This is a genomic window from Colwellia sp. RSH04 (assembly GCF_003545765.1).
In the GTDB taxonomy this organism is placed as follows: Bacteria; Pseudomonadota; Gammaproteobacteria; order Enterobacterales; family Alteromonadaceae; genus Colwellia.
This window is the reverse complement of record NZ_QXIO01000014.1, coordinates 1-57,671: the sequence shown is the minus strand read 5'-3', so window position 1 is coordinate 57,671 and position 57,671 is coordinate 1. Positions and strand designations below refer to the sequence as shown.

Below are 57,671 nucleotides of genomic sequence, written 5' to 3'. Positions count from 1 at the left end.
CATTGCGAGCAATGTTAAAGCCTTGCTCTTTTGTTTGCTTCACACAGCCCCAGATAACATCTTCAATATCATTTGGGTCAAGTGCTGGATTACGTTTTAAAATTTGTTCCATTAAATGGGCTGATAATGTTTCAGCACGCACATTACGAAATACACCTGCTTTTGAACGCCCCATAGGAGTACGTATGCAGTCAATAATTACAACTTCTTTCATCATATTTCCCCTATTCTATTTAGTTGAAGGCGCTGTTTTAACATCTGTTGTGAAGTAAGATTTACCCGTTTTAGCCATGTCTCTTAAGCCATCAGTCACTTGATAAATTTCACCTAAATGCGCATATTTGTCTGCCATGGCAATGAAGTTATCTAAACCTAAGGTTTCAAGATAACGAATTGGGCCACCTCTAAATGGAGGGAAACCAATACCATAGATTAAGCCCATATCTGCTTCAGCGGCTGTATCGACAACACCTTCTTCCAAACAGCGAACCACTTCGTTAACCATAGGAATCATTAAGCGAGCGATAATTTCTTCACTGGTGAAATCTTTTTTATCAGCACATTGTGCAGCAAACAATTCATAAGCCGTTTCTGCTGGTACTTTAGATGGACGGCCACGCTTGTCTTTACCGTGATCATAAAAGCCTTTGCCATTTTTCTGACCAAAGCGTTCATTGCTATATAACGTACTCACTGGATCGTTCTCTAATTTCTTCATGCGAGTAGGGAAGCCAGCAGACATAACACCAGTACAATGATCAGCTGTATCAACACCCACTACGTCAAGTAAATACGCGGGGCCCATTGGCCAACCGAACTGTTTCTCCATCACTTTATCAATAGCTACAAAATCAGCACCTTCAAGCACTAATTGGCTAAAACCAGCAAAGTACGGGAATAAAACACGATTAACATAAAAACCAGGACAATCATTAACAACAATAGGTGATTTACCCATTTTCGCTGCGTATGCAACTACAGCCGCTACCGTTTCATCAGAGGTATCTTTACCTCGAATAACTTCAACTAACGGCATTCTATGTACAGGATTAAAAAAGTGCATACCACAGAAGTTTTCTGGACGCTTAACGCTTTTCGCTAATAAATCTATCGAAATAGTCGACGTATTAGAGGTTACAATGGCATCTTCACTCACGACAGATTCAACTTCTGCTAATACCATACCTTTAACTTTAGGGTTTTCTACAACCGCTTCGACTACCACATCAACATCTTTAACACTGTCATAGCTCAAGCTTGGTGTAATATTATTAAGTACACTCGCCATTTTTTTCACATTCATACGACCGCGTTCAACTTGCTTAGTTAAAATACCTGAAGCCGTTGTTAAACCAAGATCTAACGCTTGATCATTAATGTCTTTCATGACAATTGGCGTGCCTTTATAAGCCGATTGGTAAGCAATGCCACCGCCCATAATGCCAGCACCAAGAACTGCCGCTTTATTTACTGCTTTTACTGCTTGCTTACTGGCTTTCTTTGCTTTGCCTTTGATCACTTGATCAGACATAAACAAACCGATTTGCGCAGTAGCCGCATCAGTTTTAGCTAACTTTGCAAAGCCTGCATTTTCGCATGCCATAGCACCCGCTCTATCAAGTGTTGACGCATTTCTGATGGTTTTAACCATTGTCATAGGCGCAGGGTAATGTTTGCCCGCTTTTGCCGCAATCATACCCTCACAAGTACTGAAGGTCATCACAGACTCTATGGCGCTTAGTTGTAACGGCTCTAATTTAGGCTGACGTTTTGCTTTCCAATCAAGTTTCCCTGCAATCGCCTGTTTTAGCATGCTGATTGCTGCATCGCGTAAATGTTCAGGCTCTACCACAGCGTCTAAAAGACCTACAGCAAGTGCTTGTTCAGCTTTATGTGCTTTACCTGTAGACATCCACTCTACGGCATTATCAGCACCAATTAGACGAGGTAAACGCACTGTTCCGCCAAAACCAGGCATTAAGCCAAGTTTCACTTCTGGTAAACCAATGCTTACTTTTGTATCTGCAACACGAAAATCACAAGATAGAGTCATTTCACAACCACCACCCAATGCAACACCATTAATGGCTGCGATGGTTGGCATGTTCAAATCTTCAAAAGCATCGAATACGTCTGATGCTTTTTTCACCCAAGGAATAAGGGCTTCTTCAGGTTGCTTAAATGTTTCCAAGAATTCCGTAATATCAGCACCTACTAAAAATGCAGATTTGGCTGAAGTTACCATGACACCTTTTGCTTCATCGCATGTGTTAATGGCTTGAATAACTTCTATGAATTCTTTAAATGTTGCTTGATCAAACTTGTTAACTGAACCTTGCGCGTCGAATATAAACTCAACAATGCCATCTTCTAGTAATTTGGCAGAAAGGCTGTTGCCTTGATATATCATGCCTAGTCTCCTCACCTGTGGGGCGTATTTAACGATAATGATATAGACTCATTATCGTACTTATTTAGCAATAATAATAATTTTAGTCGATTGAGTGTGCCTTGAAAAAAAATTAAATGCAATAAATTTCAAACAAACGTTTGAATTGACTGTTTGATATAGAATCATAATGAATATAATTTATCTCATATTTAATAAGCAACTCAATTAACGTAAACTGTCAGCACTCCATACCTAGCTCTCTAACTAAATGACTCTTCTTAAAAAATATAATCAGCCTGAGCACCTTTTACTCGCTATGGCATTTACTATGCCACTGGTATTTTCAGTTTGGATGGTACTTTTAAATAATTTTGTTATTGAAAAAGCTAATTTTACTGGTGTAGAAATAGGCATTTTACAAAGTTTACGAGAAATTCCTGGCTTTCTCGCCTTTACCGTCATATATCTTTTACTATTCATCAAAGAGCAATCCTTAGCATTAGTCTCTTTAGCAATAACCAGTATTGGTGTATTACTTACTGGTTACTTTCCTACAGTAATCGGCTTGTATTTAACCACCATATTAATGTCAATTGGCTTTCATTATTTTGAAACGATAAGCCAATCGTTAACTCTACAGTGGATTGATAAAGAAAAGTCTGCGCACTTCATGGGCAGAATGCTATCAGTAAAAGCAGCAGCTTCGTTATTAGCATTTTCTAGTATTTGGCTTGTTATGGAGCACTATGCTTGGTCATATCAGCAGACCTATTTTATGTTTGGTGCCATCGCTTTATGCATTACCTTAATATTAGCGCTGACGTTTAAGCATTTTCCTGAGAAGTCAGCACAACAGAAAAGAATAATACTAAAAAAACGCTACTGGTTATTTTATGCGTTAACATTTTTCAGTGGTGCTAGAAGACAAATATTTGTTGTTTTTGCAGGCTTTTTAATGGTTGAAAAATTCAATTACAGTGTCGCTGAAGTGAGTTCTTTGTTCCTTATTAATTATGTGTTCAACTGGTTGTTTGCGGCAAAAATAGGAAAGCTAATTGGTAGAATAGGTGAGCGTGCCGCTTTACGTATTGAGTATATAGGGCTTATTGTAATTTTTGTTAGCTATGGGTTTGTAGAAAATTCAAATGTAGCTGCAATGTTATATGTTATTGATCATCTCTTTTTTGCATTAGCGATAGCTATTAAAACCTACTTTCAGAAAATTGCTTCTCCTGAAGATATTGCTGCAACAGCAGGTGTAAGCTTCTCAATAAATCATATTGCCGCGGTATTTATACCTGCACTATTAGGTATGCTTTGGGTTATTAAACCTTCTTGGGTATTTTTTATTGGGGCAGGATTTGCCTGTTGCTCACTGATTTTAGCACTGTTAATACCAAAAAAACCTCTCCCAGGGGTAGAGGTTCGATTTAAAGAGTTAACACATACGAAATAGAGATTAACTATCGCGTTGCCTAGGGCATGTTGACCTTTGTTTAAGTTTTCAGCAATGCGCTATTTTTATCAATAACAAAGTAGTGTGAACGCAGTTTGGTTGTTCCAAATTCTCAAATACTCATGCCGCTAATGATTAGCTTTTAAAAACTCAATGAAATCTTTTTCTGGCATCGGCTTGGCGTAATAGAACCCCTGTACTTCATCACAACCTAATTCAAGTAAACGCTCTTGCTGTTTAATTTCTTCAATACCCTCAGCAATAACCTTAAGATCCATTTTTTTACCTAAGTTAATAATTGTTTCAGCAATAACAGATTGACCTTCCTCTGCAATGTTCGTAACAAAAGCACGATCTACTTTCAAACGATCTAAGGGAAGTTTTTGCAAATAACTTAGCGATGAGTAACCAGTACCAAAATCATCTAATGCTATACTGATGCCTTCTGATTTTAGTTTCATCAGTGCATCAACAACAAGTTGCGGATCATCCATTAGAATGCTCTCTGTGATTTCTAGCTCTAGTTTACTTGGATCTATTTGATGTGACTTAATAGAGCCAATCACAGTATCTACAAAATCATCACGCCTAAATTGCGGAATTGAAACATTGACAGAAATACTAATATTATTAAAAGAGCTGTCTAAACGCTTAATTTGCTCACAAGCCTGATTAATAACCCAATCTCCAATGTCAATAATTAGCCCTGAATATTCAGCAAGCGGAATGAATACAGCAGGAGATATATAATTTCCATCAGCAGTACGCCAACGCAACAGTGCTTCTGCTCCAATAACTTTGCCTGTTTCTAAACTTAATTGCGGTTGATACCAAAGCTCTAAACAGTTCGCAGCAAAATCATTTCTTAGTTGTCTTATCATTCCCAAACGCCACTGCATTTGGTCTTCCATTTCAGGGTTGTAATAAGCAAAATGTTCTAGACGATTCTTTTTAGCAAGGTTAAGTGCAATGTTGATTTGGTTAAGTACTTTTACGCCTGAGTTTTCAGCATGTTCTTTAGTGCAAAAACCAAAACAAGCATTAATAGGTAAGTGCTGTTCACCTGCGGTAAAAGGGTGAAGGAATAAGCCCATTAAATTCTCAGGTGTAACAACGCTTTCTGGCCCAATAATGCCGAAAACATCAGCACCAACACGTGCAAATTTACAGATACTGCCAATCTCAAGCATACGTTTACCGACGGCAGTTAATAGTTGATTACCAATATCTTGCCCAAGAGCATCATTAATATCGCTAAAATGATTAATATCAATTAAAGCTGCAACAAGTTGTTCGCCATTTTGTTGCGAAAAATCATCAAGTAATCGTAAAAATTCTAATCTATTAGGTAGGTTAGTTAACCAATCTTTGTAGGCGGCATTGCTGAGCTTTTGAAATAAATGAACGTTTTCATAGCCAACGGCGACACCTGACAAAAAGACATTTAATAATTGGGTTTGAATTTCTGAAAGTGGTGAGGCTAACTCAACAAAAATAACCGCGCGATAATCACCTTTGGCGATGTAGAGGCTTAGATGTTGATCTTCAATTTGATGTTGTTGTTGGAGAAAACATGTTTTAACGAACTTATTAGCTTGCTCGTTTTTCAGTTGCTCTAATTTTTGATTAACGAGACTATTGTCGTGACCACTTTGCGCCAATATATAAAAGCTTAGATCATCAACATTATCAATAATTCCTTGCCCTCGAGCACAGAGCACACTCGAAGAGTCATTACTTATTATGGTGTTAAGTTGCATTAAAACACTGTGACAAAAGGCAGAAATAGAATGCTTAGATGATAATTCTGTTGCCCCAGCGACAATCTTTTCTAAACCTTGTCTATTTTCATTAACGGTCGCTATTTGCTGATAAGAGCGTATGGCGGCGAAAACAGTCGTTACAAGCTTGCGACGTGTTAACTCTGTTTTTGTTTTATAATCATTGATGTCGTATTCTTTAATAACACTTTCTTCAGGAGCATAGCCTGGTTGCCCAGTGCGAAGAACGATGCGAATATCTTGCCTGTTTAATGTTTCTCTGATGTGTTTAACCACATTTAAACCTGCGTCATCTGTTTCCATGACAACATCTAATAGTACAAGCACTATTTCAGCATTTTCTTCAATTAGTTGACATGCTTCACTACCAGAATAAGCATGAATATATTCGAGGTGCCTACCGAGAACAACAAGATCAGACAGGGCTAATTGAGTGACAGAATGAATTTCAGGATCGTCATCTACAATCAGGACTTGCCAAGTATCATTGCCACTTTGAGCTAAAATTTCATCTTCATCACTATCGTCGATAAATAAGAAATCATCATTTGAATTTTCTGATGCTTGCATACTACCCTCAGATCTCTGACAAACTCCTTTGTGCCAGAAAAATCCCTATTAAATATTTTTACAAAAGAAGACTAGCTTAACTATAACTCAATACTACTTATTTACACTATTAAATAGCATATTAAAAGTTACTTTAACAATATTTGTTTGAGTCATACAATATAATTATTGTTTAAAAACTAAATCTTTGCAAAATACAGAAAAAACGTACAATATCAGTTGTTAGCATTAGCATAAAATTAGTTAAAAATAGCCTATTTCATCGCAAGGGAGTAATTGAAGTGAAAAAAGAAGAAAACCCAATTATTGTTGTAGATGAAAACAATAACAACGGTGAGAATCAAGAGATTGTTATTGCTGAAGACGCCAATAGTAATAAGAGTGACACTTCTGCTTCACAACAGTTTTTAAAGCTTGCCAGTCAATTTGCTATTGACGGTGCACTTCTCCCTCCTGAAAAAAAAATGCCCATTGAAGATAGAGTCAATAAACGTAATCGATTGATTAATGCTAAGCAACAACAAAATATTGAACAAATCATCCAAAAAACATTAGGTTATCACGCTAAGGCAGACATCCGAAGTCGAACAGATAATGATTGGTTTAGTCGTTACATTAGTTTAGCTCAAGAAGTCAGTAACCCCACTATGCAAGATTTATGGGCAAAAATATTAGCGGGTGAATTATTAAAACCGGGCTCTTTTTCTTATAAGTCATTGAAAATATTTCGTAACATGAGCATTTTTGATGCTAAATTATTTGCTAAGGCATGCTCTGTCGCGATTCAGGATTCAAGTAAAAAGCACATACGGATAATTAGTGGTGCATATCAGCAACCGGGTTTACTTAATTTTTTCTCTAAAAACAGACAAGTACACGTAAACTTAAGTCAATATGGTTTAAATTTTGCCAATTTAATGGCATTAGCTGAAAATAACTTACTGTACCTTCAAGAAAGTGAGTTGAGTCTTTCTGAAAATAAAGAACACCTAAAGCTTAACTACAATGGTATCAGCCTAAGCTTTATCGCCAAAAAGTCGAATACAAATCTGCAATTTTACAAGTTTACACCGCTAGGCTGTGAGCTTGCACAATTAATAAGTGATAAACCTAATGACGATTTTCTCAATACATTAAAGCAACAGTTAAGCCATCTTATTGATATTAGTGATTAGCCATTAACGCTTGTATAACGCTAAATCAAGGCGTAAAAAAAAGCGACTAAAATGTCGCTTTTTATTAGTTAAATACCATCACCATCAGTATGTAGACCACATTCTCGTTGACCACCGCCAAATCGAGTGTCACTTTCATCCATACCTAAGGTCAAAGGTTGAGTACTATGTACATCGCCTACTGACACATAACCTTCGTCCCATAATGGGTGATAAGGTAAATTATGTTTGGTTAAGTATTCATGCACATCTTTATTATGCCAATCAATAATCGGGTGAACCTTAAAACGACCACGCAAAATACTCACAACAGATAAACCTTTACGATGCTCAGACTGTTGACGCCTTACACCAGAAAACCATGTTCCGGCATTTAACTCAGATAAACCTCTTTCTAACGGCTCTACTTTGTTACGGCGATTGTATTGCTTTAATGCTTCATCACCTTGGCACCACTGCTCACCATATTTAGCTATTTGCCAAGCTGCACTTTCTTTGGCGCTATACACTTGCAAGTTTAGCTTTAATCGCTCAGTCATTTGATCAATGAATCGATATGTTTCAGGAAACAAATGACCAGTATCAGTTATGATAACCGGAATATTGCTATCAACCTGTGTCATCATATGCAACATAACTGCTGATTGAATACCAAAACTTGACGACAACACAAATTGTGAAGGCAAATTCTCCATTGCCCACTCAACACGTTCTGTGGCCGTTTGTTTTTCAAGTAACTCGTTCCACTGGTTCAACCATGGCTCTGGTAATGACGCTGGAAATCGATTATTGATTGCAGGCTTTGACGATGCATTTTCAACATTAATCATGAAAATCTCGCTTACTGACTTTTACTTCTGCAATAATGCCAGCGCGTATAACAAAATCACCAAAAGATTCATTTGTATTTCGTTCAACCGCCCAACGAGCAACTAATGTATCAATTTCAGTCAGAATATCTTGTTCACCTAAGTTTTCTTTATACATTTTAGGTACACGAGTACCTGAAACATTACCACCTAAGTGCATGTTGTATTTTCCTGGCCCTTTACCTACCAGACCAATTTCTGCCAGCATGGCTCTACCACAACCATTCGGACAACCTGTAACGCGCAAAATAATACTTTCATCGGCAACATTATGCTTAGCAAGTATTCTTTCAACATCGTCAACTAAGCCAGGCAAATAACGCTCTGCTTCTGCCATAGCTAATGGGCAAGTTGGAAAAGCAACACAAGCCATAGAGTCTTTACGCTGTTTTGAAACGCCATCATCCATCAAACCGTGATCACGGGCTATCTTTTCAATTTGAGCTTTATCTTCTAAGGCAACGCCCGCAACAATTAAGTTTTGGTTTGCTGTCATACGAAAATCACCTTTGTGGATTTTTGCAATTTCAGCAACACCTGTTTTCAATGCTTTACCTGGGTAATCTAATAATCGACCATTTTCAATAAACAAGGCTAAATGATGCTTACCATCAAAACCTTCAACCCAGCCGATTCTGTCGCCACGGCCTGTAAACTCGTACGGACGAGAGTCTTCAAAAGTAATTCCTGCTCGTTTTTCAACTTCTGCTTTGAAAACGTCTGTACCGACGCGATCTAACGTGTATTTTGTTTTAGCATTTTTACGGTTAACACGGTTGCCCCAATCTCGTTGCGTTGTTACAACAGCAGCAGCTACATCAAGTGTATTCGCTAACGGCACAAAACCTAAGTCATCCGCCTTTCTAGGGTAGGTTGATTTATCACCATGAGTCATGGCTAAACCACCACCCACAAGTACATTAAAACCAACTAACTTACCTTGGTCAGCAATGGCGATAAAGTTCAAATCATTGGCGTGAACATCTACATCATTTTGTGGCGGGATCACAACCGTTGTTTTAAATTTACGTGGTAAATAGTTACTTCCTAAAATAGGCTCTTGTGTTTCTTTACCTTCAGGCCCTTCAAGTTTTTCACCATCTAACCAAATTTCTGCATAGGCACGTGTTTTAGGAAGTAAGTGCTCACTTATTTTTGTAGCCCACTCGTACGCTTCTTGATGTAGTTCAGACTCAACAGGGTTGGTTGTACATAAAACATTTCGGTTTACATCGCCCGCCGTCGCAATAGAGTCTATGCCAATGCTATTTAACGTTTGATGCATTAATTTAATATTTGGCTTTAAAACACCGTGAAACTGGAATGTTTGACGGGTTGTTAAACGGATACTGCCATACATCGTTTTATCAGTAGCAAACTTATGAATAGCCAACCATTGTTCAGGTTTAATAATGCCACCAGGCATACGAGCACGAAGCATTACGTTATGTAATGGCTCTAATTTTTGTTTAGTACGCTCGGCACGAATGTCTCTATCATCTTGTTGATACATACCGTGAAATCGAATTAGCTGAAAGTTATCAGCAGTAAAACCGCCAGTAACTCTATCAGATAAATCTTGCTCTATAGTGCCACGTAAAAAATTACTTTCACGCTTTAAACGTTCGTTATCAGCCAAATTGCCTTCAACAACTAATGGGCCTTTTGCGTTACTTGAATCAGTCATTAATATACATCCTTCTGATAACGCTTAGCGTTACGTAAATCTTTTAAGTACTCTTTTGCTTGCTCTTCGCTCAAGCTACCTTGTTCGGCAATAATTTCTAATAACGCCGCTTCAACATCTTTTGCCATGCGACTCATATCGCCACAAATATAAACATGTGCGCCACGTTCTAACCATGCGAATAACTCTTGCGCATTTTCACGTAAACGGTCTTGTACATAGATTTTTTCAGCTTGATCTCTAGAAAATGCAAGATCTAAACGAGTCAATAAACCTGATTTCAAATATCCTTGCCATTCAACTTGATATAAAAAATCTTGCGTGAATGTTTGATCACCAAAGAACATCCAGTTATCACCGGCGGCTTCATCAGCATCTCTTTGCTGCATAAACGCTCTAAATGGTGCAACACCAGTACCTGGACCAATCATAATAACAGGGGTGTCACCATTGGCTGGCAAACGAAAGTTATCATTATGTTCAACAAATACTTTAACGCTTTGTCCTTCTTCAAGGCGATTTGCGAGATAACCTGAAGCACCACCTGTTCGTAGCTGTCCATTCTCGTCATATTCAACAAGACCGACAGTTAGATGAACTTCTTCCTCAACTTCTGCTTGCGCCGAAGCGATTGAATATAATCGAGGTGTAATTTTACGTAAGCTATCAGCTAAGTCTTGTGCTGATATATCTGCTTTAGCTGCAGCAATAACATCGACAATTTGATGATTAGCAGCGTATTCTCGTGCTGTATTTTTATCAGCAGCGACTGTTAATAATGCTTCATCGCCACTCACATTTGCCCAATATTCTATAAATGCTGGTGCTGTTTGTGTAATTTCAAGCTGTTCAGTCAAAGCTTCTTCTAAGTTGAACGATTTATCTTCACCACTGACTTTGAGTGTCACTTGTTCTTCACCAGTGAAGTTCAATGTAGCTAAAAGCTCTGCAACAAGTTGTTTATCATTTTCAAACCAAACACCTAATGCATCACCTGCTTGATAAGTTAAACCTGATTCACCTAAATCAATTTCAATATGACGAACATCTTTAGCAGAATCACGACCTGTAATTTTTTGGCTTAAAGAGAATTCAGCTAACAATGGGTTTTGTTTATTATATTGACTTGCAGCACCCGCAGTCACGGGTAAGTCATATACTGGTGCTAAACCTGCGTCAGTTTGAGTTAATTCTTCTTTTAAGCTTTCAATGATGTTTAAAGACCAGCTTTGGCTATCGCTGTCGTAATCAACATCACAGTCAACACGAGGGGTTACTTGTTCAGCACCTAACGCTTTTAAACGCTCATCGAAATCTTTACCTGTTTGGCAAAAGAATTCATAACTGCTATCACCTAACGCTAAAACGCTATAGCGTAAATTTGGTAGTTTTGGTGCTTTCTTTCCCGATAAAAACTCATGAAATTCAATAGCATCATCTGGTGGCTCGCCTTCACCGTTTGTACTTGCCACAATAAGCAAGTGTGATTCTGACTTAAGTGATTTCGCTTTATAATCAGAAATATTCTTTAGGTTAACGGTAATGCCTGCATCGGTTGCAGTAGTTGCTAACTGTGTAGCTACCCCTTTAGCATTACCCGTTTGTGATGCATATAAAATAGTTAGCGTTTTTGCCACGGCAACGGCTGCTGGAGCAGGTAAAACTTGAGCATTTTGCCCTTGTTCACTTTTCGCGGCTAAATAACCACTTGCCCAAGCAAGTTGTAATGAAGAATAGTTAGCAGTCGCTTGTTGTAACTGTGTTAATTGGCTGGCATCTAACGCACTACCACCATTCGAAGTATTTTGATTTTTTAAGTGCTGCTCTGGCAACATAACGATTTCACCCATTGCAATTGATGGTGCAAGAATAGACAAAAAAAGAGCAATGCAGAAGGAATAGATAGAAATTTTTTATTCCAAAAAGGAATATTGATATTTTTATTATTGGCAAAGAGGCTACTGAGTTATATTTAAATGCTATAAAATAGAGGTGTTGCTTTGTTCAACTTGACAAACTAATTGCTCTCAGACCATGATTTATATAGATAAACTTATTTAGGCTGCTACTTTGCTTTTACTTCACACTACATTAATTCGCGGTATTTTTCTGTTAAGTTTGTTTTCACTAACGAATGCCTTGGCTGAAAATAATAAGCATACGCCTATCTATAAATATAAATCAGCTGATGGTGTCACCTCTTTTTCTGGCATTGAACCGATAGGAGTTGATTATAAACAAGTTCGTTTTGACTGTTATGCGTGTAAAGTTGATTCATTAATTAATTGGCGCAAAGCTAAGCTTTATGTAACCAAGTATCACTCACTTATCAGCAAGGCTTCAGACCAGTATGATATTGACCCTGCTTATGTTAAAGCCATTATTCATGCAGAGTCACATTTTGACCCTAAGGCGATCTCTAAACAAGGCGCGCAGGGGTTAATGCAGCTTATGCCTGAAACTGCACAATGGTTAGGTGTTAAAAACCCTTTTGTTGCACAGCAAAATATTAATGGTGGTGTAAAGCACCTTTCTCGCCTGTTAAAAAAATATAATGGTAATATCAGCCTCACGTCTGCTGCATATAATGCAGGTGAAGGCACTATTAAACGCTATGGTGGTATTCCGCCATACGCTGAAACTAAAGTGTATGTTGAGCGTGTTGAAATATTGCATGATCGTTACATTAAGCAGCAGCGATTATCCCAAAAGTTAAAAAGCTAAATGTACTTAAAAATAAAAAGCCCTCAAACCTTAACCGTTTGAGGGCTTAAATTATTGCTAAGTTGTGGCAACTCTAAAAAATATTAAATCTCGCCGCCATTAAACTTAATAGCTATTAAAAATGAACGATAGCGCCTACAAATAATCCATCAAATGTCATATCACTGTAGAAATCATCTAAATCATTAAGTTCAAGCTTAACGGTACGATAACCCACCGTTAAATCTAAATCGACCGCTAGGTTATCTAGAAGTTCATAGCTAATGCCTGCTTGCACATCGTAGACTGTGTTGTCATCGTAACTAACAAAGTTTCCTTCTGCAAAAAAGTTGAAACCAGTAAATGGTAGACCAACAATTGTTGATAAATATAACATTGGAATATAACCACTGGCAGTTAAGTCACTATTCAATGTTGTGACAGAATCTTCTACTTTAATATAAGTATCGATTTCTCTTGCAGTTAAACCAAAATCAAAAGTTAATAAATCATTATCAAACAGTTCGTAATATAAAGTGTAATCTATATAGCTTGTATCAAGCGTAGTATCGAGCGTTGTATTTGCAGAATAAACTTGCCCATTAAACTCAAAACTAGTACTTAACTGTGTACCACCAACGGTATCTAGTGAAGTACTCGCAATTTTCGCATTAGGGATTAATGGAATTGGATGCTCAAATGCAATGAAATAGCTACCCTGATATTCATCATCAAAATTGAAAACAGCTTGATCTTTAGAGCCTTCTCCGAAACTACCGCTAGCTTGATTTGCCCATGCTTGACCACCAATATAGAGGCCTAATAAAGTATCTGCTTGCGCTGTTGTACAGGTCATTAGCGCTAAACTTGCTGCTAAGATTGTCTTTTTCATTTTTTATCCCTTGCTTAATAATTCATTTAAATCAATTAGAGCGGCATTTGCTCTCGATATATAATTTGCCATAACAAGCGAATGGTTGGCTAAAACGCCAAAACCATCACCGTTTAATACCATTGGGCTCCAAAGTGTTTGTTGGCTCGCTTCCAGCTCTCTAATAATTTGCTGTAAACTGATTTTCGCATTTTTATTAGTTAATACACTATCAAAATCAATTTCTACCGCTTTCAGTAGTTGCAATAACGCCCAAGATGCGCCTCTAGCTTCATAAAAGACATCGTCTATTTGCCACCAACTGGTTTTTAGCTGTAATTGACTTGCTGCACTGCTCGATTGTTGTGCTTTGCTATCTCCTGCTAAATCTGTATTTATTTGATCACGCCCCACACTCGAACTTAATCGATGTGAATAACTGCCTAAGCGTTTTTGTACTTCTTCAATATAAGCTCTTAAGTTATCTGCTCGCGCATAAAACTGTGCTTTTTCTTGACCCTTTATATTGACTAAACCGGCACGATAATTATACAAACTTTTAATGGCTTTACTATATTCTGACTCGGCACTTGGCATTGCCCAGTTTTTATGATTAATGTTAAAACGAGGTTGTGCTTCTTTTAAATGCTCATTGACTAACGATTGTGATTGAGAACGACTAAAGTCTTTGCGCATTACTAGCGCCATATCTCTCACCATTTCTAATACACCAAACTCCCAAGCGGGCATATTATCTAAAAATACTGATGGCGGTAGTGCATCATTAGCCAAATAACCACCTGGCTTGTTAAGTAAGGTTTCCGCGACTTTGATCAGTGCGGTAGTGGTAGTATACCCAACCACTGGAGCAACATTTTCAGCTTGAGCAGCCATGGTGACTTCTTTTTTAATATCAATAGAGTCAGGCTCTATGCTCCAATAGACACCAAGCCCATAAAAAAAGATAAAGATGCCAGCGACAATAAGGGAAATAGTTCGCGTAGATAAGTTTAATTTCATAATCCACTCCTAGTGGTGATGATGATGTTGCTGCTTTTGCTTTAAACTTTGAACAGGTAATTGAATTACTTTCTTTTGTTCATCAGTAAAATGTAATGTTAGCTCAACAACTTCACCAGGTTTTAGTACATGAGTCAGCTTAAAAAGCATCAAATGTAAACCCGATGGTTGTAAAACTAATGACTCATTACTGTTTATCTTAACAGATTCTAATTTTTGCATACGCATCATGTCGTTTGTCATGATGTTTTGATGAATTTCAATCTGTGGTGAAATTTTACTGCTCACTTTAGTTAAAGTCACTGTTTTTTCACTATTATTAACAATTGTCATATAAGCTGAAGTTATCTCTGTACCCGGTATGCTAGCCCTGACATAAGCATTCTCTTGCTTTACTTTTATATTTAAATCATTAGCGCTAGCGCCTGCTATGTTAAAGCTGGTTATTATTACAAATACCAAACTCAAGTATTTATTTATCATTTTCGCTATACATCCTTTTTAATAAGCTCTATTGTTAAGTGCATTGTTCAACAAGTAACTGGTCAGACATGTCAAAATTAACTCTTACTTCAAATGCACAGGGTGTTTTTACCATAACCTTAAACCGTGTAGATAAAAAAAATGCCTTAAATACCGAAATGTATCAACAACTTTGTCAACATTTTCGATATGCCATGCAAACTGAAAGCATTCATTGTGTTTTAATCCAGGGCAATGCAGAATGCTTTACTGCCGGCAATGATCTTGATGATTTTTTACAATGTCAGCAAGATGAAGACCTTGTCGCATTAGAATTTGTTAGAGTACTTGCCGAATTTAAAAAACCATTAGTTGCCGCTGTTGCGGGTGCTGCCGTAGGCATTGGTACCACTCTCTTACTTCATTGCGATATGGTTATTGCTGCCAATAACGCTAAGTTTAAGTTACCTTTTACCCAACTTGGCTTGTGTCCTGAAGCCGGCTCAAGCTTACTGTTACCGCAACGCATCGGCCATAATCGCGCATTTGAGTTATTAGTACTTGGTAAAACTTTTACTGCAGAGCAGGCCTTGCAATACGGTATGGTTAATCAAGTTTGCCAGCCCGCTGAATTACTCTCTCTTGCGAGCGATGTTGCTTTAAATATTGCTAAACTGCCACAAGATGCCGTATTAACCAGTAAAATGCTTATGCGTCAGGCTAGCCAAGCTGTGTTACCTCAAGTAATCAAAGAAGAGGGAGAACAATTTAAACGATTGGTTAATACTGATGTATGTAAAAATATTTTGGCTAAATTTTTCAAGTAACATTTTTACTCATTGACCCACCCTAGTATAGGTTGAGACATTCTGATTAAAAAGCCTGCTTTAAGTCAGGCTTAATTACTTATGTGTAGAACAGTTTCTATCTATACTGAGGTTTCGATTTTTCTTTTGTTGCAAACCATATAGCAAACGCTATTAATAGTACTGGCCAAAACACCCCTACAGCAACCATAACTACCGACCCTACAATTAATAATCCTATAAAAATAATACTACCAAAAACACTTAACACAATCGCTAAAGCGATAACTACCAATAGCACAACAACTAATGCAGAAACACTTATTGCTTTAATAGGTTCGATTAACTCTTCGCCCATATAAACACTTACATTTAATAATTCTAATAAACTGGTTCCTAAAACATAGGTTAAAAAGAGTGTTGCTAGAATTGCTAGAATCAAAGATTTAAAAAATGTCATGTTTCCTCCTTGCTTTCAATTTTTCAAACGCCTTTAGTAAGCTCTGTGGCTTGGTAATAAAGCACTTGCTACAACATAAGCAACACCAGTTGCTACGGGTAAAAATATTAGTGCCGCAATTGCTGCCACTCTAACGACTACTCTTGGGTATTCATAATGCTTTGCAATACCAGCACAAACACCTGTTAATTTTTTATTAACGATATCTTTTGATAAACCTGGGGTAATTACTTTTTCTGTTGTGTACTCTCTACGATAATTCATTTTTCTCTCCTCGCTTACTACCTAGTTTTGGCTTCCTTGCCTTGTCCATTATTCAGGTCTTTCCAATTGACCTTCATTCATCCTTATTGACCTAGCTTCCTTGTCTTACTACTAGCCATTAACTACTTGCTTCTTCATTGCCGCTAATTCTTGCTCAATGTTTTCGTCTTTTTCTAAATCAGCGATTTGTGTCGATAAATCTTTATTTTCTGTCATATCAAATGCCTCAACTTGCGCTTCAATACGATCAATTTTTTGCTGATACCGCTCAAACTTACCTATCGCTTCATCGATGTTGTAAATCGCCGCTTTTTCTCTCACTTTTAACCTTACTTCAGCAGACTCTTGTCTTAACAATAATGCTTCTTGACGACGCTTTGCTTCATTCAATTTACTTTGTAACTTTTGTGCATCATCTTGTACCGCGCTTAGAAACTCACTTAAATGCTTGTTTTCTTCTTCAAGTTGTTCAAGCTCTGCTAAATACTTATGTTTCTGTGCTAACGCTGCTTTTGCTAAGTCATCTCGATTCTTAGCCAATGCAAGCTCTGCTTTTCCATGCCAATGGGTGACACTTGCATGACTGGCAGAAACCTTTCTTGCCAATGTTTTTTGTTCAGCAATATTTTTTGCTGCCGTCGCACGAACTTCTACTAATGTTTCTTCCATTTCTTGAATGATTAAACGAATCATCTTCTCTGGTTGCTCTGCTTTATCTAGCATGCTGTTAATATTCGCATTCACAATATCGGTAAAACGTGTAAATAAACCCATGTGTATATCTCCTACTTCTTTTTAAATTACTTGTTATTTGTTTGTTTAACTTTTTTCACTGTAGATACAGTTGCCACAGTCATCTTATCTTCAACCTGGTTTTTTGTGCTTTCTTGTTTAACTGTTTCATCAAATGTGAAGTTTAATGACAAAGCTTTAACTTCTTCTTTAATCGTTTGTTGAAGTTGCTTATTAAGTTCTTTCATCATTTGTTGACCTTGCGCTACAACAAAATCACTCACTGTATTTTCTACGCTGGCTGATGCCGCATTAACATTCATAGAAAATAAACCACCTAAAGTTACAACTAATACCAAACCCATTTTTTTAATGTTTAAAGTTTTCATCATCAATTCCTTCTTCTCTTTAAATTTAATTACTGTGGTTTACTGCTATTGTGAATCGTAATATCAACTTCAGTTAAACCAAATTGACTAACAACATGCTAGCCTGTTCACATCGTTACAAGTACTATTACAAGTGCTGTGCCAACGTTGACAATTATTTTATATCATTGATAAATAAAAACTTTTAATATTTTATAGTACAAGGACTTACTTTCGGACATATTATGTCAAACCAAAATATAGTCAAATTAACCATGAATGTTAGTCAAATTAACCAAGCAACTTGATTCATTAAAAAGAGTAAAAAGAGACTTAAAAAAACAAGTCCATATGAAAGATATTTGGTAAAGCGAACGTTTTGTTTTGCATAAATTTCAGGCATAAAAAAGCCAACTTTATAGTTGGCTTGATTGCGATAAACAGAAAGGGACGTTGTTAAATCATATTAAATCTATATTGCAGTTAATAACGCTATTAACATGCTCACACAATAACGTGTTAAGTAGATTCTTTTTCAAATAAACTTACTAAGATAGAAGTAGCTAATAAAGCTAACACCGGCATCATCGTTAAAGTAAAAAAGAAAGTTAAATCTAGCATGACTAATCCTTATATATTTATTGCTACTTGTTACTAAGTTGCAATAAGTGTTACAAAGGTTGTGCCAAATTCTTAACTTTTAATTATGCAATTGAAATATAAAGAAAAATACTTTTCCAGTAACTCCTCTATACCATTAAGTATCTTTTGTGTTTTATTTTGATTGGTTAAATTAACTAACTATTAGTAAAAAATACAATTTATTCAGCTGACAACAGTAATAAGCAACATTGTTATTGATAATGAGGTTAATAATGTTTTAGCTAAATTGTACTTTCAACGCTGCTTCTTTTAATGTTTGACCGCTAGCTTCTGCATTACCAGCGCACTCGCTTAAATAACGTCGATATTGTCTTGCTCCAGCTAAACCATTACATAAACCCAGCATATGTCTTAAAACATGCCAAGCTTTTCCACCAGAAGCAACATGCTGATTAACATAACTTATCATCTGCTCAATAACATCTTCACGTGTTAAAACAGCCGTAGATTGTTGATATAACTTCTGATCAACTTGAGCCAATAAATAGGGGCTGTTATAAATCTCTCGGCCAATCATTACGCCATCAACATAGTTTAAATGCTCACTGGCCTCCTCAAGAGACTTTATACCACCATTAATTGAAATTTCTAACTCGGAGAAATCCTGCTTTATTTGATAAACTCTATGATAATCAAGTGGTGGAATATCACGGTTTTGCTTGGGGCTTAAGCCACTTAGCCAGGCTTTTCTTGCATGAATAATAAAATGCTGGCAACCCGCTTGAGCAACTTGCTCAATGAAGGTATGTAAAAACTCATAACTGTCATGGTCATCTATACCTATTCTCGATTTCACGGTAACAGGCACTTTAGTTGCCGCTTGCATTTCATTCACACATTCTGCCACTAATGCCGGTTCAGCCATCAAACATGCCCCAAAGCGTCCATTTTGTACTCTATCTGACGGACAACCAACGTTAATATTAATCTCATCATAACCTCGTTGCTCTGCAATTTTGGCACACTCAACCATAGCAATAACATCACTACCACCAAGCTGAAGGACTAAAGGGTGTTCAGCATCGTTATAAGCTAAATAATCTCCTCGACCATGCAAAATAGCTCCCGTGGTTACCATTTCGGTATAAAGAACCGTATGCGCAGACATTAGGCGATAGAAATAACGGCAGTGACGATCGGTCCAATCAAGCATTGGTGCAACTGACAATTTATGGTCAATCATTTTAAAGTTCCTGAATTTGCAATAAGACTATAAGGTTTTCAAAAGGTTATTTTGTCGTGAACTAGAGATGAATTAGGCTAAATTAATACTAAACAACATTAACAAACCAACAGCAACAACCCAATTCGCTGCCTTACTATACAAAGCTTACAAAGATGCTGGCTATTATACAGTTAAGCTAAATATAAGTTAAATAAATCGCCATATAGTCTGTAAATAACTTGTGAGACAAGGGAGGTTACAAGTGTGGTATTTCATTAGTCACTAGGAAATAGCCAATGCCAAAAGCTATGCCATACTTTTATCACGATAAAAACAACGAGCAAAAGCCAAAATATGCTCTCTAACCCTTCCCACAAATTAAATATAAATTCCATGTTAAACCTCCTTAATTTTAAGTTCTTTTTATACTGATTATCACTTAAAAATATAAATTACTTTATGTGTCCATTCCTTCAATATTAATTATTGCAGAGCGATTTAAGGTGATTTTAAAGCGTTGTGCTGACTCACTATGTTTAGATTTATGTTTCAAAATAAGGTTTATTTGATAACGCCTTTCAACGGCTTGTTTCGAAATTTTTTGTCCGTCTAAGCTGAAAAGTTTACCTTCACCTTTTTTAAGGTAACGTACAAAGGGGGTTAAATTAAAAAATAATTGCTGCTGAATTTCGTCATACCCAGGTAAATATTCTTTAACTATAACTTTATTATCGCAACGAAAATGGAGTAGTCGTGCCGTTTGTTTATTTTGCTGGCGACGTTTTTGAAAGAGAAAATCAACTGATTTAGGTAGATCCTTTTTATTAATATATTCAAGCCACAGTATTTGGCTTAATATTCGTTTTCCACTAACGCTATGTGTGTAGATATTCTGCCATTTGGGTCGTCCTTTTTGAATCTTGCGCCAAATAAGCCCGGTAAGATCATCTTTAAAAGTTTCTCTTAAACCATAAATAACGCCCAATAATGCAATTAATGCAATAGTGACTTCAGCAAAACTAGATCTGGCATTTAAAACTAAGAACATGACAAAAGCCATAATTATTGCTGTTACTGTGCCACGCACTAAACGCTTTAAGTTGCGATTTAAGTAACGTGTTTGTTTATTAAAAACGACTCCATATTCAATTAAGCGCTGTAATAAGCGCATTTTATTAGTAATACGATTGGGATCATCGAGTGTCACTTGTGAATTATATTTATTCTCTTCTCGATATTCATTTTCTTCACGACAAAAAGTAAGTAAGTATTCACGCTCAACAGAGAACTCACTGCTCTTTGGGCCTTGAGCTAATAGCTTTAAAAAAGATTGCTCTGCATGCCAGCTTAAATAGTTATCTGCATTTTCAAAAAAGGAACTGAGCTTGGTATCTGAAGGTGTGTAGCGGCGCAGTTTTTTCATTAACACTGCTGTTTGTTCAACTAGCTCTATAGCAGCAGGAAAAAACTCCTCAGGGGTTTTTAGTTTCAGTGTTTGTTTAATATCGGCATCAAGTGCGATTCTAATTTGATAGGAGTATAGGTTAAGATTGAGTCGGTAATCAGTTTGCTCTCCTTTATTCTGACTTATAAATCGACTTCTTACTAACGGTAAATGTAACTGTGCTGAATAGTAAGCGCTATGACTTTTAATATTTGAATAAAAGTAGTCTTCTTCTTTTAAGGTACTCGGATTTATACCCATTTCTTCGGGTAGAGAAAAATAAAGATCTAACCGTTGATACTCTTGAGGTAGCAGTTGATGGCTAATCTTAAATGAAAGGTTTTCATCTTGTACTAATGTTACATTACTCACTCGTTATTGCTGCTCCTTATAACAAAGCTTCCTACTGAAGTTGGCTTTTATACCCTTTGCATAAAGAAGTGTTCCGTTAGAACAACATAGGCAACATTAGAACTAATGTCTGCAATCAATGCCTTGTCTCTAAGACTTTAAATTCTCGCTAAGAGAATACTTTCTTATACGAATTGGTATTACTTTTTAGTAAAAAGCTAGATAACACAATAATAAGCATAGCAATTTTTCAGTCAACTTACTGAGATATTATTTACCTTTTTGTAGCAAGTTGTAGCAAGAGCAAAACGTTATTCATTATATTTTTATAAATATTTTACGCTTATATAAAATTAGTGAAACATACCAGAAAAACACCACATGACTTAATGCAAAGATGAATGAGGCGAAAGTCTTGTCTAAAAAGCTTGTGAGTACGCCATATAACCAAGCGTATAATGTGCTGTCATCAACAGAAATATTCAAATATAACGTCACGGTTAAAAACGATAACACATAAACAAATAGAGGGTTAGTGCCATAAACCAGTAACGGAGACGCTAGTTTTTGCTGTTTTAATATATCGATAATCCATATGAAGGCAGCTAATAAAAGGCAAGCGAATCCTGTGGTATAAATCACATATGAACTTGTCCATAACGATTTATTAATGGGTAGAACAAAACTCCATAACGAGCCTAAACCAATGGCTAAACCACCAAGTATTGTCAGCTTTATTACACTTTCTTTTTTATCTTTAATACTGGTTAAATATCTTGTAACTTCGAAGCCAAGTAACATATTTACAATAGCGGGTATGGTGCTTAATATTCCTTCAGGGTCAAAAGCGATCCCCATTCCACTATACATATGATTGGCACCAAGAATAGCCAAGTCAACGTCTCTAATGATATTGCTCTCTAAGCCAAAGGCATTCTCATTACCTACACTTAAGAGTAAAAACCAATAACCAAGCAAAATGACAAGCGAGGCAAAAAATATTCCTCGCTTATTTAGCAGTAAAACCAAGCTTGCTGCAAATACATAAGCAATACCTATGCGTTGTAAAACCCCCATGATTCGCCAATCACTTGGATCTGTTGCGAACGGAATGACATTAAGCATAAAACCAATAAAAAAGATGATAAAACCCCGTTTCACTATTTTTTTGAATTGTGCTGGGCTTGCTGCAAAATTACTCTTTTTAAAAGAGAAAAACATTGCAGAACCAATGATAAACAAAAAGAAGGGGAACACTAAATCTGTTGGCGTACAACCGTGCCATTTTGCATGTAAAAGTGGTGCATAGACATAGCTCCAAGTACCTGGTGTATTAACTAAAATCATCAGAGCAATTGTAATACCTCTGAAGGCGTCTAGAGCAAGATATCGGGTCATTATCATATCCAAAAATCATGAAGAAAAACAAAAAGACAGCGCTGTCTTTTGTATTGTAAAGGATCATCATATAAATGGCGAATAAAAATAGTTATCCTCGCCTTAGGGCTATGTTACACTGGAATCCATCACTGACAGGTATAATTTTTCACCATGACAATCGACCCTACAGCAGACAAACTTTTAGCCCAAGCACAACAAGTTTGTGCGAAAAAAGGCGCAAGATTCACTAAAGTTCGTGAGCAAGTTTTTTTATTACTTGCTAAACATCAAGGTGCTGTAGGTGCATACGATTTATTAGAAGAACTGAAAACAATCGATTCAGGTGCAAAACCAGCGACCATCTATCGTGCCTTAGACTTTCTCTCTAAACAGGGCTTTGTTCACAAAATAGAATCAATCAATGCATTTATTATGTGCCATCATTTTGGTGAGTGTAATCATCCTGTGCAATTACTAATTTGCGACGCCTGCGGGCAAGTTGATGAAATTCAATCAAATAATTTTGATTTAGCCTTAAGAGCGATGGCCGATGCGAGCGGCTTTTCCATAAGTCACCAAATTGTCGAAGCACACGGTAGTTGCCGTGCATGTATTAAATCAAGCTAAACAGAGCAATTAGCTTAATTATTGAGCTTCGCATACATATATCGAATAAAAAGCCTGTTTAGCTTATTATCAGTATTCAATGCAAATTTCCTAAAAACCTAATGCTATATTCAATTAAATATCATAGCCTTAGTGAATAGAGTTAATTATCTTAGTTATTTAGTTTTGGCAAAGTTATTATCTTTTTAACGCCTGAAAAAACTTTTTTATAACAATTAGTGGTAAAAAGTACAATACTCGTCGATACTTACGTTAAGCAAATAAATATTGTTAATTTTCAGGATAATAAAGTCAAAGCTAGTTTAACTTTTAGCCAAATATAATCGGCAGCGGTAAAAACTACTCAAGTGAAAATAATCACTATTTATAATAAATAATAATTTTGTTTGATTTACATTTGCTAATTTTCCATGCAGAATCAAATAACTTAACTGACAAGGCTCGGAAAGCTTCATGAACGTAGAGTTTATCAATCCCTTTTTATCTTCAATGCTCAATGTTATGTCCACCATGGCTCAAATGGAGTTAACTCCTGAAAAGCCAAAGCTTAAAAAAGGTCAAGTAGCAATGGGTGATGTATCTGGTCTTATAGGTATGGTAAGTGAACAAGCTAAAGGTTCGCTATCTATTACTTATGATGCATCTTTAGCTATTGCCACAATGAAAGGCATGGTTGGAGAGGCTCCAGATTCTGTAAACGAAGAAATTACCGATTTAGTAGGTGAAATCACCAACATGGTAACAGGTGGTGCTAAAAGAATGCTTAGCGAGAAAGGCATTGAGTTTGATATGGCAACCCCTGTCGTTGTTTCAGGACATGAACACACTATTCATCATAAAGCTAAAGGACCAATCGTTATTATTCCTTTGAGTTCACCTCATGGTAAAGCATACATTGAGTTTAGTTTTGATGAATCATAAAAACGATTAGTACCGTCAGTGAAACAAAAAAAGCGAATTATCATTCGCTTTTTTTATGCCTTAAATTAAAACTTCACCGTAGTTGTTAACTTGATTGTTGATTATAACCCCAGCGAGGCATAATACTTTGCTCTATTTTAAGGTGATCAAGTACTCGACCCACCATAAAATCAATTAAGTCGTCGATGGTTTCTGCATTATGATAGAAGCCAGGTGCAGCTGGCATAATCGTTACGCCTTGTTGAGATAAGCTCAGCATATTTTGCAAATGTATCGTAGAGAATGGCGTTTCTCTTACCATTAAAATTAACTGACCACGCTCTTTAATCACCACATCTGCTGCACGTTCAATTAAATTATCACTCATACCTTGGCTAATAGCAGCTAATGTCCCTGTAGAGCACGGGCATACCACCATCTGTTTTGGCGCAGCCGATCCTGACGCAACAGGTGAAAACCACTGCTCTTTACCAAAAACAATAATTTGCTCAGCTTTAGCATTGAATTTATTGATTAAATAGTCAGCAGTCGCTTCAGGTTTACTCGGCAGTTTCACTCCGACTTCAGTGTTAAGTACAATACGCCCAGCACTAGAGCAGAGAAAAAACACTTGGTAATTAGCAGCAACTAAGCATTCTAATAAACGAAGTGCATAGCCTGCTCCTGATGCCCCTGTCATGGCTAGTGTTATACGACCTTTAAATGTACTCAAAACAATTTCCTACTTAATTAACATTATGCTGTGTGTTTAAGTGTTTTCTTCACTTTTTTTAATGCCATTTTTTGTTTTAGTGGCGATAGATATTCGATGAATAACTTGCCTTTTAGATGATCGATTTCATGTTGCATCACAATAGCTAAAAATTCATCGCTTTCAACAGTAATATCTTTACCTTCACGATCTTGCGCTGTTACGGTTACATTAGCGAAGCGTTCTACGTCAGCGTAATATCCTGGTACTGATAAACAGCCTTCTTGACCTTTTATTTTGTTATCACCAAAGGTCACTTCAGGGTTTACTAAAATCAATGGTTCATTTCGCTCTTCAGAAATATCAATAACAACAACGGCTTCTTTTCTTCCTACCTGTGTTGCCGCTAACCCTATACCATCCTCTGTGTCATACAAAGTATCTAACATATCGTCTATTAATGTTTGTACTGTTGCTATATCTGTTACTTGAACAGCTTGTTGACGTAACCTTTCATCAGGTGCTTTTAGTATACTTAAAACTGCCATTTTACTTTCTTTACCTTTATCAAATTTGTTTATTAGCGACTTACTCTGCAAGTGCTAATAATAACTTATTGTGAATATTCTCAAAACCACCATTACTCATTATAACAACGATATCATCAGGCAATACCTCTGATACAATTGCGCTTACCAGCGTTTTAATATTATTTTCAACAACACAAGCGGGCTTACACTGTGTAATGAGTTCAGAAACAGACCAATGCACTTGGTCGCCCTGATATAAAAAAACCGCATCAGCCTCATCAAAAGAGTTTGGCAGAGCTTCTTTGTGAACACCTGATTTCATGGTGTTCGATCTTGGCTCTAACACAGCAATCACTCGACCACATTGGTTGTTCTTTTGGTTACGAGCATTTATTTTTGCCCGAACGCCAGCTAACGTTTTTGCTATTGCTGTAGGGTGGTGAGCAAAATCATCATATACTTCAACACCATTAACTGTGCCCTTGTGCTCAAAACGCCTCTTCGTGTTAATAAACTGCGATAACGCTTCAATAGCTACCTGGCTTGGTATACCAACATGTCTTGCAGCAGCAATAGCCATCAAAGCATTATCAATATTAAAATCACCCATTAATTGCCAATCAACTTGACCTTGCTTAACCTTATTAAAAAACACATCAAACTGACTACCGTCTTCTATAAGCTTTTTAGCCTGCCAGCCATATTTATCATCAGTATGCTCTTGCTCACTCCAACAACCTTGATTTAAAGTCTCTTGCACTGCTTCATCATGTTTTGCAGAGAGTATTAAACCATTACAGGGTACCATTCTAACTAAATGATGAAATTGTCGCTGAATATCAGTTAAATCGTTAAAAATATCACCATGATCAAACTCCATATTATTGATTACCAACGTTCGCGGTCGATAATGAACAAACTTAGAGCGCTTATCAAAAAAGGCGCTATCATATTCATCGGCTTCAATAACAAAAAATGGCGTCTCGCCAATACGCGCTGAACATTCAAAGTTCTGTGGTACCCCACCAATGAGAAAGCCAGGAGATAATTTGCCATATTCTAAAATCCACGCCAGCATACTACTGGTCGTGGTTTTACCATGGGTTCCAGAAACGGCAAGCACCCAACAATCTTTTAATACGTTATCTAATAACCATTGAGGGCCTGACGTATAGGGAATATTTCTATCAAGCACATGCTCAACCATTTCATTCCCACGCGACATCGCATTTCCTATAATCACAACGTCAACATCTGTTGCTAAATGCTTTGCACTATAACCGTGCATCAATTCAATGCCTAACGCCTCAAGTTGAGTACTCATCGGCGGATAAACATTAGCATCAGAGCCACTTACTTTGAAACCTAACTGCTTAGCTATAGCCGCTATGCCACCCATAAAGGTTCCACAAATGCCTAAAATATGAATATGTTGCTGCTTGTTTGTCATAAAGGTATTAATAATTATGTTTAGCTAATATGATAAATTGCTCGTAATATACCTTAAACAGGCAATTTAATCTGTACTAACTTTGGAGATTTATTGAGATGAATGCTAAGCCAACACCCGTCAACATTACTTTTTTATCAAAACAAAAACAGTTAAAAGGGGAGCAACATTCTTCTATTTTAGCTCAAGGGGAAAAGGCAGGGCTGATTTTGCCTTATTCTTGTTTAAGAGGACAATGTGGGCGTTGCAAAGCTAAGCTTATTTCAGGTGAAGTAAAACAGTTAAAAACAGAAGGTTTAACGAAAGAAGAGCAAGACAATCAGTATATTTTGCTTTGCTCTAGCACCCCTCTAAGTGACGTTGTCGTTGAACATGACAGGTAAACTAGGTTAAAAGTCATAACCTAAACTGATTAGTAGCCTGTAATCATTCTTTTTAGGCTGCTCTTGATCGTTAGCTGCTACTGGTTTAGCAACGCGATCAATATATAATGTTAAATCTAATTCAAAATTATCAGTAAACTCAAATTCAAAACCTGTTTTTAAATGATGGTTACGCCCGCCAGAAGCGTCATCAACAAATTTCATTTGATAATCAATAATATAATCAATTTTTCTTGAAATTGTATATTCTAATAATGTACTTAATGATAAAGCTCCACTTTTCTGGGAGCTGTTCTCTATATTATTATAATAAACGGTCTCTTGGTAACTAGGGCCTACTGTCGCATCCCATTGTAAACGTTTATTATTAACAATATGGTAACCAATACTAGAACCGATATTGTTTCTGTATTTAATATTCTGTAGTAAATCACTGTAATATTCATAATCAATAGCACGTAAAAACACTTTGCCACTATAAAACCAATCTAAATAGCTTGTAATACGTCGGGTATCACTAACAACAGAATCAGCGTCTTCATTAAGAGATTTACTGTAATTAAAAGTCATATCACTTCTAAAGCGCGTAAACGGTGTTCTTCGTTGAAGCATCGCAGAAACGAGATACTCAAGTTGATTCACATTTCCAGAACTAATATCAACGCCAACACTAACCTTACCATCCCACAAGTCAATTCGACTCTCACTGGTTGAAGTAATAGATAAAAGTTCTGATAAGGGGTAATGGGTTTCAACACCTTGACTTAGCAAAACTAAATGACCGTCTTTGACTATCAAAAAACCTTGTACCACTCGCCCGTCTGCTAAGCGAATTTGTTGGTCAAACCGACTTCTCAATTCATTAACATCTTCCCAGTCAAACGTTTTAACACCAAACTCATCGCTATCAAACTCCAACTCATCATCGTACATTGAAACAATGTCACCTTTTAACCATTCATCAGATTTTAAGCGTAGCCAATCATATTTTTGACTAAAAATAGGGGTTGGCTTTTGCCAAACAGCACGACTTGTTACTTGCTCTTTTGATGAGGCACTAGAGATTGAGAGCAAAGAAAGTACACTCAAAAAGCTAAATATATTCATCACGCTAAATCAAATTCCACAATATGCTGCCAATTTCCTCTAACATTAATTATCACTAACTTTACACTTAAAAGTCATACCCTAAACTTACCACTAAACGAAAATCATTTTGTTCTGGAATTTTCCCATCGGCATCCGCTTTAGGCTTTTCGGTTCTATCGGCATAAAAAGTTACATCGAGATCAAAATCACTTGCTAACTCAATCTCTAACCCTGTTTGTAAATGATGTATATAATCACCTGAGGATTCATCAACAAATTGAATGCTATACGATGCATCGTAATCAATATCACTGGTTATTTCATAGGTAAAGTCAGTGCCAAGTACTAAACCTGGTGAATTTTCTTTCTTTTTTTCACCGTCTTGAACTTCGATAAATGTCGTTGTTTGATAACTAGGACCCGCATTAACATCCCAAGTTGTTTGGCTGGTATCAATAAGGTGATAACCCATTGCAATACCGTAACGGATCCTTCTTTCAATATTCATAAACTCATCAGAGTAAAGCTCAAAATCCATCGCTCTTAGGTATACTTTTTGGCTAAAGAACCAATCATAAGTTGACGTGAGCCTATCGCTATTTGCCGTTACTATTTTTTCATCCGTCTCTTGGTCTTTATACTTACTATAGTTAGCGGTGTAATCAATTTTAAAACGACTACTAGCACTACGTCTTTGAGCACCCACGGCAAAAGTATAATCAAGTTGTACAGTATTACCTCCTCTTAAATTTATACCTATATCAGCATAACCATCCCATAAATCGCGTTCATTTTTACCCGATGAAGCAATTGACAATAAGTTAGCTAATTCAAAATGTTTCGTTTCTCCAAACTTAACCAAGCTTAACTGGCCATCTTTTACGACTAAGTAACCTTCAGCGATAGTACCGTCAATCATTCGAATACTTTGCCAATTTTTGCTGCGTAGCTCTGCAACATCATCCCAATCTATTTGCTGTAGGTCTAATTCGTCACTATCAAATTCAAGCTCTTCATCGTACATTGAGACAATGTCGCCTTTTAACCATTCATCTGAGCTTAATCGAAGCCAATCATATTCTTGTTTGAAGATAGGTGTTGGTTTTTGCCAAGTACTGTTATCTGATTCAGCTTTAACAAAAAAAGAAAGACTTAAAAGGAGCCATAGCACTAGGCAATAGTTATAAAGCCTTATCGAAGTAACAGACATATTTTGAGTTTTCCTGTATTCATAAAAATAACAATTAAGGCGTATTGATTGGGCATCATATTAACCCAATCTATAAAGACTAAAAAGAAATAAAATAGTGAAGGAATACACGCTAAATTGTTCTATAGTATGAGGCTAACAAGGAATCACTTTGCACCACACTCGGGCAATCAAAGCACCAAAACAGTGCAGCATTACACAACACATATACATAATGCACTGATAAATAAAGAATAAACTATTGGCACGATTATAGCTAAATATGAGCAATTACCAAATTTGAACTAACCACACTGGAGACAAATATGTCACAAGCAGTATTCGATTTAATTAAAGAGCACGATGTTAAATTCGTAGACCTTCGTTTTACAGATTCTAAGGGTAAAGAGCAGCACGTTTCTATTCCTCATCACCAAGTTGACGAAGACTTCTTCGAAGACGGTAAAATGTTTGACGGTTCTTCAATTGAAGGCTGGAAAGGTATCAATGAATCAGACATGGTAATGATGCCTGATGCAGATTCAGCAATTTTAGACCCATTTACTGAAGCTGTTACTTTAAATATTCGTTGTGACATTGTAGAGCCTGCAACAATGCAAGGCTACAGCCGTGACCCTCGTTCAGTCGCTAAACGCGCTGAAGAGTACATGCGCGGTACTGGTATTGCAGATACTGTGTTAATTGGTCCAGAGCCTGAGTTCTTCGTTTTTGATGATGTACGTTTCCATACAGACATGAGCGGTTCATTCTACAAAATTGATGATAAAGAAGCTAAATGGAACTCTGGTACTAGCTATGAAGATGGCAACACAGGCCATAGACCTGGTGTTAAAGGTGGTTACTTCCCTGTTGCTCCTGTTGACTCGTCACAAGATTTACGTTCAGCAATGTGTTTAGTTATGGAAGATATGGGCTTAGTTGTTGAAGCACATCACCATGAAGTTGCGACCGCAGGTCAAAATGAAATTGCTTGTCGCTTTAATACAATGGTATTAAAAGCTGATGAAGTACAAATTTATAAGTATGTTGTTCATAACGTAGCTCACGCCTATGGTAAAACAGCGACTTTCATGCCTAAACCAATTGTAGGTGACAACGGTACAGGTATGCACGTTCATCAATCTTTAGCCAAAGATGGCGTTAACTTATTTGCTGGTGATAAGTACGGCGGATTATCTGAAACAGCACTTTACTACGTTGGCGGTATTATTAAGCATGCTAAAGCATTAAATGCTTTCACGAATGCGTCTACTAACTCATACAAACGTTTAGTTCCTGGTTTTGAAGCACCTGTTATGCTTGCATATTCTGCTCGTAACCGTAGTGCGTCAATTCGTATCCCAATTGTACCTACACCAAAAGCAATGCGTATTGAAGTTCGTTTCCCTGATCCTACTGCTAACCCATACCTAGCTTTCTCAGCAATGCTTATGGCTGGCCTTGACGGTATTAAAAATAAAATTCACCCTGGCGATGCAATGGATAAAGATTTATACGACTTACCCGCTGAAGAAGCTGCTGCAATTCCACAAGTTGCTGCATCTTTAGAAGAGGCGTTAGACGCTTTAGAAGCAGATAAAGAATTCTTAACGGCTGGCGGCGTAATGGACAATGACATGATTGATGCTTACATTGCCCTTAAACGTGAAGAAGTAGAATTATTAAACTCAACAACTCACCCTGTTGAATTTGACATGTACTACAGCGTTTAATTAATAACATAATATTGAAAAGCTCACTAAGGTGAGCTTTTTTTATGTCTTATAACTTCAAATAATCAATTTTTCATCAACACCTGCTAAAGATTCTTATGTGGTTTACAAGTTAACTTGTAACATTTAGTAGTAAAAATAATTTTTTTTGTATAATTTATAGGTATATACTTAAATTAAGAGCAGCGTATTCTGTATTTGCGTTGTATAATTATCTCAGGGATTCGAATAGTTAATTTATATGACTAAATATTTATTCATAGCGCTTTTACTCACATCAATAACAGCCTCTGCATTTCAGAGTCCTGCTAAAATTTATGTGTGGCGCAATGAACAAGGTGTATTAGTGTTTTCAGATACGCCTCGCCCTGGTGCAGAAGAAGTTAAAACAAAACCAGGAAATATCATTGAGTCTGCTACGTCGGTTGATACTGAAGTACTAGATATCAACCCACAACAACTTGAAGAAATCTATCAAGTCGTTATAAATAACCCTCAAAACAACGCGACTATCCGCGATAATACCGGTTCCATCTACATCAGTGGCGGCATTAAACCGCAGTTTAAACAAGGGTTTAAAGTACAACTCTACCTCGACGGTAAACCATATAAAAAACCACAAATCCACTCTATGTTCTCATTACGCAATATCGACAGAGGCGAGCATAAAATAAAAATGGACTTACTCAACGAAAAGGGCAAGGTTATTGCATCGTCTGAGTCAGTAACATTTTATATGCACAGAGCTTCGGTAAACTAAACAGTTTAGTTTTTAACAAAAAATGAAAAAGTCGTTATAAAACATACACTAATAAAACTTTATTGATTCTCTTTCTTTGAAAAAAAGCCAGCAATTAAAATAGTTATCAAGTAAACTAAAATCACACGCACCAAAAAGGTGCAGTGCATTTTCATACTTATTGATTGGGCTTAGTAATGCAGAATAGACAGCTAATACAAGAACAAAAAAAAGTTTACCAACAGGCGTTAGCTAGCCAAATGGTGACTGCAATTATCATTCTTAATCAAGAATTAAACATTGTTTATTTAAACCCTTCAGCAGAAGCTCTGCTCAATAAAAGTTTAACAAAGTTATATAATTATCCTGCTGATTTTATCTTCGCTAATACCACCATTAATAGTAAACGATTAAAGCAATTGCTGGCATCAGGACAAGAACTCACTGACAGTGACATTGTTATTGAGTTCAGTGAAAGTCATCGCTTTACTGCCGAAATTACTGCTTCTTCGGTTGAATTTGAACAACAGCCACACGTACTACTAGAACTTAAGCAAATAGATCAACAAAAACAGATCAGCTTAGAGGTTTTTCAACATCAACAATGGGTCGCTGCACGCGATTTAATTAAAGGCTTAGCACACGAAATTAAAAACCCTCTCGGGGGCTTACGTGGTGCAGCTCAATTACTTAACCGCGAACTCAATACTGATCAGCAAGAATATACTAGCATGATCATCGAACAAGCAGACAGGCTCACTAACTTGGTAGATCGCTTATTAGGGCCAAATCAACTTCCGCAAATCAACCAAAATAATATCCACTCGGTATTAGAAAAAGTTTGTCAGGTGGTTAGTTTTTCAAACGATAAAAACATCACATTAAAAAGAGATTACGACCCGTCTATTCCTTTAATAGAATGTGATCAAGAAAAAATACAACAAGCAGTATTAAATATAGTGAGTAATGCTATTCAAGCCATTGAACAAAATTGCACCATCACCTTAAAAACCCGTGTCGCCAGCAATAAAACAATCAATGGCAAGCGCGTAAAGCTTACTGCTCAAATTAGCATAATAGATAATGGCCCCGGTATTCCTGCTCAAATACAAGATACACTTTTTTACCCTATGGTCTCAGGGCGTTCAAATGGAACGGGGCTAGGTTTATCTATATCGCAAACCTTAGTGAATCAGCATCAAGGAAAGCTCTCTTGCCATAGTCGGCCAGGGCATACCGAATTTGTAATTTTACTGCCATTAACACAACAATAATTAATAAAGCACCTTCAAAAAAAGAGAAAAATAATGATCACAGAACAAGTTTGGATAGTTGATGATGACAGCTCTATTCGCTGGGTATTAGAAAAAGCATTCTCAAATGCAAATATCAGTACCGCATCCTTTGAAAGTGCCGAAAATCTACTTATAGCACTTGATCACGGACAACCCGAAGTTATTATTTCTGATATACGTATGCCTAATATGGATGGTATGGAACTACTGCAAAAAGTTAACAAACAACACAACACCATCCCCGTTATTATTATGACTGCGCACTCTGATTTAGATAGCGCCGTTAACGCTTACCAAGGGGGGGCGTTTGAATACTTACCTAAACCTTTCGATATTGATGAAGCCGTCGCTTTATCCAAACGGGCATTAACACACGCAAGAGAACAAAACGCGAAAAAGCATCAAGAGAAGCAAGCACCTGTTACTGCGGGATTAATTGGTGAAGCACCAGCAATGCAAGAAGTATTCAGGGCGATTGGCAGATTATCTCGTTCTAGTATCAGCGTTTTAATTAATGGAGAATCTGGTACAGGTAAAGAGCTGGTTGCCAACGCCTTACATTCTCATAGCCCAAGACAAGACGCTCCTTTTATTCCATTGAATATGGCAGCTATCCCTAAAGACTTAATAGAATCGGAATTATTTGGCCATGAAAAAGGGGCTTTTACGGGGGCAAACTCAGTACGTCAAGGCAGGTTCGAGCAAGCCCATGGTGGTACGCTTTTTTTAGATGAAATAGGTGATATGCCCTTAGACATTCAAACGCGATTATTACGGGTATTAGCCGATGGACAGTTTTATCGTGTGGGTGGTCATTCACCAGTACAAGTAGATGTGCGAATTATTGCAGCAACACATCAAAACCTTGAAGAAGCCGTAAGTAATGGAGACTTTCGTGAAGATCTCTTTCATCGCCTGAACGTTATTCGCATTCATTTACCCAGTTTACGCGAACGAAAAGAAGACATTGCACAACTATGCCAGCACTTCTTAAAACAAGCCGCCAATGAATTAAGTGTAGAAGCTAAAACCATCAGCAAAGCCGCCAGTGAATATTTAACTCACTTCTCATGGCCTGGCAATGTAAGGCAATTAGAAAACACCTGCCGCTTCCTTACCGTAATGGCAAGTGGACAAGAAATTTTATTAGAAGATTTACCCGCAGAACTCACAGAAGAAACGCCTGTATCTTCATCTGAAACAACAACATGGCAACTTGCTTTAGCACAGTGGATGAGCAAAGAATTAGTACAAGGTAAAAGTGCTATTTTAGATAATGCCTTGCCCGAATTTGAAAAAATAATGCTCGAACAAGCGCTTAAATATACCAATGGGCACAAGCAAGAAGCGGCAAAAAAATTAGGCTGGGGTAGAAATACTTTAACGCGAAAATTAAAAGAGCTTAATGATTAAACTTTAGTAGCGGATGATTAATGCTCAACCGCGGTTTGACAATCACTGGTTGTGCATTCTCTACAGCTATTACACAGTTTTATATTAATAAAATGCGCTGCAACAATAAGGCTAGCACCAATAATAATAAAAAATGGCTCTACTTCACTAGAAAAATCATGCTTAAGCCAGTAAATAGCAACACCTAGATACAGCAAATAGAATGGGTATAACTTTTTATGATACCGCTTAAAGCCAGAAAAAAGAGCAATAGTACCTAATGCAGCCGTTAATAATAAGAATATATGCTCCCATGTGTGATCAGCTAAGAAGCTTAAACCTAACAATGGTAAAACAGGTAATAATATAGGCAGCAATATGCAATGCAGTGCACATAAAGACGTTGCTGTAATTCCTATTCGATCTAACATTTTTTTATCCTGAGCAATATTTCTTTGAGAAAAGTAACACACTTTCTCAGCGGAGTGAGATAATATCACAATTGATATATTATAACATTAGTCGTTTCATTTATTTTTTCAACTAACCTACCTACTCAAGCAATTAATAACGAACACGTAGCTTAACGCAAGTCTTTTACCTTATCTAAAGCCTTGCTTGTCGTCATAATGTTGCTCTGTGTTTTGATTGTCGCTGCATAAATAAAATAACTAAGATAAATAGACGCTACGACCACAACGAGAGATAAAATGATAATAAGGGGGGGTTGAAGGGAACGTATTTGCTGCGTGCTGAATCATGTTACCCCCCCCACCCATGGTGATTATTTATCCATAGTTAAGAGGCTTTGATTTAGTAATGATGAGTAAGTGTCTGCTTTATTTTGCTCATTTTCAGACTCTTTACCTGATGGTTGGGGGTTATCAATAAAGTATGGGTGTCCCAATATTTTTCTAGCAACGATGGATCAAAAACAACTTTTTGTCTTGCTTTAATGACTTTTTATATTTTTTATACCACAATGTATTACATATAGGTACTTACAAGGTTTTATATTATGGCTAAAAACACAAGCGTAACATTAGGCGATCATTTTGATCAGTTTATAAACCAACAACTTAACACTGGTCGTTATGGCTCAGCAAGTGAAATTGTTAGGGCTGGATTAAGAGCGTTAGAAGACCAAGAAACTAAACTTTTACATTTGCGCAATATGCTAAGCCAAGGCGAGCAAAGCGGTGTTGCTGAGTACAGCTATGAAAGCTTATTGACTGAATTAGATAAAGATAACCATCAATGAATAAGTTTGTATTATCTTCGAAAGCCAAAATAGATTTAATTAAAATAGCTAAATATACGCAAATAACTTGGGGAGTTCCCCAACGAAATGATTACTTAAAAGTATTAGATAATACGTTTCACTTACTAGCCAATGATCCAGAACTCGGCATTAATTGTGAATACATCAGAGAGGGGTATAGTAAATATCCACAAGCCAGTCATGTGATTTATTACAAAGAATATAAAAACAACCAAATCTTAATAGTACGAATATCGCATAAAAGTATGGATGTTACCGCACTTTAGAAAAATACCAACGCCTCATTTAGATGTCCCCGATTTTTTCTTTTATCAAAAGTTTATGGGTGTCCCAATGTTTTTTATGATTCGACATGACCGCATAAGCTGCTACATCAATCGCAAAAATAGAGGTTAAAAATCGAATACGGTCAACCATCCATTGTCTGCGATGTTCAAAACTTTGTTTAGTGTGATTGTCTTCGCCACATAAATAGGCGCGACGTACACAGCGAGAGATTAAATGATAATAACGGGTGTCTTGAAGTGATACTTGTTTACTGCGTGCTTGGGTCATGTTCAACACCTCTCTTCTGGTGGTTATTTAACCATAGTAGAGAGGTGGATTTTGATCAAAAGTTTATGGGTGTCCCAATGTTTTTTCCAATGTTTTTATGTTTTTTATGCAGCTTTGTTAAGCTTTAAGGTGTCGTGATTTTATTTTTTAACTTTTTAAATAAATTTCTTTTAGGGTCAAACTCTACATTCGTGTCACCTTGTGAAGGGTTTAAAAAGTATTTAAAGCTGATGGTCGTTGCACTAAATTCAATGTTCCCATACATTTTTCCATACAGACATGATTCAAGATCATCCTCAGCACAGCGTACTCTAAAATAATAGTTCGTATTATCGCCAACTTTATAGGTTGTAACCCTTCTGTTATTCCCCTCTTTAGATTTTTTTTGAATCAAAGTATTTTGATAATAAGACAAGGGAGCCTTATGATTTGATAAAAGACGGCTACCTACACTCTCTGTTAGAAATTTCTGCAAACCATCTTCGCCATTAGAAAAATTCAAAGTCAGCGTTGTTTTATAATTATTGTTATCGACAAAATCATCTTCCAATTTGAATCGTAAGTCAGAAATAATCCCTTTGCCATAAGGAGATACCCAGTCATGCTTTTTCAAGTCATATCCTATAACTTCGTCAATTTTAGGTATGTCAACTTTATTCACGTAGTAAGCATACATAGGAATAGGATTTTTGATTTTTTTCAATACCACTTTTAAGGTAGGGTTCCACGGCTGCCACTTTCTAAAGCCAAGTATGCCGCTAACGCCTGTGAAGCCGTTATACTTAAAGCTTGTACCATAATAGCCCTTGGCACTAGCGCCATAAACACCATATTGCTGCGTTGCTCCTTGGCCTGTATATAGACCATCTTTATCAGTTTTCCCTGCTACAAAACTTGGTTTACCACCCCAACCATCTGATTTAGGGCGCATAAAGCTAATACTTGCATCAGCGCCCTCGATTGGCACTCCCTGCTCATCTACCACTAAAATGGTGTATTTAGCTGTTGGTAATGCCATTGCAGCATTCGGTAACAAGAATAGTAGTGCTAGTATTAGTTTTTTCATTGATTTAAATGTCCTTTTTCAACCCAAGTATCATAAAGCTTGTGTACATAACGATAAGAAATATCTTTGGCATCACTGTGTAGCCAGCTTTTATCTTCAATTTTAGGCCCGCGCTCAGCTGGCCAACCTACCGTTTTTAATTCCGTATTCATATTAGTATTTAGCTCAAAGGTATTACCTACCTTAAGTTCAGTACTCCCCGCCGCATGCGATAAAGCAGGCAGACCAAAGGCTAAGGTATGGTCTTTATAATCTTCAACAGCCTTGTTCGAAATGGCTATATCATCACTAAAGAAGTCATCCTGTAAAAATGGTTTGGCAAAAGGCTTCTTGCGCAACTGTGGCTCTGTTAACGTGTAAGATAACTCAGGACATCCATAAAGTTTATTAATGAACAATACCGTACATTAATAATTTTGCCTACTTAGGCTATGGCGTATATTTCATTTTTTATGGGTGCTGTTCAGCTAATCGAGCGTGTAAAACGGCAAATTAATGAATTTTATCCACACGAATACCAGCGAAATGCTGTTTTTTTTGAGGTATAAGTAACTTATCGGTTTTAGTGAAATATTGCTGCTTGCTGTCGATGACCGCCAATCCATTGCTTGCCTGTGTGAACAGCAAAGGCATTAAGCTCTGCTAATGACCCTACCGCTTGATGATATTGTTTACCAAAATGCTCGGCAAGCTGTAACCAATCATCACCATTTACACTGAGTTGAGTTAATAGTGGGTAAGCGCTCTCATTAAGGCTACCGCGCTTATCTGCCCTGATAACTTTTCCTGTTGCTTCTACAAGGCTTAAATAATCAAGCAGAGAGAACGCTATGCTTTTGGGGGAATCTTTATGTTCATGACCCATAAAACCCAGTAAAGGTTTAGCGGTAAACGGTAATTGGCTTTTATTATCAGTATGACTTGCTTTGTTATGAATACGTTCAAAAATAGAGGTGTATTGTGCGGTTTGTACCGTTTCAGCCATTTTTGCTCTGATGGGGTTTAAGTCTACATAGGCCATACAGGCAAGCACTGCTTTCTCATCAAGCAACGCTTGTGATTTAAACCGCCCTTCCCAGAATCTACCTTTGCAGTTGTCTTCTGCATTCGCTTTACGGGCGATATGTTCATTTAGGTTACGCATCAACCAAGATAAGTCACTTAAGCGACTTCGCCATTTATTAATAATATCTTGCGCTTTATCTTGCTCTGCTTGGCAACTGCTCTCGCCTTTTTGTAATCGCTCAACTAATGAATGGCTATGGTAAAGCTGCTGCCAACGTTCACATACCTCTTCATCACTCCATGCCATCGCTTCACTTTCATCAACATAAACAACCAGATGATAATGATTCGACATGACCGCATAAGCAGCGACATCAATCGCAAAAATTGACGTTAAAAATCGAATACGGTCAACCATCCATTGTCTGCGATGTTCAAAACTTTGTTTAGTGTGATTGTCTTCGCCACATAAATAGGCGCGACGTACACAGCGAGAGATTAAATGATAATAACGGGTGTCTTGAAGTGATACTTGTTTGCTGCGTGCTTGGGTCATGTTGAACACCTCTCTTCTGGTGGTTATTTAACCATAGTCGAGAGGTGGATTTTGATCAAAAGTTTATGGGTGTCCCAATATTTGTTGACCACGTTATTATGGGTGGCCTAATAAGTTGCAATGATGAGTGAGTGTCTGTTTTATTTTTTGATCAAAAGTTTATGGGTGTCCCAATGTTTTGATCAAAAGTTTATGGGTGTCCCAATGTTTCCAATGTTTTCAATGTTTTTATTACGGCCAGTGAATTAACTCAACGGCGCTTCCAAGGATTTTTCACTTCAATTTCACCTGATTTTATACCCTCCCACATTTGTTTAAATTCTGGGACAAAGTCATTGTCATCTAATAATTGGCGTACTTTGACTAATGCTCGACTACGGCAACTGACTTCACCTTTTTCTTGGTCGAAGTGGTAGATGCAGTACAAGGCTTTTTGATATAAGGTTTGATTTACTTTATGCTCTAATGAGGTGAGAAATTCTTGTTCATTTTTTTCATTAAAGGTAGTTAAACACCAGTCAAGTACTTCATCGTATTGATACAAACAATCAGCAGCCTGTGGGAGTTTAAGGTCTTGCATTAACCATTGCCATATACTAGTGAAATTTAAATAACCTATGTTATAGCCAATCTTATCTTCATGACTTTTTGGTGAAACTAAACTTGCTGCTTTCGCCTTAGCGTACTCTATATCAACGAACAAAATACGGAATAAGGTAATATTTTTCTTCCCCATATATGGGAAAGAGTAATCTTTTAACTTTTTTTTAGTGGTGATCGCATTTCTTAACTCATTCTCTATAAATAGAACATAACCTTTGGTTACATCATCGGGATGAATTAAATCAGATTCCATATAAGTATTATATAAAGGTTTCAGCACTTCGGGATCTTCACTAGGGTGAAGCCATAAAAAAAGCATTAAATCGAGTGGCCGAAAAAGATCTTCCCAATCACGGTATTTGCCCCAATTGGGCATTTTTCCACGTAAATAATACGCCTTGGTCACGTTTACTTCGGCTTTATTTAAGTTAAGCCCGACTACCTTTTCTATTGCTGGCCATTGCGCTTTACGTTGTTCTACCCAAGTTTTATCTTTTGTTAGCCAATAACTAGTATCTATTTTTTCTAGATTCATCGCGCTACCCTCCTACTCTATACCTGTTAATTCATCTTTAAAGTCTTTGGCAAAATCACTACCAATGGTATCTAACACCTCAACTAAGTAAGCTTTAGTATTTAAAAGCTTGACTCTTGGAGTTGCTAAATTCCGGCATTTATTTTCAACCGCTTTTCTCGTGCTCAATACAAAGTTAAATTGATAATCTTCTATGCGAAAATCCGTAGGTTTATTGCAAAGTTTTTTTGCTAAGTTAGCTACTTGTTTTTCCGAAGGAGCCTTAGCTAAGTTTTTAGTACCTTTAGGAATATCATAATCTTGATAATACCAAGTAAGTATTTTATTTGTTTTCGTAGTTACGGTTTCAGAGATTTTTAGAATATTAGTTTTATCAACTGAATCATTCGTTATAAACTCATTATTTAAACGGTAGTCATGAAAAAATTCCCTAAAGACATTAGCACCGTCGAAGGCTTTGCTTTTGGGTTTAACACTTTTTGCAATAGTCGTTGTTGAATACGACTTTAACTCGACCCATTCTTCTGTGCCGTCTGGGTATTCAAGCACAATATCTACTTGCCGTTTATAAGGGTTACCTGCACGCTCTTCATCTTTTAAAATATAAGCGGCTCTAACACTGTCAATACCTGCAACTTTAGGCCAAAGACTTTCATTTGTCTGATGTCGCGCATGAAAATAAGCGGTTTCAATGATTTGAAAAACAGCACCGTTTGAATTACTGATATTCTTTGAAAATAAATTACTCACCAGAGACGTTAATTGACTATCATCTTTCAAATCCAGCCTACCAGCTTCAAATTCTTCTGCGAGGTAAATAATAGAGAACATAACCAACCAGCGATTGGCACGCCAGTTTTTACTGTCGCGTACAAATTTACCTAATTTAACTGCACCTACGGCAGCAAACACTCTTAAACCTGTTTGACCTCCAGCAGCAATCATTTTTAATGTTGGATTTTTTACAATTGCTCGCAAAGCGCCTGTAACTTGTTTGGCATCTTTAACATCTATCGATTTTATAACTCCTTTAATACGAGTCGTTAATGTTGAGCCAATAGACGAACTTGATTTAGCATAAGCACTATCAACAGCAAAACTCAGTGGATTCACAGCAAATTGACTATTGGGGTTCTCAAAGTTGCCATTATAACTTGCCAGTGCATCAAGCCCGCCCTCAACTTTTACTACCTCACTTATATACTCAACCCAAACCCACAAATCATCTTCATTCTCAATCGCACTCATGATGAACTCAAATACTTCTGGCTCTTCATACAGCTCTACCGCTATTAATATAAATGGCAATAAGTCAAAGAGCTTTTTAGTACTGCTACTAAGGGCTTCTTTAACCGCTGTACCCGTAGCTCCTGCAAAATGTTTAGCTGCCGGGAATTTTTTCATACCATCAAGCATTTTTTTAATGGGTGCTAATAACGGTTTTAATGGCTTTGCAATAGGAATTATGGTTGCTGCGCCAAGTGAAGCAAACGCTAATTTACTTGAATCAAAATTTTCCCAATCTTGATTGACTAAATACACCAGTTGCTCACCAATAATAATAAAATCTTCATAAGGTATTAAGAAACCAACAGTGCTTTTAACACCATCCCACACACCATCCCAACTCCACGCATGTGCCGTTGGCACTAAACCACTAAGTGGGTTATGTAAATTCAAATACGCTAACGGCGTTTCAGGTGAGGCGGTATTTAAGTATTGCGTAGCAATATTTTGATAGCCACGTTTAGTTAATAACGAGGCATAGTTACGTTGGTCACCCGATATAATCGCAACACGTAGTGATTGTAAATTACTGCTACTATGGTGCTTATCTAAATTACCCAAGCTTTGTAAAGTAACTGTTCCGCCACCCGCTGAAATCGCTTTGCTGCTACTACCATCAGCAAAGCTTAGCAATGGTTGGCTAGTCCAGTCATATAATCTGAAACTGCGCATAACGGCACTCAGACCACCTAATTTTATACTGGTACTCGCACCATACACTAACGGCCCTGTAATCGTTTCAGTTACAACATTGCCATCAACATAAAGCGCTATTTGGTTATTAGCCACTTTGGTCGCTACGCTATACCATTGCTCTGTACTAATGTTACTTTGTTCTACTGAATAACTGCCTGTTTCTGTGGTTACCGTAAAGGTTAAGGTATTACCCGCAAAAGAAAGTGTTTGACCATTGCCGTGCTCAAATATAGTACCATCGCCTTGGGGTTTAATATCTATTCGTGCGCCAATGTTATCAATAAGGTTAAATTTGGTATTGGCTTTAATAACGGCACTTGCTTCTGCCGTAAACTGAGCACTTCGCCCTGCACCTAAGGGGTGATCATGCACTAAGGTGACATTACTGGTGTGAACTGTATCTAAACCATGTTGATCTTTAAACCTATCGGTACTATCAAAACTGGCCATAGTTAATGACACTAATGGCTCTAAGTTAGGATCTGCCATATCGCCTAGGGTAACTATAGTATTTGTACTATTACGTATTTCAGCCGTTGCCGTGGTTTCATACCCTATACTGGTTGGCACACCAAAATGATCATAATCAATGGTACCAGACGAAGCTTCATCTGCTACCAACATGGTATCGCTTGTATTAATGCTTTCTGGACCAGAATTAACGGAATACTCTAATTGGTTTGCTGCGATATAGCCGACTTGCACACTCCACTTATCAGTGACTTCATTAAGACCTGCTGTAAATTGTGCGGTTGCACTACCTGCGCCATTAGTTAAGAATTCTTGTTCATTAAAAAAGCCACGGGTGGCTGAAAAAGTGATAGGAACATTGCTGACAATAGCGCCATTCGGTGTGGTAACCTTGGCGGTAACATTGGTGGTTTGCTGTTTATTTAGCTGTGTAGTACCTGCTATCAATGTAACTTCTAGCCCTTGAATTGATAATGTTTCAGTTTCTGAAGCTTCACCTGAGCTAATCGTTACAATAGATTCATTGATAGCATACTCACCGCCCGTCAACACAATGTAAGCTTTGCCGTCAATCGTTTCAAGCTGCTGCTCTTTAATAATAAAGCTGTCGAGTATATCAAATTCAACTTCGGTGCCGTCTTCAACTAAATTATCGTATTGGTCATAAACCGATACATCAAGGCGTACATCGCCTTGTTGCCAACCTATTGCTTGACCTGAAGCTATAATAGATAAATGATGAGCTGCTCCTGCCAACACTTCAACGGTTTTCCATTGTGCCGTTGTGCTACCATCTGCCAACTTTATACTAACATTAGCCGTTGCCCCTTTAGTTGTTGGCATAGTTAAGGTGCTATCAAATACCCCTAAATCAACACTGGTTTGGGTGGCAGGGCTAAAGGTACCTGCACCATTAGCTTGCCAAGAGACTGATACAGGTTCCTTACCTGCTTCTCTATATGCATACCCTAGCAGTGAAGCTTTCATTTCGACGACGGGGTCGTCTGCTGTAACATACCAAATATCTTCAGTTTGATTTTCATAACCAATCGTGGTTGATTCTATATTTAAAAACTCAAACGCATATTCCCACAAAATATTACTGGCATCGTTATTAGCGTATAAACGCATACTGAGAAAATCTTCAGGATCTAAACTGGCTAAGTGTTCAATATTACTGAAGGTGATACTTTTGTCTTCACCTATGGTGATTAACTGCTCTTCTTGCCCTAGCGCTAATACCAACTCTTGCGGACCATCTATGGCGGTTAACCTGTCATGATTGCTACTGATTAAAGAATACAGTGCGGTTATGTAATCGTCGCTACTTGTTATGGTAGGATTATCGCCTGTTAAAAGATTAGTGCTAGTCTCTGCGCCTTGACCATCGGTTTGCGTGGCGTTAATCTCTTGCATCTCTAAACCAAATTGACTGAATTGATATTCAGGCCTGTATGCCCAACTGTAGGCTGGTAGTGGTTTGTTGGGTTTGTCGGTAATTTCTTCATCTGCCATTAAACCGCGATAGGTATGGTATTCTATCCATGTACGGTCTTCATCAGGCAGTGGTACCAAAAAAGGTACCAATAAGTTAGGTCGGGTGTCGTATGGTGCCTTACTGCCAAGCTCGGTAAAGCTTGGGCAACTGCCGCCACTACCACATTCTTGGTCTTTGGCTTTACCAATAACATGCACATAGTAATGCTCAGCAGTACTAAGATTGCTGCCCACGTTAATGACTTGCGTTTTTCTACCCGGTGCTATAGCAAACGAGGCTAAGTCATTCCCTGCACCAACCCCTTGTAATTGCCCCGGTGCCACCACTTTCGCTAAACGCCCCGTAAAACCATACTGCTCACCATTATCTAAACCAAGCTCTTCGGGTAACGGGTTGCCGTACTCATCAAGCCATTCGGTATAAATAGTTACCGTGGTATCACTGGTTAAGGCTGCCCCTTCGCTACCAATGGTATACAGGCGCTCTTCGCCTTTCGTTAGCCCTTGCTCAACATCGTATTTTCGTTCAGCCCATATTTTTAAGTTAGGAGGTCTTAAGGCAATTGGCGGTGCTAATACCGTTAAATCTCCTCGTGACTGTGGTTTAATTTGAGCTTTAGCCGTGCCGATATAGCCCGTAGCTCGGTTAATGGCTACAATTTTAATGGTTTCGCCTTCACGAATATAATCAGACTTTCGTTTTTGAAAAGGCTCGGTTAACTGATACTCTGTCGCCCACTCTTTATAGCCTCCTCTTCTCTCTTCAGTCGTGATGGCGCCGCCCATATTTAAGACTGAATCACTTGGGCCTCGCAACATAACACGGTAACCAACAAGCTGCTTTGCTTCATCAAGCTGTACTTCACCACCACCCACTTCTGCTTCTTTTAAGCCCTTACGCTCCATAATAAGCTGCCCAGTAGATTCCCTAAAAAACAGCACATCAGTATTACGTAAATCAGCATTGCTAATACTTTCTAACAAGCCAACATTCGCTTTACGTACTTCTTGGTCAATCACGCGTAATAAATCTGGCGCGTCATCGGCTTCAGGCGCTTCAAAGTACAGCCCTTGTAAGTCGCCATCGCTGTTGGCTTCAAACACCTCTTCTTCTTCACCTTCTTCATTTACTTGGGTCACTAACTGGCCTTGCACAACCGTATCGCCTTGCCCGTCACCATTAAAATCATAAAAGTGCTGTAAGCGCTCATCTGCCACTTCATTAAAAGAGGTATGGGTGGTTTCACCCATCGGTATATCAAAACCAAACTGATTACTGATATACATTTGCCCTGTCAGAAACATCACATCGGCATACAGATTATTTTGATACACTGGCTGCGATATACTCGTCAAAATACTAATTATGGACGGTGCAAGCACCGCGGGCACTAAATCAGCAAAACAATAATCATAACCGGGCGTGCGCAGAAAATATTTATGTGCGGGGCTACCCATAGGTAATAAGTTACTGTAACCAAGCTCTGCCCATACATCGGTTTTAAAATGAAAACCACCCACAGGACAAATTGGCATCATAAAGGTAAACCCGTATTTTCCGTCTCCGTCGGTAGCCGAAACACCACCGTAGTAAGCAAATTCGTCTACATTAACCTTTACCCCTGGCACAGGGCCAAAAACGGTTTCATCGTCGCCAACTTGACCCCCTATCCCCCCTGTTTGTGCCTCATTGGGCTTACCAAGAAAACCAGTGCGATAGCCAATACGTAAATTTGATTGTGCAAGAATGTTACCCTGAGGACTTACCACTAACGATATCGTGTCTTCAGCCACTTGCGCCGTAGTATGGTCAAAAGACAGCGAAAGTAATACTAATTGGCTGGGGTCAGGCAATAGGCGGTCACTTTGCCCTCTCACTAACACACTATTAATATGGCTCGGTAAACCCGGCGCGACAATAGGGGTAGTATTATCAGCCGCCATGAAGCTCGCCGATAAAAACGCTTCACGCGACATTAACTGTGCACCTTTGGCTAAGGTGTCTTTGTATTGCAGCTCAAAGACTTCAATTCGCTGTTGCTCAGCAAAAAAAGCCGCACTCGAGGTGATAGACAGCTCATTAACATTGTATCCACCTCCCACATTTACCACACCCGCTTCAGAGCCATCGGTATTGTACTGCACTAAAATAGGCTGCTGGGTCGCAGGATCAAGCACCACAGCACGTGCCATAACATAGCCATGCTTAATCGCCGAATTGGGTATAGGTCCTACATAAATTGATGGCCCAAAAATAGCAAACGCAGAGCTAGCACAGCATAGGCTAATAAGCCCCCATAACATCACTTTTTTTGTCTGTTGCCAACAAGAAGCTAGGCCAGTAAACCTGTGTGATAAACCGTGAATTAATTGACGCATCTTCCTTAACCTTCTTCCTGCAACACGGCCTGTAACTGTGCTTTTAATTGTTGTAATGATATATCGCCTTCAGCATAGCTAATTAGCGCTTGTAATAAATTTGGATGAACTTGTGCATAACCAATAAAATCTAACGAGGTTAGGTTTACGCTGCCTACACTCACTATTTTGTTATTGTCTACACGACCAACCCCTATAGGCTCAATTACCTGCTGGCTCGCGTTGTAACTATTTGATAAATTGGGAGAGTAAATATTAAGTAAAAATAAAGGTACTACAAGATAGGCAACTGTCCTTGTTATTCTGTTCATTGTTCTGTCCATGTAAAACAACGTGCGATGGTAACAGATAAAGGTGAATAAAACCTGAAGCAACTAAAAAAACCATGAAAAACAACGTAACTCACAATAAACATACACCTCAAAAAAGTTTAGTTTATAGCGGGTAAATGCCGTTACTCTAGCGTGAGCACCCCAACAAACCTCATTTTGCCTGCGCTTTATAACGAAAGTGTGGCTAAATGGTTTCTCTCTTCACCATAAAAAAGTACACTTAATTTCTATACAAGCTCTACATGAAAGTACTTGATATTACATGATTACTACCCCCCTCAAACGTTTTGCTGCCTCCTTACTCAACATACTTATTCCAGGAGCAGGCTTAATAGCGCTTGGCTATTGGCGCTTAGCTTTTTTAACCCAAATAGCGTTAATATCCTCTTTGCTGTTATTGTGCTTTTCACGGCTGATTTTTAGCCCTGAATATATAATCGCCTTGCTTATTTTTACCCTTATCATTTACCTTGTTAGCACCACCTTATGTTACAGCCTTACTTATAAAGCTAATTCACCTACGCGTTTTTTAGCTACTGCACTCTTTAGTGCCAGTGCTTTGTGTGGCCTGTTTTTAGGGTTTAGCTATAAAGATTCATGGCTGGGTGTACACCTTTATTTTGTACCGAGCATGTCAATGCACCCAACATTAAAACCGGGACAATTCATCTTAGTTGATACTTGGGCATACAATGAAAAGCCCATTAATTTAGGTGATGTGGTGGTGTTTAAACAAACAGACTCGGTAGGTTATGCGCAAGCCACTTGGTTAGTTAAACGTATTGCAAACTGGCCACAAGGGTCGCTGCAGCACAATGACTTATTTTACTTATTAGGAGATAATAGCGGGGCTAGTTACGATAGCAGGCGTTTTGGCGGTATTAAGCAAGAAAGTATTGTCGGAAAAGTTAAGTTAGTGCTGCTTGGAATAGATAACAAACAGCACCTTGAAGATGATTCTTGGTTACAGCCAGTGAACTAAGCTAAAAATAGCTCAATGATAAATGCAATAAATTACTGGTTGTGCTCTAACCACGTTATTATGGGTGGCCTAATAAGTTGCAATGATGAGTGAGTATCTGCTTTATTTAACCATAGTTAAGAGGCTTTGATTTAGCAATGATGAGTGAGTGTCTGCTTTATTTTATGGGTGTCCTAATATTTTTTACTGCTTGCTGTCGATGACCGCCAATCCATTGCTTGCCTGTGTGAACAGCAAAGGCATTAAGCTCTGCTAATGACCCTACCGCTTGATGATATTGTTTACCAAAATGCTCGGCAAGCTGTAACCAATCATCAGCATTGACACTGAGTTGAGTTAAAAAGTTTATGGGTGTCCCAATGTTTATAATAAGTTGCAATGATGAGTGAGTGTCTGTTTTATTTTTTGATCAAAAGTTTATGGGTGTCCCAATGTTTTCAATGTTTTTAAGTGATACTTGTTTGCTGCGTGCTTGGGTCATGTTGAACACCTCTCTTCTGGTGGTTATTTAACCATAGTAGAGAGGTGGATTTTGATCAAAAGTTTATGGGTGTCCCAATGTTTCATCCCAATGTTTCATAATGATGAGTGAGTGTCTGTTTTATTTTTTGATCAAAAGTTTATGGGTGTCCCAATGTTTTGTGACTACCATTCCCATGGATCTTCAACGTCTATTTTTCCTGCCTTAACGTCTAACCACATTTGTTTAAAATCATCACTAAACTCTCGCTCATCTAGAGCTTTGCGGATTTTAAGAACAAAGCGTGTGCGGCAAGTATCGCCTTCTTTTTTGGTATCAAAGTGATAGATATTATAAAGCGCCTTATACCCCCCGTACCGAATCATTTTCCTAGTATCATAACCTTGAGATTTATCATTAAAGAAATTTTCAGCATCATTTTTACAGCTCAAATACCACCACTCAAATGGCTCATCGTATTGCAATAAAAATTCTTCATGTCCGGGCAAAAAAACATCTAGGCACAACCATTTTCCGATTTCAAAAATATATTGATACCCTTTTGCAGAAAGAAGGTGTTGCGCTTCTCGCTTGAATCTTTCAACACTCTTCAATTGTTTACTCATTTGCACTCCTGCAAAATCAATGTCTTTATAAAGCACATTAAAAAGCGTCAAACCTTTACCTTCAAGGTACGGCGAATAGTAATCATCCATAGTTAAAAAACGAGCGCAAGCATCTTGAACCAGAGAACGCAAAAAAGTGTAATACCCTGTAATAGCATCGGTTTCATAAATCAACGCAGAAGTCATATATTCACGATAAAGAGAATATAACAGGATCTCATCATCAGACGGGTGTAACCATAAAAAACAAAATAAGTCTAAATGACGATCATTATTCTCCCATTCTTTTAATACCTTCCAGTTCGGCATTTTACCCTTAAGGTAGTATTGCTTAATGATATTAAGTGCTTTTTTACTTTTTTCACTTAACATAACCTCTATACTTAGCCACTTGTCTTTACGTGCCTGCATCCACGCTTTATCTTTGGTTAACCAGAAACTAGTATCTATTACTTCAAGACTCATCACGCCCTCTTATTTTATTAGTCAATATTTTTTAGGTCTTCATAAAACTCTAATGCTTCATCTGAACCCACATATTCGAGTAATTGTTTGAAATAACTATATGTATTTCTAAGCATAACTCTATCTTTAGTCAAGCCAGCGCATTTTTGTTGTAATGCTGAGCTAGTACCGAAAGCAAAATTATCTTTAATATAGCGTTTCCCCTCACCTTCAGGTGTTGCACATAACCAACCTTGAACTTGTTTAAGGCGAGCCTTATCTGGCGCTTTTGCTAAATTAGCCGTACCTTTAGGTGTTTTATACTCATGAAAATACCATGTTACCTGTTGATTTTCCGTAGAATTAGGTGCACTAAGAATCGCATCCTTATTTAAAACATTTATAAAACCAGAGTTTAACCGCATATCATGAAAAAACTCACGATAATTTGTGGTTTTAGGTGTAGTAATATTGGGTTTAAAACTACTTTTTGCCATGGTTTTGCTAGCATATGACTTTAGTTCAACCCACTCTTCACTATTCCCAGCTTGCAATACAATATCTACTTGGCGATTATATGGTTTATTACGACAGTAATTCAGGACATCCATAAACTTTATTAATGAACAATACCGTACATTAATTACTTTGCCTACTTAGGCTATGGCGTATATTTCATTTTTTACGGGAGCGATTCAGCTAATTGAGCGTGTAAAACGGCAAATTAATGAATTTTATCCACACGAATACCAGCGAAATGCTGTTTTTTTGAGGTATAAGTAACTTAGCGGTTTTAGTGAAATATTGCTGCTTGCTGTCGATGACCGCCAATCCATTGCTTGCCTGTGTGAACAGCAAAGGCATTAAGCTCTGCTAATGACCCTACCGCTTGATGATATTGTTTACCAAAATGCTCGGCAAGCTGTAACCAATCATCACCATTTATACCTAGTTGCAGTAATAGCGCGCAGGCGTTTTCATTAAGACTACCGCGCTTATCTGCCTTGATAACTTTCCCTGTTGCTTCTACAAGGCTTAAATAATCAAGCAGAAAGAACGCTATGCCTTTTGGGGAATCTTTATGTTCATGCCCCATAAAACCCAGTAAAGGTTTAGCGGTAAACGGCAACTGGCTTTTGTTATCAATATGGCTTGCTTTGTTATGAATACGTTCAAAAATAGAGGTGTATTGCGCGGTTTGTACCGACTCTGCCATTTTTGCTCTGATGGGGTTTAAGTCTATATAGGCCATACAAGCAAGCACTGCTTTCTCATCAAGCAATGCTTGTGATTTAAACCGCCCTTCCCAGAATCTACCTTTGCAGTTGTCTACTGCATTCGCTTTACGGGCGATATGTTCATTTAGGTTACGCATCAACCAAGATAAGTCACTTAAGCGACTTCGCCATTTATTAATAATTTTTTGCGCTTTATCTTGCTCTGCTTGGCAACTGCTCTCGCCTTTTTGTAATCGCTCAACTAATGGATGGCTATGGTAAAGCTGCTGCCAACGTTCACATACCTCTTCATCACTCCATGCCATCGCTTCACTTTCATCAACATAAACAACCAGATGATAATGATTCGACATGACCGCATAAGCTGCTACATCAATCGCAAAAATAGAGGTTAAAAATCGAATACGGTCAACCATCCATTGTCTGCGATGTTCAAAACTTTGTTTAGTGTGATTGTCTTCACCGCATAGATAGGCGCGACGTACACAGCGAGAAATTAAGTGATAATAACGGGTATCTTGAAGTGATACTTGTTTGCTGCGTGCTTGGGTCATGTTGAACACCTCTCTTCTGGTGGTTATTTAACCATAGTAGAGAGGTGGATTTTGATCAAAAGTTTATGGGTGTCCTAATATTTTTTCATGGGTATCCCAATATTTTGATTTTATTCAGTTATTTTTTTTAGTTCGCAATACTTCTCTTGAAAGTGTTCAAAAACTTGATGTTTACCATCCTCTGTTTGCATATGTTGCCAAAGATCTAGTAAAGGCTTTGGTAGATCAGGCTCTGTTAATTTATCACGTACTTTATTAACTAGTGCCCAAGCCCGTAAATGACGCTCTTCACTAACATCTTTAAAAGGGTCTAATAATTCATAATAACAAATAATTTGTAGAAATTGCCCTATATAAATGGCTTTATTACCTACATCAAATCTTGCAATTTGCGCTGTATAAAAATAAAAATCAGTCAGATACTGCTTAGCCTCATATATATAACTTTTATCATCTAACAAAAACGGAATTAGTGTGTGACAAAACCCCGGAAAAGCCGCAGGGTTTTTTGAGGCAAAAAGGTTCGAGAAATCAACTGAAGTAGTGCCACATAAAATTCGACAGTACAAAGACTCATTCCCTCCTAAAATACCCTCTGCACCATAATCACAAAATGAAATTTCATGAAAAAAGAACTCTAAAGCTGAGTCACTGCGAACTTCTTTAAACAGAATGCGGTACTCATTATAAATACTTAATAGATTAGTTTCTGATTGGTCTGGATGAAACATCATCAAAATGGTTGCATTAACCGTTGGCGGATAATTGAATTCATCGTCTTCTACGTGTAGCTCTCCTGTTAAGAAGTAATTTTGATAATACTTTAAGTCTTTAGGGCGAAGTGCTTTCGCCTTTCTTAATTGAGCGCTAATTTTCTTCCACTGTTTCTTACGCTCTTTTAACCACACAACATCTGTTGAGTGCCAAGCAGCTTTATTTATTTTATTATTCAGCTCTATAAGGTACATAATTGAATATCCTCTATTTCTATATTTGCAGGGTCTATATCTGCGGTGTTAAATTGTGCAATTGCTATTAATGACACTCACTTAAAATATGTTAACTATCGACCTTTGAATAAGGCTATTGATAACAACTTAAAACACCCCACTATCTATTATTTAATAATATAAGCGGTTGTGCCAAGGTTTAAAGGGAGGTAGGGCGCATCATAAAATGGTAGCTGCATTTCTTTTTGGTAGTCTTTGTAATCTTGAGGTCTGGGCGGTATTGTTCTGTCGCCTGTAGGGTTATGGCTAAAACCAAAATAGCGCACTAATTGAAAGTCTGTTTTTTCTTTTATTTCATCTACGATGTACTCACGATTAGCGCAGTAGCGACGAGCTAAACAAGGTATATAATGGTTATCTGGTCGCTCTATGATTAATAGTCGTGGTATTTCAGCTTCTGTTTGCTCAGGTAAGTCTATTATTTTTATAATATCTAAAGCGAAATGCACCTTATCAGTGCCCATAAATTTATCAGATAAGGTAATACGAACTAATTCACCTTGCACTTTTTTTCGATTAACTTTCGGCAGCTCCGCAATAAACTCTTGGGTTAATAGTTTTGTGATGTCTATTTTTTATCACTTACGGCTATATTAGTCGATTGACTAAAACCATTAGCTTGATACAAATCAGCAATAGTTAAATGCAAGTTATTAATATCGTGACTAGAACGACAAATTAAGGGTGTGTATCCATCACCATCCCAGCTTTGCCAAGCATAAGGGTCTTCTTCTAGAGTACACTCATAAATTTTATCAACCCATTCATCTTCTTTATTTTCTTTCGCTGCTTGCCAAGTATTTTCAATAAGTTCATGAGAAAAACCTTGTGCTGCATATTGCTTAAACAAGTTAATAAACTCTAGCTTAGCTTGTGCGGCAGGGTTGCTTGGGTGATTTGGAATGTAGTGGGTAATGTGTGTAAATATTTTTAACAACGATTCTTTCTGAAAGTCACCATTTATTCCATTCTTATCTAAGTAATCAATAGAAGAGAACCAAAGATTCAATTGTGATTTCACCCCTATAGTATTTTTAAAGTACTTATTACTAATAAGATCCTCTATATTCCTTAAATAATACCAAAAAAATCCATTATTCGCAGTCAATAGTTTGATTGGAAAAACTGGTACATTTATCCCGTTTATATCAACATCCTCCTCTGAATATACTTCCCTACCAAATAACATGTTTTTAATCAGCTCTCGTAACTCAGTTTCATTAATAGTGGTTAAAAAACCAAATATTTCACCATTAATAATGCGAAGTGCATCTGTTCTAAAAACGTCAATTCTTATTTTAGTATCACAATGTGCCAACATTTTATTATATATTTCTACTGTATGCTCTGGAGAATATAGGAACTTCATCCCTCCTCGAGGTTCATGCTTACTATCAGGTGTCCACTCACCTTTAATAAAGTACTTTTTAATACTGGACAGCTGAACTTTATCGCAACTGTTTGCTAAAATTCGTTCTACCGATAACCACTTCTTATTACGTTCAGCTAACCACTGTGCATCTTTGGTTTTCCATAACTCGTTTGCAAAACTAAACTTTGCCATTCTTTTACTACCTTATTTTAATTTAAATCATCAGATAAAAATTATGAGTGAGTGTCTGCTTTATTTCTTTTTGTTAAGCTTTAAGGTGTCGTGATTTTATTTTTTAACTTTTTAAATAAATTTCTTTTAGGGTCAAACTCTACATTCGTGTCACCTTGTGTAGGGTTTAAAAAGTATTTAAATCTGACTCCTTTGTTTCCAAACTCAAGATTTCCATAAATCTTACCGTATAAGCAGGAGTCTGGTTTATCGCCATCACAACGCACTCTAAAGTAATAGTTGGTACCATCGCCCTCATTATAGCTTGAGACAGGCCTTCCTTTTTTCCATACGCGACTTTGCTTTATAGCGTTTCTGTAACCTGATATTAGGGCATGATAAGCAGAGCGAAAACTGCTGCCATTGCTTTCTTTATTTTCAAAGCTTTGTATTCCATCAGCTTTATTGGAAAAACTCATAGTAAAATACCTGTCGTTGCTGTCCTTTTCTCCTGGTAAGTACTCAAGTTTGAATAAAAAATCTTTAGTAATACCTTTCCCATAAGGTGAAACCCAGTCATGTTTTACCAAGTCATAACCGATGATTTCATTGTTTTTTGGTATCGTTATTCTGTCCGTGTTATAGGCATACATCGGAATAGGATTTTTGATTTTTTTCAATACCACTTTTAAGGTAGGATTCCACGGCTGCCACTTTCTAAAGCCAAATATGCCGCTGACGCCTGTGAAGCCGTTATACTTAAAGCTTGTACCATAATAGCCCTTGGCACTAGCGCCATAAACACCATATTGCTGCGTTGCTCCTTGGCCTGTATATAGACCATCTTTATCAGTTTTCCCTGCCACAAAACTTGGTTTACCACCCCAACCATCTGATTTAGGGCGCATAAAGCTAATACTTGCATCAGCGCCCTCGATTGGCACTCCCTGCTCATCTACCACTAAAATGGTGTATTTAGCTGTTGGTAATGCCATTGCAGCATTCGGTAACAAGAATAGTAGTGCTAGTATTAGTTTTTTCATTGATTTAAATCTCCTTTTTCAACCCAAGTATCATAAAGCTTGTGTACATAACGATAAGAAATATCTTTTTCGTACCAAATACCGAATTGTAATCACCCACAGTACTTACCCATAAATCCCTTTTAGTAAACAACAACATAAACTAAAAAACCTTAACCGATTGTCTTTGTTGCTCTGTTAGCGAATAGTCGCTTGCGCCCACACAAAGAATACAATATATTACCTCCAATATAATCTATTTGCATAATCCAAGGAAGGTATATGAGTATCAAGAAATCTCCAGGTCAAAAACGTAAAAAAATAGTTCAAATAGGCGTTTTCCTCTTTTTTATAATAACGACTTATTTTGCAGGGCAGTTTTGGGGCTCTCTATCTGAAAGCTCTCTCTCTTGGGTGGAAAATCACGCTACGGTAACTGCCACAGTCACAGAGTTACTCCATGAAGAAGAAGAATATCGTAATAGAAAAGGAAGAAAACGAACCAAAGATGTGTATAGCATTAGTTATAAATTCACCGTTGAGGGTGATGAAATTGACAATACTATTGAGATTTCATCATCGCAATTTAATAGTATTGAAGAGGGTAGTGACATTATTGTTTGGTATGACAGTGATGATGTTTATACCAACGATACTAAAGAGAATGTTGAGTCAGCTTTAGCAAGTAATAACGCGGTATCTAACATGTTTACTGTTGGTGTTTATACCGCACCAATTGCACTTTTTCTCTATTGGTTATTATCAATAATTTTTGTTAGAGAATCTAAAAAATCGCTACCGGAAGGCTTCTACACAGAAACCTCTTGGTTAGATGTTGATGATAAGTATATGGTTGCTTTAGATGGTAGCGAGTTAGTTTATTTTGATATCGATAAAAGCAGAATAAGCGAGGTTCAACAGGCTTATCAAAATAATGCCAGTTTGGAAGATCTCATTGGTAACAGTAAATCGTCAAAGTTAAAACGTATTCCTTTAGGTGAAATTACCGAATTGGTGAGCCACCATAATTCAGATGTGATTACTATTGATTATAAAGGCGACAGCCACAAAATAGAGTTTTTAAATCAAACTGTTAAACAACATGCATTAGAACGTATTATTAAACACATCCCGACAAACCTAAGTTATATGAAAAAAGAACGAACGCGTATACAGGCAGCAATACCCTCGTTTATTTGGTTGCTAATTTTAGTCGCTGTTATCTACTTCGTGAATTATTTTCTGGTCAATATCGTGTTAGGATTTTATATGTTAGTTTCTGTCTTACCAAAAATTATATCAAGATTAATAGACCCTACAATTACTCAAACCTGGTTGATCCCAACAGTAAGTGAAGAGGCGGTAACAGAGTAATTTTCTGTTATTAATGTTTACCACTTATCGACGTTTGTATAAGTGGTAAACAATTTATTTACGTAATGAGTAATAATTATCAACAATATTGCGATTAAGCTCGCTCTATTGAAAAACTCTGTACTTCACTAATATCTTTAACACCAAGTGCTAACATCACCAACCTATCAACCCCAAGCGCAACTCCTGAACATTGCGGTAATCCATGATTTAAAGCCGCAATAAAGTTATCATCTATTGGTCTCTGTTCTAGCCCTTGGCTATTACGTTTCGCATTATCCGCGTCAAACCTTGCCATCTGTTCATCAGCATTGGTTAATTCATTAAAACCATTAACTAGCTCTATACCATGGTAATAGCATTCAAAGCGCTGCGCGACACGGTTGTCTTCTTCTGAGACTGTGGCCAGTGACGCTTGTGCTACGGGGAAGTTATAAATAAAACACGGTTCATTAATGCCTATGGTTGGTTCAATGATTTCAGTGAAAATAAATTGCAGTAATGCATCGGGATCATTCTGCTCAATCAACCAATCAGCAGCTTTGTCATGTTGCTCAAGTATTGCAACTAATTCAGCAAAACTTGCCGTTAGTGGATCAATACCTACTGTTTTTATAAAGATATCTTGATAACTGGTTAATATCGGCTCATTACAGCCTAAAACTGTTTTTAGTAGTTCAGAAACCTCTGACATTAAGTCAAACTGGTCAAAACCAATACGGTACCATTCAAGCATGGTAAATTCAGGGTTATGGTTATTGCCTGCCTCTTCATGACGAAAGGCTTTGGCAAGTGAGTAAATACAGCCATAACCTGAGGCAAGTAAACGCTTCATGTGAAATTCAGGTGACGTTTGTAAGTACAGATCAACCGATTGTTCTGCACTGCTACCAGCAAGGAAGTTATATTTACACGTTAGCGCGTCTAAATAAACATCAGTCACTGTACCTTGCGATAACGCAGGAGTTTCTACCTCAACCACATTACGCTCAGCAAAGAACTGACGTATTTGTTGTAGTATTTTCGCTCTTTTTTGTGCATTTTGCCAAGTCAGTGTTGGTTGCCAATACATAATTATCATTCCGTTCAGTGTATGAAGCTATTGCGGCCATTATTCCGCAAAATTGCTATAAATATATCCCTATATACTTACTTATTCACCCATGAATAAGATAATTTTCTCTATAAGGCACACAGCTTTCATAGCTATAGCTGTCACCGATTATTTACCTACAGAGATCAAAAAAGGCCGTCCCTAACACTAGGAAACGACCTTCTTTATAATACTATTATTTTAGTATTAATTTGTTAGTTAACTGAAGGTTTAGCAAGGCGTTGGCACAGAGTTGACGCTAGTCAATGAGTACCAACAACGATGCTAAAACAAAGTTAGCTGCAAATTAATCTAAAATTGCTGAAACAACACCAGCACCAACAGTACGACCACCTTCACGAATCGCGAAGCGTAAACCTTCGTCCATCGCTACTGGGTTAAT

At 37.4% G+C, this 57,671-nt stretch carries 55 protein-coding genes (1 of these 55 running past the window's edge); 16 read left to right on the top strand and 39 right to left on the bottom strand.

Translation table 11 applies throughout. The annotated features are described in order from the left end of the window. Together fadA and fadB are read right to left on the bottom strand one after the other, a co-directional pair. Positions 1-214, bottom strand: partial view of an acetyl-CoA C-acyltransferase FadA gene (fadA, locus tag D1094_RS16975; RefSeq protein ID WP_118961307.1) — the beginning only. It extends 950 nt beyond the left edge of the window; only the first 214 of its 1,164 coding nucleotides appear in the window; it begins with the start codon at positions 212-214; its stop codon lies off the left edge, out of view. Positions 215-229: 15 nt separating this feature from the next. Beyond that, complete coding sequence (gene fadB, locus D1094_RS16970; RefSeq protein WP_118961306.1) at positions 230-2,410, bottom strand: fatty acid oxidation complex subunit alpha FadB; 2,181 nt, start codon at positions 2,408-2,410, stop codon at positions 230-232. Positions 2,411-2,660: 250 nt separating this feature from the next. Between fadB and D1094_RS16965 the strand changes: the two genes are divergently transcribed. Beyond that, complete coding sequence (locus D1094_RS16965) at positions 2,661-3,848, top strand: MFS transporter (protein WP_118961305.1); 1,188 nt, start codon at positions 2,661-2,663, stop codon at positions 3,846-3,848. Positions 3,849-3,976: 128 nt separating this feature from the next. On the opposite strand, the gene D1094_RS16960 is transcribed toward D1094_RS16965, so the two are convergent. Next, positions 3,977-6,199: an EAL domain-containing protein gene (locus D1094_RS16960; protein WP_118961304.1), complete on the bottom strand. Its 2,223-nt coding sequence runs from the start codon at positions 6,197-6,199 to the stop codon at positions 3,977-3,979. A gap of 281 nt (positions 6,200-6,480) precedes the next feature. Here D1094_RS16960 and D1094_RS16955 point away from each other — a divergent pair, with 281 nt between their 5' ends. After that, complete coding sequence (locus D1094_RS16955) at positions 6,481-7,374, top strand: TIGR03899 family protein (protein ID WP_118961303.1); 894 nt, start codon at positions 6,481-6,483, stop codon at positions 7,372-7,374. Positions 7,375-7,442: 68 nt separating this feature from the next. Here the strand turns inward: D1094_RS16955 and D1094_RS16950 are convergent, their stop codons facing one another. From D1094_RS16950 to D1094_RS16940, 3 genes are read right to left on the bottom strand one after another with little or no spacing between them, the layout of a single operon-like run. Beyond that, entirely contained in the window at positions 7,443-8,204 is a 762-nt protein-coding gene (locus D1094_RS16950) for a phosphoadenylyl-sulfate reductase (protein ID WP_118961302.1), read from the bottom strand. Then, positions 8,197-9,930: an assimilatory sulfite reductase (NADPH) hemoprotein subunit gene (cysI, locus tag D1094_RS16945; protein WP_118961301.1), complete on the bottom strand. Its 1,734-nt coding sequence runs from the start codon at positions 9,928-9,930 to the stop codon at positions 8,197-8,199. The genes D1094_RS16950 and cysI overlap by 8 nt, the downstream gene beginning before the upstream one ends. Next, a complete protein-coding gene (locus D1094_RS16940; RefSeq protein ID WP_118961300.1) occupies positions 9,930-11,765 on the bottom strand; it encodes an assimilatory sulfite reductase (NADPH) flavoprotein subunit in 1,836 nt (611 codons plus the stop codon). Before D1094_RS16940 ends, cysI begins: the two co-directional genes overlap by 1 nt. A gap of 235 nt (positions 11,766-12,000) precedes the next feature. Between D1094_RS16940 and D1094_RS16935 the strand changes: the two genes are divergently transcribed. Next, positions 12,001-12,654 (top strand): lytic transglycosylase domain-containing protein, encoded by a 654-nt coding sequence (locus D1094_RS16935; protein ID WP_118961299.1) that lies wholly within the window; start codon positions 12,001-12,003, stop codon positions 12,652-12,654. 115 nt (positions 12,655-12,769) lie between these two features. On the opposite strand, the gene D1094_RS16930 is transcribed toward D1094_RS16935, so the two are convergent. Genes D1094_RS16930 through D1094_RS16920 form a run of 3 tightly spaced genes read right to left on the bottom strand, consistent with a single transcriptional unit; the run spans position 12,770 to position 15,007 of the window. Next, positions 12,770-13,525: a TIGR04219 family outer membrane beta-barrel protein gene (locus D1094_RS16930; RefSeq protein ID WP_118961298.1), complete on the bottom strand. Its 756-nt coding sequence runs from the start codon at positions 13,523-13,525 to the stop codon at positions 12,770-12,772. A gap of 3 nt (positions 13,526-13,528) precedes the next feature. Continuing rightward, a complete protein-coding gene (locus D1094_RS16925; protein ID WP_118961297.1) occupies positions 13,529-14,524 on the bottom strand; it encodes a DUF2333 family protein in 996 nt (331 codons plus the stop codon). Positions 14,525-14,533: 9 nt separating this feature from the next. Continuing rightward, a complete protein-coding gene (locus D1094_RS16920) occupies positions 14,534-15,007 on the bottom strand; it encodes a copper chaperone PCu(A)C (protein ID WP_118961296.1) in 474 nt (157 codons plus the stop codon). Between the two features lie 68 nt (positions 15,008-15,075). Between D1094_RS16920 and D1094_RS16915 the strand changes: the two genes are divergently transcribed. Beyond that, positions 15,076-15,813 (top strand): enoyl-CoA hydratase-related protein, encoded by a 738-nt coding sequence (locus D1094_RS16915; RefSeq protein ID WP_118961295.1) that lies wholly within the window; start codon positions 15,076-15,078, stop codon positions 15,811-15,813. A 97-nt stretch (positions 15,814-15,910) separates the two neighbouring features. On the opposite strand, the gene D1094_RS16910 is transcribed toward D1094_RS16915, so the two are convergent. The 7 genes from D1094_RS16910 to D1094_RS16880 form a co-directional block, all read right to left on the bottom strand. Beyond that, positions 15,911-16,252: a hypothetical protein gene (locus D1094_RS16910; RefSeq protein ID WP_118961294.1), complete on the bottom strand. Its 342-nt coding sequence runs from the start codon at positions 16,250-16,252 to the stop codon at positions 15,911-15,913. 33 nt (positions 16,253-16,285) lie between these two features. Then, positions 16,286-16,516, bottom strand: a complete 231-nt coding sequence (locus D1094_RS16905; RefSeq protein WP_118961293.1) for a PspC domain-containing protein — start codon at positions 16,514-16,516, stop codon at positions 16,286-16,288. Between the two features lie 111 nt (positions 16,517-16,627). After that, on the bottom strand, positions 16,628-17,290 hold the full coding sequence (gene pspA, locus D1094_RS16900) for a phage shock protein PspA (protein ID WP_118961292.1): 663 nt from the start codon (positions 17,288-17,290) through the stop codon (positions 16,628-16,630). A gap of 26 nt (positions 17,291-17,316) precedes the next feature. Further along, on the bottom strand, positions 17,317-17,637 hold the full coding sequence (locus tag D1094_RS16895) for a hypothetical protein (protein WP_118961291.1): 321 nt from the start codon (positions 17,635-17,637) through the stop codon (positions 17,317-17,319). 859 nt (positions 17,638-18,496) lie between these two features. Continuing rightward, complete coding sequence (gene dusA / locus D1094_RS16890) at positions 18,497-19,462, bottom strand: tRNA dihydrouridine(20/20a) synthase DusA (protein ID WP_118961290.1); 966 nt, start codon at positions 19,460-19,462, stop codon at positions 18,497-18,499. 439 nt (positions 19,463-19,901) lie between these two features. Then, entirely contained in the window at positions 19,902-21,260 is a 1,359-nt protein-coding gene (locus D1094_RS16885; protein WP_118961289.1) for a hypothetical protein, read from the bottom strand. Between the two features lie 297 nt (positions 21,261-21,557). Further along, the gene (locus tag D1094_RS16880) at positions 21,558-22,637 is read right to left on the bottom strand and encodes an acyltransferase family protein (RefSeq protein WP_118961288.1); all 1,080 of its coding nucleotides are present in this window, start codon (positions 22,635-22,637) and stop codon (positions 21,558-21,560) included. A gap of 153 nt (positions 22,638-22,790) precedes the next feature. Here D1094_RS16880 and zur point away from each other — a divergent pair, with 153 nt between their 5' ends. The 3 genes from zur (at position 22,791) to D1094_RS16870 (ending at position 24,167) form a co-directional block, all read left to right on the top strand. Next, complete coding sequence (zur, locus tag D1094_RS16875; protein ID WP_118961287.1) at positions 22,791-23,246, top strand: zinc uptake transcriptional repressor Zur; 456 nt, start codon at positions 22,791-22,793, stop codon at positions 23,244-23,246. Between the two features lie 218 nt (positions 23,247-23,464). Beyond that, complete coding sequence (locus D1094_RS19100) at positions 23,465-23,569, top strand: DUF6702 family protein (RefSeq protein WP_404851492.1); 105 nt, start codon at positions 23,465-23,467, stop codon at positions 23,567-23,569. Between the two features lie 130 nt (positions 23,570-23,699). After that, positions 23,700-24,167: a chemotaxis protein CheX gene (locus D1094_RS16870; protein ID WP_118961286.1), complete on the top strand. Its 468-nt coding sequence runs from the start codon at positions 23,700-23,702 to the stop codon at positions 24,165-24,167. A gap of 85 nt (positions 24,168-24,252) precedes the next feature. Here D1094_RS16870 and D1094_RS16865 read toward each other — a convergent pair whose 3' ends face one another. Genes D1094_RS16865 through mpl form a run of 3 tightly spaced genes read right to left on the bottom strand, consistent with a single transcriptional unit; the run spans position 24,253 to position 26,838 of the window. Further along, a complete protein-coding gene (locus D1094_RS16865; protein WP_259337996.1) occupies positions 24,253-24,879 on the bottom strand; it encodes a flavin prenyltransferase UbiX in 627 nt (208 codons plus the stop codon). Between the two features lie 23 nt (positions 24,880-24,902). Then, positions 24,903-25,406: a peptide deformylase gene (gene def / locus D1094_RS16860; protein ID WP_118961285.1), complete on the bottom strand. Its 504-nt coding sequence runs from the start codon at positions 25,404-25,406 to the stop codon at positions 24,903-24,905. A 40-nt stretch (positions 25,407-25,446) separates the two neighbouring features. Then, positions 25,447-26,838, bottom strand: coding sequence for a UDP-N-acetylmuramate:L-alanyl-gamma-D-glutamyl-meso-diaminopimelate ligase (mpl, locus tag D1094_RS16855; protein ID WP_118961284.1), 1,392 nt, complete (start codon positions 26,836-26,838; stop codon positions 25,447-25,449). A 98-nt stretch (positions 26,839-26,936) separates the two neighbouring features. Between mpl and D1094_RS16850 the strand changes: the two genes are divergently transcribed. Then, positions 26,937-27,221 carry a 2Fe-2S iron-sulfur cluster-binding protein gene (locus D1094_RS16850; protein WP_118961283.1) on the top strand — a complete coding sequence of 95 codons (285 nt, stop codon included), beginning with the start codon at positions 26,937-26,939 and terminating at the stop codon, positions 27,219-27,221. A gap of 6 nt (positions 27,222-27,227) precedes the next feature. Here the strand turns inward: D1094_RS16850 and D1094_RS16845 are convergent, their stop codons facing one another. Both D1094_RS16845 and D1094_RS16840 read right to left on the bottom strand, forming a co-directional pair. Next, positions 27,228-28,328 (bottom strand): DUF481 domain-containing protein, encoded by a 1,101-nt coding sequence (locus D1094_RS16845; protein ID WP_118961282.1) that lies wholly within the window; start codon positions 28,326-28,328, stop codon positions 27,228-27,230. Between the two features lie 67 nt (positions 28,329-28,395). Then, the gene (locus D1094_RS16840) at positions 28,396-29,520 is read right to left on the bottom strand and encodes a YdiY family protein (RefSeq protein WP_118961281.1); all 1,125 of its coding nucleotides are present in this window, start codon (positions 29,518-29,520) and stop codon (positions 28,396-28,398) included. A gap of 305 nt (positions 29,521-29,825) precedes the next feature. On the opposite strand from D1094_RS16840, the gene glnA reads away from it, so the two are divergent. The 4 genes from glnA to glnG all read left to right on the top strand — a co-directional run bounded on the left by glnA (position 29,826) and on the right by glnG (position 34,679). Further along, positions 29,826-31,232, top strand: a complete 1,407-nt coding sequence (glnA, locus tag D1094_RS16835; protein WP_118961280.1) for a glutamate--ammonia ligase — start codon at positions 29,826-29,828, stop codon at positions 31,230-31,232. Positions 31,233-31,473: 241 nt separating this feature from the next. Beyond that, positions 31,474-31,992 (top strand): DUF4124 domain-containing protein, encoded by a 519-nt coding sequence (locus D1094_RS16830; RefSeq protein WP_118961279.1) that lies wholly within the window; start codon positions 31,474-31,476, stop codon positions 31,990-31,992. A 176-nt stretch (positions 31,993-32,168) separates the two neighbouring features. Beyond that, positions 32,169-33,245, top strand: coding sequence for a nitrogen regulation protein NR(II) (glnL, locus tag D1094_RS16825; protein ID WP_118961278.1), 1,077 nt, complete (start codon positions 32,169-32,171; stop codon positions 33,243-33,245). 33 nt (positions 33,246-33,278) lie between these two features. Next, positions 33,279-34,679 carry a nitrogen regulation protein NR(I) gene (glnG, locus tag D1094_RS16820; protein ID WP_118961277.1) on the top strand — a complete coding sequence of 467 codons (1,401 nt, stop codon included), beginning with the start codon at positions 33,279-33,281 and terminating at the stop codon, positions 34,677-34,679. A gap of 17 nt (positions 34,680-34,696) precedes the next feature. On the opposite strand, the gene D1094_RS16815 is transcribed toward glnG, so the two are convergent. Then, on the bottom strand, positions 34,697-35,089 hold the full coding sequence (locus D1094_RS16815; protein WP_118961276.1) for a MerC domain-containing protein: 393 nt from the start codon (positions 35,087-35,089) through the stop codon (positions 34,697-34,699). Positions 35,090-35,676: 587 nt separating this feature from the next. Between D1094_RS16815 and D1094_RS16810 the strand changes: the two genes are divergently transcribed. Together D1094_RS16810 and D1094_RS16805 are read left to right on the top strand one after the other, a co-directional pair. Further along, positions 35,677-35,919 carry a type II toxin-antitoxin system ParD family antitoxin gene (locus tag D1094_RS16810; protein WP_118961275.1) on the top strand — a complete coding sequence of 81 codons (243 nt, stop codon included), beginning with the start codon at positions 35,677-35,679 and terminating at the stop codon, positions 35,917-35,919. After that, positions 35,916-36,206 (top strand): type II toxin-antitoxin system RelE/ParE family toxin, encoded by a 291-nt coding sequence (locus D1094_RS16805; protein ID WP_118961274.1) that lies wholly within the window; start codon positions 35,916-35,918, stop codon positions 36,204-36,206. The genes D1094_RS16810 and D1094_RS16805 overlap by 4 nt, the downstream gene beginning before the upstream one ends. 19 nt (positions 36,207-36,225) lie before the next feature. Here the strand turns inward: D1094_RS16805 and D1094_RS16800 are convergent, their stop codons facing one another. The 7 genes from D1094_RS16800 to D1094_RS16770 form a co-directional block, all read right to left on the bottom strand. After that, the gene (locus D1094_RS16800; protein ID WP_220452568.1) at positions 36,226-36,495 is read right to left on the bottom strand and encodes a hypothetical protein; all 270 of its coding nucleotides are present in this window, start codon (positions 36,493-36,495) and stop codon (positions 36,226-36,228) included. A gap of 124 nt (positions 36,496-36,619) precedes the next feature. Next, positions 36,620-37,561, bottom strand: coding sequence for a hypothetical protein (locus tag D1094_RS16795; protein WP_118961273.1), 942 nt, complete (start codon positions 37,559-37,561; stop codon positions 36,620-36,622). After that, positions 37,558-37,959 carry a hypothetical protein gene (locus D1094_RS16790; RefSeq protein ID WP_118961272.1) on the bottom strand — a complete coding sequence of 134 codons (402 nt, stop codon included), beginning with the start codon at positions 37,957-37,959 and terminating at the stop codon, positions 37,558-37,560. The genes D1094_RS16795 and D1094_RS16790 overlap by 4 nt, the downstream gene beginning before the upstream one ends. 164 nt (positions 37,960-38,123) lie before the next feature. Continuing rightward, a complete protein-coding gene (locus D1094_RS16785) occupies positions 38,124-39,122 on the bottom strand; it encodes a transposase (RefSeq protein WP_118961271.1) in 999 nt (332 codons plus the stop codon). 250 nt (positions 39,123-39,372) lie between these two features. Continuing rightward, positions 39,373-40,260 carry a hypothetical protein gene (locus D1094_RS16780; RefSeq protein WP_118961270.1) on the bottom strand — a complete coding sequence of 296 codons (888 nt, stop codon included), beginning with the start codon at positions 40,258-40,260 and terminating at the stop codon, positions 39,373-39,375. Between the two features lie 12 nt (positions 40,261-40,272). Further along, complete coding sequence (locus D1094_RS16775; protein ID WP_118961269.1) at positions 40,273-46,590, bottom strand: Ig-like domain-containing protein; 6,318 nt, start codon at positions 46,588-46,590, stop codon at positions 40,273-40,275. Between the two features lie 5 nt (positions 46,591-46,595). Continuing rightward, entirely contained in the window at positions 46,596-46,901 is a 306-nt protein-coding gene (locus D1094_RS16770; RefSeq protein ID WP_118961268.1) for a hypothetical protein, read from the bottom strand. Between the two features lie 283 nt (positions 46,902-47,184). Here D1094_RS16770 and D1094_RS16765 point away from each other — a divergent pair, with 283 nt between their 5' ends. Then, a complete protein-coding gene (locus D1094_RS16765) occupies positions 47,185-47,904 on the top strand; it encodes a S26 family signal peptidase (RefSeq protein ID WP_118961267.1) in 720 nt (239 codons plus the stop codon). A 157-nt stretch (positions 47,905-48,061) separates the two neighbouring features. Here the strand turns inward: D1094_RS16765 and D1094_RS16760 are convergent, their stop codons facing one another. The 8 genes from D1094_RS16760 to D1094_RS16725 form a co-directional block, all read right to left on the bottom strand. Beyond that, positions 48,062-48,283 carry a hypothetical protein gene (locus D1094_RS16760; RefSeq protein ID WP_118961266.1) on the bottom strand — a complete coding sequence of 74 codons (222 nt, stop codon included), beginning with the start codon at positions 48,281-48,283 and terminating at the stop codon, positions 48,062-48,064. A gap of 266 nt (positions 48,284-48,549) precedes the next feature. Further along, positions 48,550-49,455, bottom strand: coding sequence for a hypothetical protein (locus tag D1094_RS16755; protein WP_118961265.1), 906 nt, complete (start codon positions 49,453-49,455; stop codon positions 48,550-48,552). Positions 49,456-49,472: 17 nt separating this feature from the next. Then, positions 49,473-49,931: a hypothetical protein gene (locus D1094_RS16750; protein WP_147361096.1), complete on the bottom strand. Its 459-nt coding sequence runs from the start codon at positions 49,929-49,931 to the stop codon at positions 49,473-49,475. A 296-nt stretch (positions 49,932-50,227) separates the two neighbouring features. Beyond that, on the bottom strand, positions 50,228-51,226 hold the full coding sequence (locus D1094_RS16745) for a transposase (protein ID WP_118961263.1): 999 nt from the start codon (positions 51,224-51,226) through the stop codon (positions 50,228-50,230). 110 nt (positions 51,227-51,336) lie between these two features. Then, positions 51,337-52,194: a hypothetical protein gene (locus D1094_RS16740; protein ID WP_118961262.1), complete on the bottom strand. Its 858-nt coding sequence runs from the start codon at positions 52,192-52,194 to the stop codon at positions 51,337-51,339. 149 nt (positions 52,195-52,343) lie between these two features. After that, on the bottom strand, positions 52,344-52,742 hold the full coding sequence (locus D1094_RS16735; protein ID WP_118961261.1) for a hypothetical protein: 399 nt from the start codon (positions 52,740-52,742) through the stop codon (positions 52,344-52,346). 62 nt (positions 52,743-52,804) lie between these two features. After that, the gene (locus tag D1094_RS16730; protein WP_118961260.1) at positions 52,805-53,800 is read right to left on the bottom strand and encodes a hypothetical protein; all 996 of its coding nucleotides are present in this window, start codon (positions 53,798-53,800) and stop codon (positions 52,805-52,807) included. An 80-nt stretch (positions 53,801-53,880) separates the two neighbouring features. After that, complete coding sequence (locus D1094_RS16725) at positions 53,881-54,822, bottom strand: hypothetical protein (protein WP_118961259.1); 942 nt, start codon at positions 54,820-54,822, stop codon at positions 53,881-53,883. Between the two features lie 261 nt (positions 54,823-55,083). Here D1094_RS16725 and D1094_RS16720 point away from each other — a divergent pair, with 261 nt between their 5' ends. Beyond that, positions 55,084-56,175: a hypothetical protein gene (locus D1094_RS16720; RefSeq protein ID WP_118961258.1), complete on the top strand. Its 1,092-nt coding sequence runs from the start codon at positions 55,084-55,086 to the stop codon at positions 56,173-56,175. 94 nt (positions 56,176-56,269) lie between these two features. On the opposite strand, the gene epmA is transcribed toward D1094_RS16720, so the two are convergent. Both epmA and D1094_RS16710 read right to left on the bottom strand, forming a co-directional pair. Next, complete coding sequence (epmA, locus tag D1094_RS16715; RefSeq protein ID WP_118961257.1) at positions 56,270-57,247, bottom strand: elongation factor P--(R)-beta-lysine ligase; 978 nt, start codon at positions 57,245-57,247, stop codon at positions 56,270-56,272. A 328-nt stretch (positions 57,248-57,575) separates the two neighbouring features. After that, positions 57,576-57,671 (bottom strand): hypothetical protein (locus tag D1094_RS16710; protein WP_147361095.1); only part of this gene is annotated, 96 nt, incomplete at its 5' end.

Excerpts from the sequence above, each read along its gene's own strand:
- D1094_RS16720 (WP_118961258.1), top strand. The coding sequence starts at position 55,084 with ATGAGTATCAAGAAATCTCCAGGTCAAAAACGTAAAAAAATAGTTCAA.
- D1094_RS16960 (WP_118961304.1), bottom strand. The coding sequence starts at position 6,199 with ATGCAAGCATCAGAAAATTCAAATGATGATTTCTTATTTATCGACGAT.
- D1094_RS16840 (WP_118961281.1), bottom strand. The coding sequence starts at position 29,520 with ATGTCTGTTACTTCGATAAGGCTTTATAACTATTGCCTAGTGCTATGG.
- D1094_RS16895 (WP_118961291.1), bottom strand. The coding sequence starts at position 17,637 with ATGAAAACTTTAAACATTAAAAAAATGGGTTTGGTATTAGTTGTAACT.
- D1094_RS16930 (WP_118961298.1), bottom strand. The coding sequence starts at position 13,525 with ATGAAAAAGACAATCTTAGCAGCAAGTTTAGCGCTAATGACCTGTACA.
- D1094_RS16725 (WP_118961259.1), bottom strand. The coding sequence starts at position 54,822 with ATGAAAAAACTAATACTAGCACTACTATTCTTGTTACCGAATGCTGCA.
- D1094_RS16745 (WP_118961263.1), bottom strand. The coding sequence starts at position 51,226 with ATGACCCAAGCACGCAGCAAACAAGTATCACTTCAAGATACCCGTTAT.
- D1094_RS16880 (WP_118961288.1), bottom strand. The coding sequence starts at position 22,637 with ATGACCCGATATCTTGCTCTAGACGCCTTCAGAGGTATTACAATTGCT.
- D1094_RS16740 (WP_118961262.1), bottom strand. The coding sequence starts at position 52,194 with ATGTACCTTATAGAGCTGAATAATAAAATAAATAAAGCTGCTTGGCAC.
- pspA (WP_118961292.1), bottom strand. The coding sequence starts at position 17,290 with ATGGGTTTATTTACACGTTTTACCGATATTGTGAATGCGAATATTAAC.
- cysI (WP_118961301.1), bottom strand. The coding sequence starts at position 9,930 with ATGACTGATTCAAGTAACGCAAAAGGCCCATTAGTTGTTGAAGGCAAT.
- zur (WP_118961287.1), top strand. The coding sequence starts at position 22,791 with ATGACAATCGACCCTACAGCAGACAAACTTTTAGCCCAAGCACAACAA.
- D1094_RS16750 (WP_147361096.1), bottom strand. The coding sequence starts at position 49,931 with ATGGCAAAAAGTAGTTTTAAACCCAATATTACTACACCTAAAACCACA.
- D1094_RS16940 (WP_118961300.1), bottom strand. The coding sequence starts at position 11,765 with ATGTTGCCAGAGCAGCACTTAAAAAATCAAAATACTTCGAATGGTGGT.
- D1094_RS16770 (WP_118961268.1), bottom strand. The coding sequence starts at position 46,901 with ATGAACAGAATAACAAGGACAGTTGCCTATCTTGTAGTACCTTTATTT.
- D1094_RS16805 (WP_118961274.1), top strand. The coding sequence starts at position 35,916 with ATGAATAAGTTTGTATTATCTTCGAAAGCCAAAATAGATTTAATTAAA.
- D1094_RS16795 (WP_118961273.1), bottom strand. The coding sequence starts at position 37,561 with ATGAAAAAACTAATACTAGCACTACTATTCTTGTTACCGAATGCTGCA.
- D1094_RS16870 (WP_118961286.1), top strand. The coding sequence starts at position 23,700 with ATGAACGTAGAGTTTATCAATCCCTTTTTATCTTCAATGCTCAATGTT.
- D1094_RS16785 (WP_118961271.1), bottom strand. The coding sequence starts at position 39,122 with ATGACCCAAGCACGCAGCAAACAAGTATCACTTCAAGACACCCGTTAT.
- fadB (WP_118961306.1), bottom strand. The coding sequence starts at position 2,410 with ATGATATATCAAGGCAACAGCCTTTCTGCCAAATTACTAGAAGATGGC.
- glnA (WP_118961280.1), top strand. The coding sequence starts at position 29,826 with ATGTCACAAGCAGTATTCGATTTAATTAAAGAGCACGATGTTAAATTC.
- D1094_RS16815 (WP_118961276.1), bottom strand. The coding sequence starts at position 35,089 with ATGTTAGATCGAATAGGAATTACAGCAACGTCTTTATGTGCACTGCAT.
- D1094_RS16920 (WP_118961296.1), bottom strand. The coding sequence starts at position 15,007 with ATGATAAATAAATACTTGAGTTTGGTATTTGTAATAATAACCAGCTTT.
- epmA (WP_118961257.1), bottom strand. The coding sequence starts at position 57,247 with ATGTATTGGCAACCAACACTGACTTGGCAAAATGCACAAAAAAGAGCG.
- mpl (WP_118961284.1), bottom strand. The coding sequence starts at position 26,838 with ATGACAAACAAGCAGCAACATATTCATATTTTAGGCATTTGTGGAACC.
- D1094_RS16755 (WP_118961265.1), bottom strand. The coding sequence starts at position 49,455 with ATGAGTCTTGAAGTAATAGATACTAGTTTCTGGTTAACCAAAGATAAA.
- D1094_RS16845 (WP_118961282.1), bottom strand. The coding sequence starts at position 28,328 with ATGAATATATTTAGCTTTTTGAGTGTACTTTCTTTGCTCTCAATCTCT.
- D1094_RS16775 (WP_118961269.1), bottom strand. The coding sequence starts at position 46,590 with ATGCGTCAATTAATTCACGGTTTATCACACAGGTTTACTGGCCTAGCT.
- D1094_RS16850 (WP_118961283.1), top strand. The coding sequence starts at position 26,937 with ATGAATGCTAAGCCAACACCCGTCAACATTACTTTTTTATCAAAACAA.
- glnL (WP_118961278.1), top strand. The coding sequence starts at position 32,169 with ATGCAGAATAGACAGCTAATACAAGAACAAAAAAAAGTTTACCAACAG.
- def (WP_118961285.1), bottom strand. The coding sequence starts at position 25,406 with ATGGCAGTTTTAAGTATACTAAAAGCACCTGATGAAAGGTTACGTCAA.
- D1094_RS16965 (WP_118961305.1), top strand. The coding sequence starts at position 2,661 with ATGACTCTTCTTAAAAAATATAATCAGCCTGAGCACCTTTTACTCGCT.
- D1094_RS16915 (WP_118961295.1), top strand. The coding sequence starts at position 15,076 with ATGTCAAAATTAACTCTTACTTCAAATGCACAGGGTGTTTTTACCATA.
- D1094_RS16800 (WP_220452568.1), bottom strand. The coding sequence starts at position 36,495 with ATGACCCAAGCACGCAGTAAACAAGTATCACTTCAAGACACCCGTTAT.
- D1094_RS16950 (WP_118961302.1), bottom strand. The coding sequence starts at position 8,204 with ATGATTAATGTTGAAAATGCATCGTCAAAGCCTGCAATCAATAATCGA.
- D1094_RS16830 (WP_118961279.1), top strand. The coding sequence starts at position 31,474 with ATGACTAAATATTTATTCATAGCGCTTTTACTCACATCAATAACAGCC.
- dusA (WP_118961290.1), bottom strand. The coding sequence starts at position 19,462 with ATGATTGACCATAAATTGTCAGTTGCACCAATGCTTGATTGGACCGAT.
- D1094_RS16905 (WP_118961293.1), bottom strand. The coding sequence starts at position 16,516 with ATGAATTATCGTAGAGAGTACACAACAGAAAAAGTAATTACCCCAGGT.
- D1094_RS16765 (WP_118961267.1), top strand. The coding sequence starts at position 47,185 with ATGATTACTACCCCCCTCAAACGTTTTGCTGCCTCCTTACTCAACATA.
- D1094_RS16925 (WP_118961297.1), bottom strand. The coding sequence starts at position 14,524 with ATGAAATTAAACTTATCTACGCGAACTATTTCCCTTATTGTCGCTGGC.
- glnG (WP_118961277.1), top strand. The coding sequence starts at position 33,279 with ATGATCACAGAACAAGTTTGGATAGTTGATGATGACAGCTCTATTCGC.
- D1094_RS16780 (WP_118961270.1), bottom strand. The coding sequence starts at position 40,260 with ATGAATCTAGAAAAAATAGATACTAGTTATTGGCTAACAAAAGATAAA.
- D1094_RS16910 (WP_118961294.1), bottom strand. The coding sequence starts at position 16,252 with ATGACATTTTTTAAATCTTTGATTCTAGCAATTCTAGCAACACTCTTT.
- D1094_RS16810 (WP_118961275.1), top strand. The coding sequence starts at position 35,677 with ATGGCTAAAAACACAAGCGTAACATTAGGCGATCATTTTGATCAGTTT.
- D1094_RS16730 (WP_118961260.1), bottom strand. The coding sequence starts at position 53,800 with ATGGCAAAGTTTAGTTTTGCAAACGAGTTATGGAAAACCAAAGATGCA.